The sequence below is a fragment of the Polynucleobacter meluiroseus genome (assembly GCF_900205755.1).
Taxonomy (GTDB): Bacteria; Pseudomonadota; Gammaproteobacteria; order Burkholderiales; family Burkholderiaceae; genus Polynucleobacter; species Polynucleobacter meluiroseus.
Map to the genome: position 1 here is coordinate 222,734 of NZ_OANS01000001.1, position 57,671 is coordinate 280,404.

Consider the following 57,671-nt stretch of genomic DNA (forward strand, 5'->3'; position numbering starts at 1 on the left):
TCCGTAGTTGCGGGCAATATAGTCATTCAATGCGGTATGTGCAATCACCGTGCCAGGAAGTTGATGGGCTTGGGCATATTCATCTCGCATGCGCCATTGGCCGCGTCGATCTAAAGCAAGCCAGCCAAAACAATCCGGTACATCCGGCCACTTGATGATCGAACGAAGGACCATCTCATCCATTAAGTAAGAATCCTTAAGGAGCGCTTAGTGAAGACCGTGGGGTGTAGAGGGCGCATCAAAGGTGTCGTCCGTTGAATGACTGGCATGTAAGTGAGCCAGACGCCAGCCTTGACTATCTTGCAATAAGACTAAGGTGATGTTGAGAAAAAATTCAGCCTCGATTTGATCTGCTCTGAGATGGACTGCCTCAGTGCTGTCATAAATTGCTGCACCCAACACAGAATGATTGATACACGCAATCGGCTCAAGGAAAAGTGCTTGTTTGGCAAGCAAGCGCTCAAGGCCGGCGCGGATTTCTTCATGGCCACTGAGGCGTTGTCCCTCGGGCAGTACACAGGTAATCGAATCATCATCTAGCCAAATCGCTAGGGCACCCTTAACATCCTGATTCTTTAAGCACTCTCGCAGGGCATCCACGACTTCATCGGCATTATGAAAGAGTCTGGCAAGTTTTAGCATGGCTTATTTTCTGATGGTAATTGGATCGAGTCAATTAGTGCAGGGATTCGACAGACAAGAGAACATTCTCAGGGAGGATGTGATTCAAGCAGTTTAAATGCCCAAGAGGGCATTCTCTCTGATGGCAGGGGCTACAAGGTAATTGAAGCCAGATCACTTTCGCCTTTGCTGATAAAGGTGGGGTGTGATGTGGATCACTAGAGCCAAAGATGGCTACTTGTGGCACTTGAAGGGCGGCCCCAATATGCATGAGTCCGGAGTCATTGCTGACTAAGGCCTTACTGAGGCTAATTAAGGCGATGGCCTCATCAAGCGTGGTTTCTCCACACCAGTTATGGATATGGGGGTTGTACTGCGCTTGAGTTTCAATGCTTTTAGCCAAGCTATGATCCGCCTTACTACCCAGCAGAATTACGTGAGTAGCTGGATTTTTAGAAATAAGATCTTGAGCAAGCTTTGCAAAATGCCCCGTGGGCCAACGCTTGCTGGGGCCATATTCAGCCCCCGGGCAAAGAATATAAATCGCCTCAGGTGCAATTCCTTCATCCTGTAACTTTTTAAGGACCTTGGTATTGGCGTTTACTGGAACTTGTAATTCGGGAGTGACTGTTTCAAAGTGAGGCGCTTGATCTGCAGTTTCTAGAGCTGATGCAAGCGCAAGATAGTGCTCCACCATGGGCGGTCGATTTATTTTGCTCGGATTATTCAGGGCAAGGTTGATCAAGCCAAAGCGCATTTCACCGCGGTAAGCAATCCGAAAGGGAATGTTTGCTAGCCAAGGAATGAGGGCAGATTTGAGGCTATTGGGAAGCACGAAGCATGCTTCGTATTGGCTTACTTCAATCTGTTTCGCTAATTTCTTTCTCAGATTCCATTGAAGTTGCCGATGTTGCAAGTCAGCCTCAAGCACCTCATGGACTTCATGGCAGGCACGATAGATGGGAGCCACCCATTTGCTTGCCAGCACATCGATCTGGGCAGCAGGGTAATTCTTATGGAGCTGCGCCAATAGCGGTTGGGACATGACGGCGTCTCCAATCCAGTTCGGGGCAATAATCAGAATACGGCGCATGTCATGTATCCCGACACAGCAGCCCTTGCGGGCTAGCTGCTTGGTCTAGTGCCCGTGGGGCTTTGTACCAGGAATGAGTTTGTATTCGGTGCCGCAATAAGGGCATTTTGCTTCACCGGTATCAGCAATATCCAAAAAAACCCGAGGATGGGAATTCCAGCTAGGGGTTTTGTTCGTTGGGCAGTGCAAGGGGAGATCCTTGCCATCAATCATTATTACTTGAGCGTCACTCATCTTCTTAATCCTTATTACTTAACGTAAGTAAGCCACGATTGGTATTTATCACTTCTACCGTAAACCGCATCGAAATAGATCGCTTGAATTTTCTCGGTAATCGGTCCGCGTTTGCCATCGCCAATGGTGCGATCGTCTAACTCGCGAATCGGGGTGACTTCAGCCGCCGTTCCCGTAAAGAAGGCTTCATCAGCTGAATAAACCTCATCACGTGTAATACGTTTTTCGCGTAACTCTAGGCCGAGATCTTTTACGATTTGGATAATCGAGTTTCGAGTGATGCCATCTAAGCAGGAGGCTAAATCAGGGGTGTAGACAATGCCATCATTCACGATGAAAATATTTTCACCAGAACCTTCTGATACATAACCTTCAGTATCTAATAACAGGGCTTCATCGTAGCCATTAGCGGTCACTTCTTGGTTAGCCAAAATAGAATTAATGTAGTAACCAGAGGCTTTGGCACGCACTAAAGAAGAGTTTACGAAATGGCGCGTGAATGAGGACGTCTTTACGCGGATGCCCTTATTAAGACCATCTTCACCCAAATACGCACCCCATTCCCAGGCAGCGATGGCAGTGTGAATGCTATTACCCTTGGGTGAAATACCTAATTTCTGGGAGCCGATGAAGATAATAGGCCGGATATAACAGGATTCAAGCTGATTGCTCGTCACCACGTCAATAATCCCCTTGATAATCTCTTCCTTGCTATAAGGCATATTCATCTGGAAAATCTTAGTTCCATTGAAGAGGCGCTTGACATGCTCTGGCAGTCGGAAAATGGCGGTTCCTTGTGGGGTTTTATAGGCACGAATGCCTTCAAAAACGCCCATTCCATAGTGCAGGCTATGCGTAAGCACATGAAAGGTGGCCTCGCGCCAGGGAATCAATTTCCCATCGGACCAAATAAAGCCATCACGGTCGGACATCGACATTTTTTTACCTTTTAAAGTCTTAATAATCGGATTAATCGGATTGCAGAGCCAACGGGACTTCAATCTAGAGCTCTAAATGCGTTCAATCCCTCATTGTAGAGCAGGCTGAGGGAGTAGTTTGGGGCTCATTCATCTAGACGATTTAGAATCAAGCCTTCACCTTAAAACATCTTATTTATCTGCCAACATGCTGGAATCCCCAATTAAAGTCAAACGCTTAAGTGAATTAGCCGAATCGGGCTTTTTAAAGGGAAAGCGTGTCTTGATTCGCTCCGATCTCAACGTTCCTCAGGACGATGTAGGGAATATTACTGAAGAAACACGGATTCGCGCCTCCATTCCTGCAATCCAGATGTGTTTGGACGCTGGTGCTGCAGTGATGGTGACCTCCCACTTGGGTCGTCCAATCGAGGGTGAATTTAAGCCCGAAGACAGTTTGGCACCCGTTGCTGATCGCATTGCTACCCTGCTCCATCGCAAGGTTCCGCTCCTGAGCGACTGGGTTGAGGGCGGATTTGAGCTTCATCCAGGCGATTTAGTCTTATTGGAAAACTGCCGCCTAAATGTCGGTGAGAAAAAGAATAGTGAGGCCTTATCTCGCAAGATTGCAGCCTTATGTGATGTCTATGTGAATGATGCATTTGGTACTGCGCACCGCGCCGAAGCCACTACCTACGGCGTTGCGAAGTTTGCTCCAGTTGCCTGTGCCGGTCCATTAATGGCAGCAGAATTGGATGCCTTGAGTCGTGCCCTGGAAAATCCAAAGCGACCTTTAATCGCCATTGTTGCAGGCTCAAAAGTATCCTCAAAGTTGACCATCTTAAAAGCCTTGGCGGATAAAGTGGACGAGCTTATCGTTGGCGGCGGTATTGCCAATACGTTTATGCTGGCCAAGGGATTGCCGATTGGTAAATCATTGGCCGAGCCAGATTTAGTGGCTGAAGCTCGGGAAATTATGGAGATCATGGAAAAGCGGGGCGCGCATGTTCCCATTCCTGAGGATGTGGTCGTGGCCAATGAGCTCTCACCTTTAGCCAGAGCTAATCGAGTGCCTGCAGATCAAGTGGCGGTAGATGACATGATTTTGGATATTGGCCCTAAGACTGCCGCTCGACTCTCCCTGATGCTTGCCCATGCCGGCACTATTGTGTGGAATGGACCGCTTGGCGTATTCGAAATTGACCAATTTGGCGGCGGGACAAAAATGTTGGCTGCGGCGATTGCACACTCTCCGGCTTTTTCTATTGCTGGTGGAGGCGATACATTAGCGGCGATCGCAAAGTACGGCATACAAGATCAAGTGGATTACATTTCTACAGGTGGCGGCGCATTTTTAGAGTTCTTGGAAGGCAAAACTTTGCCTGCTCTTGCCGTGCTTGAAGAGAGAGCGAAAGACTGAAATTCGATTGAGAATGTTTGCAATTGATTACCCTTAACTATTTATAAACTTAGAAATAAGAGAACATCATGGCTTTAGTATCTTTAAGACAACTCCTGGATCATGCCGCCGAAAATGGCTATGGCTTGCCTGCTTTCAACGTGAATAATTTGGAGCAGGTCACCGCCATCATGGAGGCTGCCCAAGAAGTGGGCTCCCCCGTCATCATGCAAGCATCGGCTGGAGCACGCAAATATGCTGGTGAGGCATTTTTACGCCACTTAATTTCCGCCGCGGTAGAGGCTTACCCCGAGATTCCTGTAGTCATGCACCAAGATCACGGTCAGAGCCCCGCTGTTTGTATGGCCGCTATTAAAAGTGGCTTTACCAGTGTGATGATGGACGGCTCACTTGAAGCAGATGGAAAATCGGTTGCCAGCTACGAATACAACGTGGCTGTTTCTAAAGAGGTTGTTAAGTTCTCTCATTCGATTGGGGTCACTGTTGAGGCGGAGCTGGGCGTGCTCGGTTCCTTAGAGACAATGCAGGGCGATAAAGAGGACGGTCATGGTGCAGATGGTCAGATGACCCGCGAACAGTTATTGACGGATGTTGAGCAGGCCGCTGACTTTGTTAAAGAAACCCAATGTGACGCCTTAGCAATTGCTATTGGAACGAGCCATGGCGCGTACAAGTTCACCAAGAAGCCTACCGGTGACATCTTAGCAATCGAGCGTATTAAAGAAATTCATACTCGGATACCCAATACCCATTTAGTGATGCATGGCTCATCTAGCGTTCCCCAAGACTTGCTTGCGGAGATTCGGGAATTTGGCGGGGATATGAAAGAAACCTACGGGGTTCCAGTTGAAGAGATTCAGGAGGGCATTAAACACGGTGTCCGTAAGATCAATATTGATACTGATATTCGCTTGGCAATGACGGGCGCTATTCGCCGCTATTTATTTGAGAATCCCGGCAAGTTTGATCCCCGTGATTATTTAAAACCAGCGCGTGAAGCGGCTAAGAAGGTATGTATTGCGCGCTTCATTGCTTTTGGTTCCGCTGGTCAGGCTGCAAAGATTAAGCCAATACCATTAGAAAAAATGGCCGCCCTGTATCAAAGCGGTGCGCTTGCCCAGATTGTGAAGTGATTTAACTATGCCCGCTTTATTTAATACCTCGATCCATTCACTGCCGTTGCTTTCAAAAGGAAAGGTGCGGGATGTCTATGCCCTAGGGGATGATAAGTTGCTCATGATTACGACGGATCGCCTCTCAGCATTCGATGTGGTGATGGGTCAGCCGATTCCTGAAAAAGGCATCGTACTGAACCAAATGGCCAATTTTTGGTTTAATAAATTAGCCGGCGTTGTTCCTAATCACTTGACTGGTATTGATCCTAGTACAGTAGTTGCAGCGGATGAAATTAGTCAGGTGCAAGGTCGCGCGGTAGTTGCAAAACGTCTGAAACCGATCATGGTTGAAGCGGTCGTGCGTGGTTACTTGGCTGGTAGTGGCTGGAAAGATTACAAAGACACTGGCAAGGTCTGTGGCATTAGTTTGCCCGAGGGCCTAGAAAATGCTCAAAAGCTACCCGAACCAATCTTTACGCCTGCTGCCAAAGCAGCGGTTGGTGAGCACGATGAGAATATTAGTTTTGAGAAAGTAATTGAACTTATCGGCGAGACACTCGCAAAGCAAATTCGTGAAGTGAGCATCCAGCTCTATTTACAGGCATCCGAATATGCGGCAACCCGTGGAATTATCATTGCTGATACCAAGTTTGAATTTGGTTTAGATGAGTCTGGCCAATTAGTCTTAATGGATGAAATTCTGACTGCAGACTCCTCCCGTTTTTGGCCAGCTGAAACCTATTATGTAGGAGCCAATCCTCCATCCTATGACAAGCAATTTGTTCGAGACTGGCTAGAGAGCGCGGTAGTGGATGGGAAACTTTGGCCTAAAACTGCACCAGCGCCTGCCTTGCCTGCTGAAGTGATTAACCAAACCGCGGAAAAATACCGCGAGGCATTAGAGCGTCTCACGCGGGATTAGCTTCGGTTTTATTGAGGCATTTTTATCTGGCACCACAAAGGCTGGGATAATATGTTCTTATTCAGTAAATCTAGGTTTTGGAGAGGCGGATGGCCAAAAAGGCAATAGTCGGAATAGTGATGGGTTCTAGTTCAGACTGGGACACCATGCAGCATGCGGCTCAAATGCTTGAGCAATTTGGCGTTGCTCACGAAGCCAAGGTGCTCTCAGCTCATCGTATGCCCGATGATATGTTCCGCTACGCAGAAAATGCGCAAAGCAATGGCTTGCAAGCCATTATTGCGGGTGCCGGTGGTGCAGCCCATTTGCCAGGAATGCTTGCCGCTAAAACGATTGTCCCCATCTATGGGGTTCCTGTTGCCAGCAAATATTTGCGGGGTGAGGATTCCCTTTATTCGATAGTGCAAATGCCTAAAGGCATTCCGGTAGCCACTTTTGCCATTGGTGAAGCGGGTGCCGCCAACGCTGCCTTGCATGTGATCGCTGGATTGGCCTTACACGATGCTGACTTGGCAAAGAAGTTGGAAGTATTTCGCGCCACTCAGTCTGAGAGCGCCCGCTCTATGAACTTGCCAGGATATTGATTCAGATGATAAAAGCTGTTGAACCCATATTTCCGGGTTCGTATTTAGGTATTTTAGGCGGTGGTCAGCTGGGCCGAATGTTCACGCAAGCCGCCCAAGCCATGGGTTACAAAGTATGTGTTTTAGATCCTGACTCAGAAAGCCCGGCTGGATCGATTGCGGAAAAATTTATTCACGCGCAATACACTAATGTCGATGCTTTAAAAGAAATGGCAGTGCTTTGCGCCGCAGTAAGTACGGAGTTCGAGAATGTTCCTGCAGGGGCTCTCGATGAGCTCGAGTCCCTTGGGGTATTTGTTGCGCCGAGAAGCGCTTGCGTTTCTTTGGCTCAAAACCGTATCGCCGAAAAGAACTTTTTGGCAAGCTGGAAAGCTGAAACCAATATCGGCCCTGTCCCATATTGCGTTGTTGAGCGTGTTGCCGATCTAGAGCACATTCCAGCCGACTTATTTCCCGGAATCTTAAAAACAGCTCGCCTTGGCTATGATGGCAAAGGGCAAGTAACGGTGGATGATTTATCTGAGTTATCTACGGCATGGCATGAGTTTGGTCAGGTCCCTTGCGTGCTCGAAAAGAAAATGGATTTAGATTTTGAGGTATCCGCATTAGTGGTTCGCGGTTACGATGATGCTGTGGTGGCTTACCCTGTAGCCCAAAATATTCACCGCAATGGAATTTTGCACACCTCCACCGTACCAGCCCCCTCACTTAAATCACAGCAAGAGAAAAAAATCATCGATGCGGCTAAAGCGCTGATACGTAAAATTGATTACGTCGGAGTGCTGTGCGTCGAGTTTTTTGTGTTGAAAAATGGTGACATCGTCGCCAACGAAATTGCGCCTCGCCCCCATAACTCTGGTCACTACACAATGGACGCTTGTGTGAGCAGTCAGTTTGAGCAGCAAGTTCGGGCTATGGCCCGTTTGCCTTTAGGTGATACACGCTTATTGGCCCCTGTATCCATGCTCAATCTCTTGGGTGATATTTGGTTTGAGGGAAGTGAAGATAAAGCGCGAGTGCCAGCATGGAATCAGGTACTTGCTCATCCAGATGCAAAATTGCACTTATACGGTAAGTCTGCGCCTCGAATGGGTCGCAAGATGGGGCATATAAATTGCCTGGGAGAATCTCTTCATGGCGCGCGTCACACTTGCGCTGCCGTGGCAGCTGAGCTCGGGATCGAGCCATAAATAGATGTCCACCATTAGTTCAGTTGTCATTGACGAAGCAGTACAAACCTTACGCAATGGGGGTTTGGTAGCATTTCCTACGGAAACTGTCTACGGTTTAGGTGCCGATGCCAAGAATCCAGCGGCGATTAAAAAGATTTTCACGACTAAAGGTCGCCCCTCTTCCCATCCAGTAATAGTGCATCTTGCGGCCCCAGAAAAATTTGATATTGCTACGGTAGATTGGGCTGCATTAGTCAGTCCATGGGTACAGAATTTATCTGCTGAAGCTTTACGTTTGATTGAGGCCTTTTGGCCTGGACCATTGACCCTGGTCTTTAAAAAACATGAGAGTGTTTTGAAAGAAATTACTGGAGGACAAGATACCGTTGCGATTCGTGCCCCGGCACATCCAGTCGCACAGGCTTTATTGCGTAAATTTAAAGGCGGCGTGGTGGCTCCTTCCGCCAATCGTTTCGGTAAAGTTTCTCCAACCAGCGCGGCAGATGTTCGCGGTGAGTTTGAAGGGGTACTTGATTTAATGGTTTTAGATGGCGGTGACTGTCAAGTTGGTATTGAATCTACTATTGTTGATGTCTCTTCAGGTGACCGTACAGTTCTGCTGCGCCCCGGAATAATTACCCCGCATGAGATCTTTGCAAAAACAGGCGTTCAAGTTTGTCTGCCAAGCGAGATTAATCAAAGCGCTGAGCCTGCGGCTCTGCCTAGGGTATCTGGAAGTTTACGAGCTCACTATGCTCCAGCCACTCCATTGCGCCTTTATGCTCCAGGACGAGTGCTAGACGCCTTAAGTGAGTTTCCCGATATTAAATCCCGGGTTGCGGTGGCCGTTTGGGATTCCGAATCTTCTCTGGTGCTAGATGATCACCCCTCAATTGACGTTGAAGAAGTGGTTGTTTCAAGCGATAGTGCGGACTTCGCGAGCAAGCTGTATCGCACGCTAAGGGACTTAGATCAACAGACCTGGGATCTCATTTTATTTCCTGAGCCGCCCTCCGGCGAAGAGTGGGACGGCGTGCGTGATCGACTTCAGCGTGCCTGTTTTGGTTCCGGGCCATCTTCTAGAAGCCAAGCAAGCAGCTGATCATGCGCTTCTAAACCACGCCAAGCGTTGGGGTGGTTTATAAACGAAGTAACGGCATACATCCTGCCCGATTTGCTGATGACGTAACCAGAGATTGCTCTCACATCGGCTAAAGAGCCGGTTTTAATTCGGACTTCAGGTTTCTTTTTTAGATGAAAAAACTTTCTGAGCTGAGTTAATAGTCTATTTTTCATTGTGCCGTCAGTACCTGCAATAGGCAGGCTGTTGTAGAAAGTATCTCCAATTGGGAGGTTTCTGGCAGTAAGTAAAAGAGCATTCATTTGCTGAGCGGTAATAGTTTCATTACGTGAAAGGCCTGATCCGTTTTCGATCACTAGCCCCGGAAAATCTAAACCCATTTTTTTAAGCCAATCCTGTATTACGAGCCCGCTTTTTTCTATGCTCGCGGGCTTACCCATTTTTTCTAATGCCAAGGTTAAGAAAAGTTGCCGAGCCATGACGTTATTTGAGTATTTATTAATATCAACAACATCATCTGCCAATCTGCTTCCCTCAAACTGCAGTAAAGGCCTAGCTGAAATAGGGACTATCTCATCCTTACCTGCGGGGGGATGAACCCATACACCACCGGCCAATTCCCAAGCAGCAGCAAATCCTTGAGTCAGAAAAGTATTCGCATTCAGGGCAACAACATTAAAGTATGCATCTTTGCAGCCGCTTGGAAAGACTCCAGAAAAGGAGGCATTCAACTGTTGGGTAGAGGCAATATTCAAATCTTCTGGATCTAAAGCAAAGCCGATGCCACTTTTCCAGTTGTCGCAGGTTTTATTAACGAGTCTGAGCTGATTGGTTACCTTGAGTTGTGACAGCGCCGGTGTGTAGCTAAGATCAATGAAATCAGCCGTACGCGATTTTTCTATATGAAAAGAAAGTGTCCTAAAGGCATAGAGCAGTGGATCGGGGGAGACGTTATACGATCGAGTGGATTCTCCGTCAATCGTAGTTTGAAGCATGACCTCGGGAGAGTAAGCGCTGCGATCAAAAAATAAGTCCCCATCGATTTTCTGAATTCCTAAGTTTTGCAAGGCATTCATCATCTTTGCCAATTCTTCAGGCACTAACTTAGGATCCCCTGTGCCTTGAAGATAAATGTTGCCTTTGAGAATTCCCTGTCGAATGGTGCCATCGGTAAAAAGATTGGTGCGCCAACGATATTGCGGACCCAAAACATCTAAGCTTGTCAGGGTAGTCAATATTTTCATGGTGGAAGCAGGGTTCATGGGGGCATTAGCCCGCCAATTTACGAGCGACTTACCGCTACTTTTATCTTTGGCCTCTGACTTAATTTCAACCACAGAGATACTGACTGAATCTTGTGGAATTTGATTTTTATCCAAGCTGATTGCAATCGCTGTTGGAATTTTTTGGATGGGACTTTCTTGAGCTCCAAGGTTCGCTGCTTGGGCGGCGCTCACAATAGTTAGGCTCAATAAAAGAAGTAATTGGCAGATTTTGGAGAGCATTGCCGTAGGATAAACTGACTTCGACTAGGCGGCCTATTTTTTCATTCTAAAGATTTTGATAGTTGCGCTGATAGCTTAATAGTTTAAGATTTTCAGACTTGAGTAGCGCAATCAATTTCTGAACGCGAGGCTTCAAATCCCCCTCTTGCTCTAGTTCTTGGCATGCTAAGACAAAGCCTTTCGCATTGAGAAGTTGAGCGCCACCCTTGACCCGATGTACGAGGCTTTTAAATAGAGGTTCATCTACTATTACTTGATCGTTGGGGGGATCAATTTCAAGTAAAACCTCGTTATGGACGTGCAGTATTTCATCAAGGATAAGCACTATTTGCTTTGGATTATTTTGAACTAAATTAGAAAATGCATCAAATGAATATTGATCAGTCACCTCCTCTAGTATTTGCTCTTCGATTGAAAAGTACCGTATGAGTTCGTTTTCAAGGGCATACAAACTCAGGGGCTTGATCAGTACACCATTCATACCCGCAGCTAAAAATTGATGACGTGAGTCTAGTGCGTAAATATCTGCTGTCACACCAATAATAATCATTTCTGAATAGCCGAGTGAGCGTATGGTTTTAGCTAATTCAGAGCCTTGCATGCCGGGCATCGAGTGATCAGTTAACAGTAAATCGTAGTGATTTTCTTTTATTAATTGGAGGGCATTTTGGCCATCCTCGCAAACACTAGTCTGAATCCCCAAAGCTTCGAGTTGCAAGGAGAGTATTTGACGGCTGGCGGGGTGATCCTCAACCACTAAAGCCCGAATAGCGATAACACTTGACACTCCTTTTTTACTTATGAATTTCTTGGTTTGTGGATTGACGGAGTTCTGCATGGAGGTGTAAGTTGGAGCAATACTAGTTCTTGGAAAAGCTACAGAAAAATAAACATTGCTTCCAAATCCAGATTCACTCTCAAAATAGAGGCGACTATTCATGGAATCTACTAAGTGATTGGTGATAGTCAAACCTAGCCCCGTCCCTTTTTGATCTTCATGGGATGGTAATTCTGCAGTGGATGGAACTTGTTCAAATGCTTGCAGCGCTAATTGAATTTGTTCAGTACCCATGCCAATGCCAGTATCTATGACCCTAAACTCAATTAACTGGCCGGCATGATCATCAGCTAATACAGTCACTGCAAAATAGACCTGACCCTCGTGCGTAAATTTAATGGCATTGCTAAGGAGGTTTTGCAGTACCTGACGTAGACGCAGAGAGTCCATCATTAATACTTCTGCAATTCGAGGGTCAACTGTAGTGTGTAAGGTTAACTTCCGCTTATGAGCTACGGCTGTAAATGCGGATTGAATTTCCTCAATGAGTCGACTGAGATTGCAGGGCTCGAAATTGAGAGTCAGCTTTCCAGCCTCTATCTTTGATAAATCCAAGACTTGATTGAGCATTCCGAGGAGTGACTCTGCCGAGGCATGGGCGCTCTTGAGAAGAGGTTTCTCTTCTAGAGGGAACTGCTTGCTATTGAGCAGCAACTCTTGAACACCGAGGATGGCGTTCATTGGGGTGCGGATCTCATGGCTCATAGTCGCTAAAAAAGCCGATTTAGCTGCATTGGCTTTTTCTGCTTGCTCTTTAGATGCAGCAAGTTCATTCGCAATCTGTTTTTGCTGCGAATATTTTCTTTGCAGGTAGTAGGCAATCCCACTGCCTATGATTAATAAAATAATAGAAGTTATCCAAGACGGGGTGATGAGATCTGATTTTTGGGAGACCTGATCTAATTGATCCTGATTCCAGTCAAATAATCGACGAGAGTCTATGGGGTCTAAACTATTTAAAAACTTCTCAAGCACTTGATGAAGGGCAGCATGCTCTGCAGAAATAAGCCAACGATAGGCAAATGGTTCTCGACCATATAAACCATCTAAGCGAAGGCTTGGTTCTTCTGATTTATGAATGAGGTGACGGGCTAGCCTCAGTGGCATTACTAAAGCGTCGATGTCTTCAATGACAAGCGCTTTCAGTGCCGACTCAAAGTCGCTAAAGGTATTTTCTGGACGCATAGTTGAAGGGGAGCCTTCTTGGCCGCGATCAAAGTAGGCAATTCTTAAGGTATCTATAGGACCTCGCTGACGCGAACTAAGCACTGCATCTTGACCCCAAAAAATAGGTATAGAGAGCGTTCCCATTGAGGCAAGTTGCGCCGTCATTGCAGGTGGGTCAATCATGAAATCGACTTCACCATTAGCCAGCTGACTGAAACCCTCAAGATCTGAAGCGCGCCATTTCGGAATAAAACGCAGCCCAGTCATCCCTTCTAATTCCGTCAGCAATTGATGAAATACACCACCTCCCTTAAGGTGGTTGGTGGAATCTAAATAAGGAGCATATTTTTGGTGAACACTAAAATGCAGTATAGGGTTTGCATCGATCCATTGCAATTCTGCTTGAGTAAAAGAGTGAGAGCGAGCACCTCCTCCTACTAAAAGACTGGCGATTATGAAGCTGCCCGCAATAAACCGATGCATAGCTTGAATTAGCTTTCTATGATGTTGTTCATGCGGCAGAACAAAATGAGGTCTGCAATATTGTTAATCCCTAACTTATCAAATACCCGCGTCTTGTAAGTAGCGACAGTTTTGTTGCTGATATGCAGTAATTCAGAAATCTGTTGATTGCTGTTGCCCTTGCCAAGGTATTTCATAACCTGAAGTTCTCGATCAGATATCAGGGCTAATTTGTCGTTATCACTCAACGAGGTATTGCCGTTTCTGCCGTGTGTGAAAAAGTTATATCCCTGAGAGATGGCAACGCAGGCTGCCAAAATAATATCCGCCCCTGCAGTTTTATTAACAAAGCCATGAGCACCTAAAGATCGCACTCGTCCCCCGTATACAGCCTCGTCTAAGCTTGAAAGCACTAATATCCTAATATCGGGATGCATTAGTCCTATGCGTCGAATCACATCAAAGCCATCGGTCTTGGGCATGTCTAGATCCAAAATCATCATATTTGGATTGACCTCCTTAATAGATCGAAGGCATTCCTCACCATGTTGGGCTTGACCTACTATCTCAAACAAGAGTTGATCTTGCAGCATACTTTTTAATGCCATCAGCATGGCGGGATGATCATCTACCAACATCACACGTTTTCTCATTTTTTGTCTCCATTTTGGTTTTTATGAGGGTGCAGCGAAAAAATGGCTTTAGCGATGCGACTATCGCTAATGTGTAATATTTGGTGCCGGCTCACTGGGGGCATCATTAGCCCGCCGTAACAGTGGTCGACTTTTAGGCTGGTAGCGTTTTCTAAATCTTTTACTAAAGTAATGTTGCTGGCATAAATTGCTATTTGCAGGCTCCGGACTTGAGTAATCAGTTGGATTGGCAATTCCTGATGCCTGAGCAGGCTGATATTGATATGGATTGCTTCGGGTTGAATTGCGTTGAGCCACTCAATTTCTTGCTGAGTGCCTGAAAATTGCAGCAAATGAATTAAGACGCCGAGTCGTCTTAAACGCAAAATACCTTCTTCGCAGGCATCTTCCATTTCTGGACTGGGTAATTTCTGTATCCCTAAATTAACCAGCCCGACGGGTAAGCGGCTATTCAGAATCAAATCACTTAAAGCATCAATGCAATCGCTAGATACAAGCGCATGGCTTGGCATCGGTAAGATTCCAGGAACTGAGCGCCCGCTACGATACCAATAAGAAATCATATCTAGTCCCTCCATGAATAAACGTAAAAGCTGCGAATCAGTCGGGTTCAGTAATGGCCTAAATAAAGAGCCTGTAAGCTTAGTTCCCGAGGAGTTAAAAATGGGCTCGTTGCTAGTTGCTTGCCGAGTAGACCAAGATTGATATTCGTCAATAGCTTGCTTGTTTAAGCCAAGCCAGGGTTCACCACAGGTATCACGTACCTCTTGGAAGGGTTTGTTCTTCCAAGCTTTTACAAGCGTGTACAGCCGGGATTTCGGGCTCATCAGCATTCTCCAATCAATGACTGTCCAGTCTAGGCAGGACGGATTGGAGGGGTAATGGCTGAAGCCTGATTTATCTGTAGGAATCTACCTACTCAGCTGTAATTAAGTATAAATACACGGTAAATCCATAAAAATATTATGGAGATCTTCACTTGAAATCCCGTAAATTAGCCCTATATAATTAGCACTCAATACATGCGAGTGCTAAAGAGGGATATGTGTATATAAACCTCCAAGGTAAGCGTGTTAAGATTTCTTAACATATTGATTTATATAGATATTTATTTAGTTAACATTCACTAACTCAGGAGAACGAATGAATCTGCGTCCCTTACATGATCGCGTCATTATTAAGCGTTTAGATCAAGAATCAACCACTGCCTCTGGAATCATCATCCCCGATGCTGCCGCTGAAAAACCCGATCAAGGTGAAGTTTTAGCAGTTGGTCCCGGTAAACGTGACGATAGCGGAAAACTCAATGCACCAGACGTCAAAGTTGGCGATCGCGTGTTGTTTGGCAAATATGCTGGTCAAACAGTCAAAGTAGACGGCGATGAACTTCTTGTAATGCGTGAAGAAGACATCATGGCTGTCGTTCAAAAATAATTCGGTATTAAGAGAGGAATTTAATCATGGCTGCAAAAGACGTTGTATTTGGAGATAGCGCTCGTACCAAAATGGTCGAGGGTGTCAATATTCTGGCAAACGCAGTAAAAACCACTTTGGGACCAAAAGGTCGCAATGTGGTAATGGAGCGCTCCTTCGGTGGACCAACCATTACTAAGGATGGTGTTTCTGTAGCAAAAGAAATCGAACTAAAAGATAAGCTCCAGAACATGGGCGCGCAGATGGTAAAGGAAGTTGCTTCCAAAACCGCCGATATCGCTGGTGACGGCACTACTACAGCTACTGTATTGGCTCAATCGATTGTGCGCGAAGGCATGAAGTATGTTGTTTCAGGGCATAACCCAATGGATCTGAAGCGCGGTATTGATAAAGCAGTTACCGCTGCGCTTGAAGAGTTAAAGAAAATTAGCAAGCCTTGTACAACTACTAAAGAAATCGCTCAAGTAGGTTCTATTTCTGCCAACAGCGACCATAGTATTGGTCAGCGCATTGCTGAAGCAATGGAAAAAGTAGGTAAAGAAGGTGTGATTACGGTTGAAGACGGCAAGTCCTTAGAGGACGAGCTCGAAGTGGTAGAGGGTATGCAGTTTGACCGCGGCTATCTTTCTCCTTACTTCATCAATCAACCTGAGAAACAAGTGGCCGTATTAGAGTCACCATATGTTCTCTTGTTCGATAAGAAGGTCAGCAATATTCGTGATTTGCTCCCAGTACTCGAGCAGGTAGCGAAATCAGGCCGTCCATTGTTAATCATTGCAGAAGATGTTGAAGGCGAAGCCCTAGCAACTTTGGTTGTGAACAACATTCGCGGAATTATCAAAACTTGTGCAGTAAAAGCACCTGGTTTTGGTGACCGTCGCAAGGCAATGTTAGAAGACATCGCTATTTTGACTGGTGGCACTGTCATCGCTGAAGAAATTGGCCTGACACTCGAGAAAACAACGCTTGAGCATTTAGGTCAAGCAAAGCGGATCGAAGTAGGCAAAGAGAACACCATCATTATTGATGGCGCTGGTGATGCTAAAGCGATTGAAGCACGTGTGAAAAACATTCGTGTACAAATTGAAGAAGCGACTAGTGACTACGATAAAGAAAAATTGCAAGAGCGCGTTGCCAAGTTGGCAGGTGGTGTTGCAGTGATTCGTGTTGGCGCAGCTACCGAAGTCGAAATGAAAGAGAAAAAAGCGCGTGTGGATGATGCATTGCATGCCACTCGTGCCGCAGTTGAAGAAGGTATTGTTCCTGGCGGTGGCGTAGCTTTGATTCGTGCCATGCAAGGTATCAAGGGCTTGAAAGGCGATAACGCTGATCAAGACGCAGGTATCAGCATTGTTTTGCGTGCCATGGAAGAGCCATTGCGGATCATCGTATCCAACGCCGGCGATGAGGCTAGCGTAGTCGTTAACGCTGTATTGGCTAGCACAGGCAATAACGGCTATAACGCTGCAACTGGTGAGTACGGCGATCTTGTAGCTCAGGGAGTCATTGACCCAACTAAAGTAACAAAAACTGCGTTAGTTAATGCAGCTTCTGTAGCGGCCTTATTGCTCACTACCGATTGTGCTATCTGTGAAGCACCTAAGGATGAGTCAGCTGGCGGCGGTATGCCAGATATGGGCGGCATGGGCGGAATGGGTGGTATGGGCGGCATGATGTAATTGCTGCACATTCCCAGCTAATAAGCTTTAGAAATAAGAACGCCTGGTTCAAAAGACCGGGCGTTTTTTATTTGAAATCCGATCCAAAAGAAACCAGCATAAAAATCGTTTAGCATTGCGTAATGAATCCGCAAATTAATTACTTATTAAATCAATCTATTCAGCTTATCTTAACTAATAAGCTAGACGATGCAGAAAATTCTTTAAGCAGAATATTAAAGATGCAGCCCAAGCATTCTGACGCACTCTGTTTTCGAAGCGTTGTCGAGGCTTATAGATTCAACTTTTCTGAAGCTTTAAAGTGGATAGAAAAATCGATCGAAGCAAATCCTAAGAATGCAGTTGCCTATAGTAATCGAGGTAATATTCTCAAAGACTTAGGGAGATTCAAAGAGGCTCTTGCTAGTTATGAAAGAGCGATTGCTTTAGCGCCAAGTTATGAAGAGGCTCATAACAATAAAGGGAATGCCCTTCAAGATCTTAAACGTTTTGTCGAAGCGGTAAAAAGTTATGAAAAAGCAATTACCCTTACGCCGCAATATGCTGAGGCCCATAACAACAAAGGGAATGCACTTCAAAAACTACATCGTTTTGAAGACGCGCTGGAGTCATATAGAACTGCGATTTCATTAAAGCCAAGTTATGCCCTTGCATGGACAAACATGGGCTTAGCCTTTGGCAAGTTAAAAAAAATAGAAGAGGCAATGCACTGCCATGACAAAGCCTTAGCAATTGATCCCACTTGTTCTGAAGCCTGGTCTAACAAAGGAATTCTTTTCTTTAATATTGAAAACTATGTAAGCTCCATTGAATGCTTTGATCAAGCGATTATCATTAATCATGAATTTGCAAGTGCATGGGCTGATAGGGCAAGTGCCCTCGATAAGAGTAGTCGCTACGATGAGGCTTTGGCAAATTATGAGAGGGCGTACGAATTAAGGCCAGCAACAGATTTTCTTGCTGATTTATTAATTCGAACCAAGTTAAAAATTGGGAACTGGGACGGTCTTCAGCAAGAGCAAGACAGAATAAAAAATATACTTCTTGCGAGTGAGATGATTTTTGAACCCTTCATAGCATTATCTTTTTTAGATGATCCAAATTTACATCTAAAAATTGCTAGTATGTGCAGTTCTGTAAGGCATCCAAACAGAAAAATATTCCCCGAGATTGAGAGGCGGCCCCATAAAAAGATTCGTATTGGGTATTTTTCTGCTGATTTATGGAGTCACCCTGTGGCCTTGTTAACTGCTGAACTTTTTGAGCTGCATGATCGAAGTCAATTCGAAATTTATGCATTCTCCTTGAGAAATGGCCCTGCTGGAGATCTTTTAAGACCCCGTTTGGAGAAGGCCTTCGATCAATTCTTGCGAGTTGAGAATAAAACAGACCAAGAAGTTGTTGCGCTTGCAAGAGAGCTAGAGATTGATATTGCGATTGATTTAGGGGGGCATACCGAGTTTAGTCCCATAGATATATTTTCTTATCGTGTCGCACCAATTCAAGTCAGTTGGCTTGGTTATCCAGGGACAACGGGCACGGAGTATATGGATTACATCCTCGCTGATAAAACACTCATTCCAGAATCAAGTCGGCAGTTCTTCGCAGAAAAAATTGCCTATCTCCCAGACTCCTACATGGTGGATGATTCCAAAAGAACCGCTTCACTCACGATATTTTCAAAAAGAGAATTGGGTCTTCCTGAAGATAAATTTATATATTGCTGCTTCAACAATAGCTATAAATTTAATCAAAAAATTTTAGAGAGTTGGGCGAGAATACTTCTAAAAGCAAAAGACAGTGTCCTTTGGATATCTGAAAATAATCCATTTTTCAAAGATAATATTGTCAAAGAGTTTGCTAAATTAGATATTCTTTCGACCAGAATTATATTTGCCCAAAGAGTAGATTCCATGGCGGATCACTTGGCTAGATATGCTCTTGCAGATCTATTTTTAGATACCCTCCCTTTTAACGCCCACTCCACTGCTCTTGATGCACTCAAGGCTGGTGTACCTCTTATTACTTGTATTGGAGAGGCCTTTCCTGGAAGAGTTGCAGCAAGCCTGCTGAACGCCATAGATTTGACAGAACTTATTGCTAACGATATGGGGCAATACGAGGCGATGGCGATTGACTTTGCTCTGAACTCGGAAAAATTAAGAGCCATTAAGGAAAAGCTATCGAGGAATAGATCCAGTAGCGCTTTATTCAACACACAACTATTTACTAAGAATATAGAGGCTGCATATTCTGAGATGTATCAACGTTATCTTGCTGACCTGCCTGTTGAGCATATTTCAGTCTGAGTTACCGGAGCACAAAAAAATAGGGTGGAGATCATCGATGTAAAAAGCGTCAATCACCACCCATTAATTCCTTGCATTAATCTAGCTAATCGACTTCACCATATCTTCTACAACCTTTTTGGCATCACCAAATACCATCATGGTTTTGTCCATATAGAAGAGTTCGTTATCAAGACCCGCATATCCTGCCGCCATTGATCTCTTGTTAACGATGATTGTTTTTGCTTTGAACGCCTCAAGAATAGGCATGCCAAAGATCGGGCTTCCAGGTGTACGTGCAGCAGGGTTCACGACGTCATTAGCGCCGAGTACGAGAACAACATCCGCCTGACCGAAGTCACTGTTGATGTCTTCCATCTCAAATACTTGATCATAAGGAACTTCAGCTTCAGCTAACAGTACATTCATGTGACCAGGCATACGCCCAGCTACTGGATGAATGGCGTATTTCACAGTAACACCATGGTGAGTGAGCTTTTCAGTCAGTTCTTTAAGTGAATGCTGGGCACGAGCAACTGCCAAGCCATAGCCAGGGACAATAATGACGGTATCCGCATTTTCCATCAGGAAAGCAGCATCTTCAGGCGAGCCAGTTTTATAGTTTTTAGCAACACCATCGTCAGCAGCACCGCTAGCGGCCTCGGCTCCAAATCCACCAAGCAAGACTGCAATAATGGAACGGTTCATTGCCTTACACATAATGTAAGACAGAATCGCGCCAGAAGAGCCAACGCAAGCGCCAGCAATAATTAAGACCGGGTTGTTGAGTGTGAAGCCAATACCTGCTGCTGCCCAGCCCGAATAGCTGTTCAGCATCGACACTACTACTGGCATATCTGCACCGCCAATAGGAATGATCAAAGTAATGCCGAGCACTAAAGCGATGGCGCACATGACTAAGAACGCTGCATGGCTATCCATTAGAAAGTAGGTAACCCCACTCGCGACCATAGCAATGGCTAGGAATAAATTTAATAAATGCTGTCCCGTAAAGCTGACTGGCTTGCCGCTAACCTTGCCTGATAACTTGCCAAAAGCAATGATGGAGGCCGTGAAGGTGATCGCCCCAATAAATGCGCCGATAAACAATTCAATCTTCTGCGCCTCGTTATGAAGATGTGCGGGGTTGAAAACAGCGGCAATCGCAATGAGTACCGCAGATAAGCCCACAAAAGAGTGCATGAGGGCAACCAGTTCAGGCATCTTGGTCATTTGTACGCGCTTTGCGGCAATCGTACCGATGATGGCGCCAGCAACGATAGCACCAATAATGAGCGAGAAAACTGGCTTGAAATCAGGAATTAAAAAAGTCGTGACAACGGCCAATAGCATGCCGATCATGCCAAAGGTGTTTCCCTGACGCGACGTGGTGGGTGATGACAATCCACGTAAAGCAAGGATGAATAACACTGAAGAGATGAGATAGGAAATAGCGGTAAGGTTTAACATGAGTATGGTCTCTGGATTAGTCTTGTTCTAGTTTTATTTAGCGCTCGCAGAATCAGCCTTAGGCGCTTTTTTCTTAAACATCTCTAGCATGCGACGGGTGACCATAAAGCCACCAAAGATATTGATAGAAGCTAAAAACACAGCGACCGCTCCAACGATACTGGTAAGGGTAATTTCATCTCCACCGATAACCTCAGTCTGCAGTAAAGCGCCCACAATAATAATTCCAGAAATAGCGTTGGTCACTGCCATAAGCGGGGTATGCAATGCTGGTGTGACATTCCAAACAACGTGATAGCCAACAAAGATAGCCAGCACAAAAACGGTAATGTTTTGAACGGTAGTGAGATCCATGGTATTTCCTCTGAATATTTTTCGATTAGTTTTTACGAACAGCCTGACCATCACGGCACATGAGGCAGGCAGTAACGATGTCGTCATCCGCTGGAATCAATAACTTTGCCTCTGCATTAACAATGAGCTTCATAAAATCGATTAAGTTACGCGCATAGAGAGCGGAAGCATCAGCAGCCACCATGCTCGCAAGATTGGTGTAGCCAATAATCTTGACACCATTTTTTTCTACAATCTTGTCTGCTTCAGTTAATGGGCAGTTGCCAGAGCCATTGTCACCACGACCTGCGGCTAAATCGATTACTACCGAGCCGGGTTTCATGCGAGCCACCGTATCACTTTGCAAAAGCACAGGTGGTTTACGGCCTGGGATCAACGCAGTTGTAATAACAATGTCTGCTTGTTGGGCGCGCTCTGCCACTAAAGCTGCCTGACGCTTCATCCAAGCTTCGGGCATTGGGCGAGCATAACCACCAGCGCCCTTGGCAATCTCACGCTCCTCATCAGTCTCGTAAGGAACATCAACAAACTTTGCGCCTAAAGATTCAATTTGCTCTTTGGCTGCAGGGCGAACATCGGATGCTTCAATTACCGCACCAAGACGCTTTGCTGTAGCGATGGCTTGCAAGCCAGCAACACCCGCTCCCAAAATGAGGATGCGTGCAGCCTTTACGGTACCAGCTGCTGTCATGAGCATAGGCATAAAGCGTTGATATTCATTGGCTGCGACGAGAACGGCTTTGTAGCCTGCAATGTTTGCTTGAGAGGACAGGACATCCATGCTCTGGGCGCGAGTGGTTCTTGGAGCCGCTTCAAGAGAGAATGCAGTGATGCCCTGAGCAGCCATTGCATCAATATTGTGTTGATCAAATGGGTCCAGCATGCCAATCAATACGCTGCCAGAAGGAATTTGTTTTAATTCATGCGCTTCAGGAGCGCGAACTTTGAGAACAATTTCTGCACTAAACGCTTGAGCAGCATCAACGATGCTTGCACCAACTGCTTCATAGGCTGCATCGGGTTGACTGGCTTTGACGCCCGCATCCTTTTGAATCAGAACTTGATGGCCTTGACTAATCAGTTTTTTGACGGTTTCTGGGGTAGCTGCGACGCGAGTTTCGTCAGGTCTTGTTTCCAGTGGCACTCCAATGCGCATGGCATGTCTCCAAATGCTAATAATTAAAATTCTATTTTATTAAGATAAGTGAAAAGACACTTATCTTGCCAGCTTTATGACCTTGTAAGTAATTATTGCCACGCTCTGGGTAAATTCCGAGCAAGGCTTTTACAATGGTGTTTTAAGCTTAAGTTGAATTTTCGCATTTTTTGATGATCCCGCTCAATTCTTCCGTAAACCACCCTGAAAAACCCAAAAAAGTTGTCGTTGGGATGTCTGGAGGCGTAGATTCGTCCGTTGCGGCTTGGATGCTCAAGCAGCAGGGCTATGAAGTAGTAGGCCTATTTATGAAAAATTGGGAAGATGACGATAGTGATGCGTATTGCTCTTCCCGCCAAGATTGGCTCGATGTCGTATCAGTCGCCGACTTAATTGGGATTGATGTGGAGGCAGTGAATTTTGCCGCTGAATACCGCGAGCGTGTTTTTGCAGAGTTTTTAAGAGAATATGCCGCAGGCAGAACTCCAAACCCTGATGTCCTGTGTAATGCTGAAATTAAGTTCAAGGCCTTTTTAGACTACGCCATGCATTTAGGGGCTGATGCGATTGCAACAGGCCACTATGCTCGCGTAAGGCATCAAGAGGGGCGCGTGCAATTACTAAAGGCACTGGATGCTAGTAAAGACCAGAGCTACTTTTTACATCGCCTCACTCAAAGTCAACTTGCTAAGGTGTTATTCCCCTTGGGAGAAATTCCTAAAACAGAGGTGCGTCAGATTGCCGAACAGATTGGTCTGCATAACGCCCGCAAAAAAGACTCTACTGGCATCTGCTTTATCGGCGAACGACCTTTCCGCGAATTCTTAAACCGCTATCTACCCAGTACGCCAGGGCCGATTAAGACGCCCGATGGCAATGTAGTTGGCGAGCATATGGGCCTTGCCTTCTTCACCTTAGGGCAGCGCAAAGGGATTGGCCTAGGCGGTAGCCAAGACGGCAATGGTGATGCTTGGTATGTGGCCCGTAAGGAAATGGACAGTAACACCCTGTACGTAGTCCAAGGCCACGAGCATCCTTGGCTTTTGACAAATGAATTAAGTGCTATTGACGCCAGTTGGATTGCAGACGATGCGCCAGCACCCGGCCGGTATTCGGCTAAAACACGCTATCGCCAAGCTGATGCCCCTTGCGAAATCATTCCCGGGCTAGAGGGAGCGGCAAGCTTTCAACTAAGCTTTTCGGAGGCGCAGTGGGCTGTAACCCCAGGTCAGTCAGCCGTTTTGTATGACGGTGACGTGTGCTTAGGCGGTGGGATTATTACCAGTTAAGCTGCGGGTGGGGCAGTTTCCGCAAAAGAGGCTCTCTGCATCAAATTCTGATAGAGACGATCTAAATTGGGATGCCGAGTTTGCCATTCAATTTGTGGAAAACGAAAGAGTAAATAGGCTAAAGCGCAACCGACTGCAATATCAGCCAAAGTGAGCTGATTGCTGTGACACCAAGCGTTTTCACCTAACTCGGCTGAGATTTCTTGAAGTGCAAGGTCTATTTTGCCCATTTGGCGATCTATCCAAGCGCCGCTTTGTTGCTCTTCAGGGCGCCAAGTTGCCTCTAAACGGGCCAAGATGCCGGCATCCATGATCCCGTCAGCTAATGCCTCCCAAGTCTGTACTGCGGCACGCTCACGACCACCGGAGGGAATCAGTTGGGCGACTGGGCTTAAGGTGTCAGCATATTCTGCAATCACACGCGAATCGTAAATTGCGCCACCGTCATCCAAAAGAAGGCAGGGAACTTTACCTAAAGGGTTTTTCAGGCTTATTTGGGTGTTAGCAGCCCAGACATTTTCTAATTCAAGGTCAACATCAACCTTTTTTTCCAAGAAAACGATGCGTACTTTGCGTACATAAGGGCTAGTTAGAGATCCAATCAGTTTCATGTGCCTAGTATAGTCACCCTAGCTAATAGAGTCTTAAACTGGGATCGCATTAAAATCAGGACTTAATGACATTTCCCAATATAAAGGCAATTTCCGTGAGTCAGCCGCTTTCTACCCTTCATGCACTCTCCCCTCTAGACGGCCGCTATGCCGGAAAATTAGATGCCCTTAGACCTTGGTTATCTGAAGCTGCTTTTATGCGTCAGCGGGTATTTGTAGAAATACATTGGCTCTTAGCCCTGGCAAATGCTGGTCTTCCTGATGTTCCTCAAATAAATGCGGCCGATGAAGCATTTTTATTGTCTTTGCCCCAACAGTTCTCTGATGCCGACGCACAGCGCATCAAGGAAATCGAGGCAGTAACCAATCATGACGTCAAGGCGGTGGAGTATTTCTTAAAAGAGAAGGTGGCTGGTCGCCCAGACTTATTGAAGGCGAGTGAGTTTATCCACTTTGCTTGTACCTCTGAAGATATCAACAACACTTCGCATGGCTTAATGTTGCGTGGCGCGCGCGATGAGGTACTGGTGCCAACCCTCAAGAAGGTGCTCGCGGTATTGACTGACCTCGCCGTTGAAAATGCGCGAGTGCCAATGCTCTCTCGTACACACGGTCAGCCAGCCTCCCCAAGCACCTTAGGAAAAGAGTTGGCGAATATCGCCAAGCGACTGGAGCGCGCTATTGAGTCTATTTCAGCTGCCCCGCTAATGGGAAAAATGAACGGCGCCGTAGGTAACTACAACGCCCATCTTTCGGCTTACCCCGATTTTGATTGGGAAAACTTTTCCAAGCAAGTGGTTGAGAAGCGCCTAGGCTTGACCTTTAATCCTTATACGATTCAGATCGAGCCGCATGATGGAATGGCGCAGTTATTTGACGCGATCGCTCGTGCCAATACCATTCTCTTGGATATGGACCGAGATTTTTGGGCTTATATCTCGATTGGTTATTTCAAGCAAAGAACTAAAGCCGGCGAAATCGGCTCTTCCACCATGCCACATAAAGTTAATCCAATTGATTTTGAGAACTCAGAAGGTAATTTAGGTGTGGCCAATGCATTACTTCGCCACTTGGCAGAAAAGCTCCCGATTTCTCGCTGGCAACGCGACTTAACTGACTCTACCGTATTGCGTAATTTAGGCCCAGCTTTTGGTCATAGCCTCCTAGCCTATGACAGCGCCTTACGTGGTCTGAGTAAGCTAGAAGTCAACCACCAAGCTATTGCGGCTGACTTAGATGCTTGCTGGGAGGTTTTGGCGGAACCAGTGCAAACTGTGATGCGCCGTTATGGCATCGAGAATCCCTACGAGCAACTTAAAGAATTAACGCGTGGTAAAGGCATCAATCAAGCCGACTTACAGACTTTCATTCAGGGTTTAGCCATTCCTGATGATGCCAAGACTCGCTTATTGGCAATGACGCCCGCGTCATATTTAGGTAAGGCGGTCGAATTGACCGAGCGCCTCAAGAAGTGAGCTTGACCATCAACTCAGAATACGGGGCGCGCCCCCGAGTCTGGTTTGCTGCGTATCAACTACTTTGGCATTTGTTATTGCCGCTTGCGTTTATGCGCCTTGTGTGGCGAGCTCGACATTCATTTGAGTATCTCCATTATTTACCCGAGCGATTAGGGTTTGGCTATCCACAGCCGATTAACCAAGGCGCCATTTGGATTCATGCGGTGTCGGTCGGTGAGACTAGGGCGGCACAGACTCTGATCGAGGCTTATCTTGCACGTGGCGAGTATGTTCTCCTCACGCACATGACGCTCAATGGACGGCGAACTGGCGCAGCGTTATTCGCCCAAGCCATCGCCGCAGGAAAATTACAGCAGGTGTATTTGCCCTATGACCTTTGCTGGGCGGCGGCTAGTTTTACGCGCACTTTTAAACCCAAGCTCGGTTTATTGATGGAAACCGAGGCGTGGCCAACAGTAGTGTTTTATTGCGCTCAAATTGGTTTGCCATTATTTTTAGTCAACGCCCGTTTATCTGAGCGTAGTGCGCGGCGAGTGCACGCTTTCGGTAAGGCAGGGCGCGCACTCTTTCAGGCATTTAGAGGCATCCTGGCTCAGACGGCTTTTGATGCGGAGCGCTACCAAAGTCTTGGGGTGCAAAACGTCAGCATTGTAGGTAATTTAAAGTTTGATATCCCGCTTGATCCTAGCCTTGTTAGTCAGGGTAAAACATGGCAACAGGAGTCTCACGCCAATCAACGTTTGGTGGTATGTGCCGCGAGTACTCGCGAAGGTGAGGAGGCAATTATTTTGCAGGCCTGGAAAAACTTACTTGTCACTCATGGTTTTCAAGTAACACCACTACTGTGTTTAGTTCCAAGACACCCTGAACGCTTTGCGGTAGTGGCGGATCAAATTCAGGCTACTGGTTTTCACTTCCGCCGACGCTCAGAGTGGGGAGATATACCACGGCCAGCTAATGAGGTTGACATCCTGTTAGGCGACTCCATGGGTGAAATGCCCATGTATTACAGCGCCGCAGACCTAGTCGTCATGGGCGGCAGTCTCCTTCCTTTTGGGGGGCAGAATCTAATTGAGGCTTGCGCAGCTGGATGCCCAGTCTTACTGGGTGAGCATACTTATAACTTTCAGCAGGCTTCATTGGATGCACTATCGGCTGGTGCCGCTAAAAGACTTGATGGGGATTTATTTGTCAGTGAAGCGATGCTTCTGACAGAGACCTTAAGAAGCTTGCTTACAGATACTGCAGGGTTGGCCGTAATGTCTGAGGCAGCCTTGCGATTTTCTCAAGATCATCAAGGTGCCACCGAAAGAATACTGAATGCCCTCGAACAGAGTGGTCTGAATAAACCTAGACCTGCGCTCCGAAATTAGGATCATCATTACGGGCAGTGTCATCGGGCTTTCTTTCGCCCTTGACTAAATCCTCGCGAGTTACACCGAGCCACATTGCGAGTGCAGCCGCTACGAATACCGAGGAATAGATGCCGAACAAAATACCAATGGTTAGCGCCAAGGCAAAGTAAAAAAGCGTTGGACCGCCAAATATCAGCATTGCTAAGACCATCATTTCTGTACTGCCGTGAGTGATGATGGTGCGACTAATGGTGCTGGTAATCGCATTATCAATAATCTCGCGGGTGTTCATCTTGCGGTACTTGCGGAAGTTTTCACGAATTCGATCGAAGATCACAACTGATTCGTTGACGGAATAGCCTAATACTGCCAATACAGCCGCGAGTACTGAGAGCGAGAATTCCCATTGAAAGAAGGCAAAAAAGCCCAAAATAATCACCACATCGTGCAGGTTAGCAATGATGCCGGCAAGCGCAAACTTCCACTCAAAGCGGAAGGACAGGTAAACCACAATGCCGATGACCACGAACACCAATGCCTTTAAACCATCCAGCGCTAGTTCCTTGCCCACTTGAGGGCCTACAAATTCCACACGCTGTAATTTGACGCCAGAAGAAGCGGAGTCAAGCGCCTGCATGACTGCCGCACTTTGATCTGCGGAGGAAATCAACTTGCCTTCAGCATCTTTTTGCAAGGGCAAGCGGATCATGACATCCCGTGAGCTACCAAAGTTTTGGACTTGAGTATCTTCATAGCCGAGTTTCTGGATATTGCTACGAATGGCTTCTAGGGGAGCGGTTTGTGGATAGCTCACTTCCATTACCGTGCCACCAGTAAATTCTACGGAGAGATGAAGGCCGTTATGCCAAAGAAAAAAGACGGCGGCTAAGAAGGTAATAAAAGAAACAGCATTCAGCGCCAAAGCATGGCGCATAAAGGGAATATCTTTTTGGATGCGAAAAAATTCCATGACTTATTTCCCCTTTGGGCGCCAAACTTGGCCAATTGCGAGTTTTTGAACTTTTTTATGTCTGCCGTACCAAAGATTGACAAGGCCACGAGAAAAGAAGACTGCAGAGAACATGGAGGTCAGAATGCCCAAGCAATGTACTACCGCAAAACCTTTAATTGGACCAGACCCAAATGCCAGCAGTGCTAAACCTGCAATTAAGGTGGTGACGTTGGAATCCAGAATGGTTGCCCAAGCTTTATCAAATCCAATCGCAATTGCTGATTGTGGTGTGGCGCCATTACGCAACTCTTCGCGAATACGCTCGTTAATTAAGACATTTGAATCAATCGCCATACCCAATGCCAACGCCATCGCCGCAATACCAGGAAGGGTGAGGGTAGCTTGCAACATAGACAAGACGGAGATCAGAAGCAGTAAGTTCACCGCCAATGCAATGACCGAGAAGGTGCCGAATAAAAGGTAATACGCCATCATGAATAAAGCGATGGCAGCAAAGCCAATTAAGAGTGACTTAAAGCCTTTCTCAATATTTTCTGCGCCTAAGCTTGGCCCAATGGTGCGCTCTTCGATAATTTCCATGGGGGCGGCTAAAGAGCCAGCACGCAGCAAAAGCGCAAGGTCATTAGCACTCTCGGTAGTAGATTGCCCAGTAATCTGAAACTTAGAACCGAATTCGCCTTGAATGGTGGCAATTGTCAGAACTTCACCTTTGCCCTTTTCAAACAAGATCATGCCCATGGGCTTACCAATGTTCTCGCGGGTGACTTCTTGCATCACGCGACCACCAGTGGCATCTAAAGAAATATTCACCGCTGGCCGCTGGTTTTGATCAAAGCCAGCGCTCGCATCAGTAATGCTATCGCCACTAAAAATAACTGACTTTTTGAATACGCCTAAACGATTTTCACCAAAGCGGAAAACATCCGTGCCTGGAGGTGGGGTTTCACCTAAAGCAATCGTGGAAATAACAGGGTCAGCCAATCTGGACTCTAGCGTAGCGGTGCGACCAATAATGTCTTTTGCGCGAGCCGTATCTTGCACGCCAGGCAATTGCACAACAATCCGTTCTTCACCTTGTTGTTGAATCACTGGCTCTTTCACTGCCAACTCATTTACCCGTTTATTAAGGGTAATGATGTTTTGTTTCAGCGCGCTATCTTGAATCTCTTTTAATGAGGCGGGTTTAAATTCGCCCACTAACTTTGGGGATAAGCCAGTAGGTTTCACTTGCCAAATTAATTCAGGTTGGCTCAACATTAAAATGGTGCGCGCTTTTTCTGCATCTTCAAGATTAGCGAAGTTCACCGTTAGCGAGTCCATGCCGCGCTCAATACCTTGTTGACGAATGGATTTATCGCGCAGCAATGTACGCACATTGCCAGCAATGGCAGTCACTTTTTTCTGGACCGCACCTTTCATATCTACTTGCAATAAGAAATAAACACCGCCTCGTAAGTCAAGCCCCAAAGGCATTGGCAGGGCGTTAATAGCATTAAGCCAGCTTGGGGTATTGGAGAGGAGGTTTAAGGCTACTGTGAAGTTTGGATCGTTTTGATCTACATTGAGCTTTTGCTGTAAGAGATCACGTGCGCGTAATTGAATATCGGTGTTAACAAAACGAATCTTGATTGAGCCTACATGCCCCGTTGAATCAAAAAATATCCCAGTGCTACTGATGTTGTCATCAGCCAAAATTTTCTCAACGCGTGCCTGAGTTGCCAAATCAACCTTAACGGTTGGTTTGGCAGGGGAAACTTGAACCGCTGGAGCCTCACCGTAAAAATTGGGTAAGGAATACAGCCCCCCAATGAATAAGGCAACCAAGATAACAAGGTACTTCCAAAGAGGGTAGCGGTTCATATAAAGAAACTATTTTGCAGACGGATTAAGCGGACTTCAGTGTGCCTTTAGGCAAAACCGTAGTAATGGCTCCTTTTTGCATCTGCACTTCCGTACCTGCTGCAATTTCCACAGTAACAAATTGGTCTTTCAGCGCAGTCACTTTGCCAATGATGCCACCAACAGTCACGATTTCATCGCCAACAGCTAATGCGGCAAGCATCGCTTTGGTTTCTTTTTGGCGCTTCATTTGAGGGCGAATCATGATGAAGTACAGGACTCCAAACATTAAAACAAGGGGGAGAAAACTCATTAAGCCACTGGAATCTGAACCCGCGGCTGTAGCCTGGGCGAATGCATTACTAATCCACATACAAAACCTCCGTTAATTGCTAGTTGGAAACTGCTTGCGTTTTAGGGCTCATGAAGCAAAGCCGTAAAACCGCAATTCTAAACTGTAGACGCGGTTTGACTGGGGATTTGGAGTGCTTACTCCCAATTAGGGCTTTTAATCTTGTCCCGGCTCGACACCACGCTGACGATTGTTATGAAATTCTTCACGGTAATTGCTAAAGCGCCCTAACTTGAGAGACTCTCGGACCTCTTCCATCAGCTGAAGGTAATAGGACAGGTTATGGATGGTATTGAGCTGCGAGCCCAGAATTTCATTGGCCTTTTGGAGGTGGTTTAAATACGATCGTGTGAAATTCTGGCAGGTATAGCAAGCGCAGGTCGGGTCAACAGGGCGGTCGTCGTCCTTGTAGCCTGAATTACGGAGCTTGAGGTCGCCAAAACGAGTAAAGAGCCAGCCGTTGCGGGCATTGCGGGTGGGCATCACACAATCAAACATATCAATGCCCAAGCTGACGCCCAACATGAGGTCTTCGGGAGTTCCCACCCCCATTAAGTAATGGGGCATGAGCTCTGGCAGTTTAGGGGCGGTGAAATTCAGAATGCGCTCAAACTCTGGTTTAGGCTCTCCCACGGATAATCCGCCAATGGCAATGCCATCAAAGCCTTGCTGAGAGACCGCTTCTAAAGAAAATTCGCGTAAATTCTCAAACATACCGCCTTGGACAATGCCGAAGAGGCCGTTACCCGTTTCCAGCTCCCGAAAGCGCTTAAGTGAGCGGTCACCCCAGCGGAGAGACATCTCCAGAGAGTCTCTTGCGGTTTTTTCTGATGTGGCCTGGCCCTTGATTTCATAGGGAGTGCATTCATCAAACTGCATGGCGATATCGCTATTAAGTACCGCTTGGATTTCCATGGAGACCTCGGGCGACATGAATAACTTATCGCCGTTGATAGGGGATGCGAATGTAACCCCTTCTTCAGAAATTTTCCTTAAAGCGCCTAGGCTGAATACTTGAAATCCGCCTGAGTCAGTCAGGATGGGCTTATCCCAGGCCATGAAGCGATGCAGGCCACCATGTTTCTTAATAACATCCAATCCTGGCCTGAGCCACAGGTGGAAGGTATTGCCTAAGATGATTTGGGCTTTTGCTTCCTTGAGATCGCGCGGCGTCATCGCCTTCACGGTACCGTAAGTACCCACGGGCATAAAGATGGGGGTTTGGACGCTACCGTGTGGCAGATCAAGTTGACCTAAGCGTGCTGGGCTGGCGGGATCGCGCGCCAAAATATTGAAATGAACAGGTTTAGTCATGAGTTTTTTTCTAAAAGTCTGCTGAGGAACATCGCATCGCCATAGCTGAAGAAACGGTATTCCTGTGTAATTGCATGTTGGTATGCATTGCGGATATTCTCTATGCCGGCAAAGGCACTCACCAACATGAGAAGGGTAGATTTTGGTAGATGAAAGTTCGTCAGCAAACAATCCACCATCTTGAACTCATACCCAGGGGTGATAAAGAGATTGGTTTCACCGCTAAGCTTTTGGTTGAGGGCATAGCTCTCAAGGGCTCTGAGACTGGTCGTGCCAACAGCAATCACTCTGCCGCATTGGCGCTTGGTTGCTTCGATAGCATCAAGCGTCGCCTGCGGAACGGAAAACCATTCATGATGCATTTGATGCTTGCTTAAATCTTCTTCGCGCACAGGGGTAAATGTTCCAGCCCCAACATGCAGTGTGATAGTTGCTCGCTGAACGCCCAATTGGCTGAGCTGCTCTAGGATGGCTTCGTCAAAGTGCAGTCCTGCCGTGGGAGCGGCAACCGCCCCAGGGTTCTTTGCTACGACCGTTTGATAGCGCTGGGCATCATCCTCATTAGGCTGATGCTCTATGTAGGGTGGTAGGGGGAGTTCACCGAAACGCTCAAGCAGCGCAAATACATTCTCCGGAAAGCACACTTCATAGAAGCGTCCGTCGTACCCCAGCATTTCTACTGGAAACGTTTCCCCTGCGTGATTATGGATGTGTACCGTGGAGCCGATTTTAGGTACCTTTGAGGCCCGCAATTGGACCCAAGCCTGCTGCTCACCGCTGATGCGCTCAATCAATAGCTCAATATTGCCACCCGTCTCTTTTTTGCCATGGAGGCGGGCTGGAATCACTTTAGTGTCATTAAAGACCAATAAATCGCCTGCCCTCACGAGACCAAGAAAATCGGGGAAGGCATGATCAATGAGCTGGGCGTCATTTCCCCCGGCTAGCTTGACCTCTAGGAGGCGGCTATCCGTTCTATTCGCCAAGGGATGCTGGGCGATTAGATTGTTTGGGAGGTCGTAATTGAAGTCGGAGAGTTGCATAGCATTACCATCAGGTATTGGATTTTAACGATGACGACCAAGCGACCACCAACATTACTTGAAAAGATGGGTTTAAACACCCCGATGGCACTCGCTTTGCATCTTCCTTCGCGGTATGAAGATGAGACGGTGCTCAGTACCATTGAAGAAGTGATAGCCCTGAGTAAATTCAATGCCATGCAGACTCAGGGGGTGGTGATTCGTAATCAGGTGCTTTATCGCCCTAGGCGGCAAATGCTGGTCACTATTGAAGACGATACAGCCTCCTTACAACTACGTTTTTTGAATTTCTACCCAAGCCAGCAGAAACAAATGGCGGTGGGAACGCATATTAGAGTCCGTGGCGAAGTGCGTGATGGTCATTTAGGTTATGAGATGGTTCATCCTGCAGTACGCGCTGTAACGCCGGATGCGCCCTTATCGGTGAGCTTGACCCCGGTATATCCCGCAAGTGCCGGAGTTTCACAAACCGTGATTCGTAAGGCGGTGAATCAGGCCTTAAAAGATCCTAGCCTAAGCGAGAGCTTGGCGGAATTTTTACCCCCAAAACTGATTGCGGAAGTATCGGCAGAGTATGACTGGCCCCAACTACAAGAAGCCATTACTTTCTTGCATCAACCTCCTGCCCAAGTAGATACGCAAGCGCTAATGGAGCGCACCCATCCAGCCTGGCGTCGGGTGCAATTTGAAGAATTGCTCGCCCAACAGATTTCCTTAAAGCGGGCGCACGCAACTCGCCGACAACGCCGGGCCCCAAGTTTTACTAAAAAAGCATCAGGGGTAGAGCAGGGTTTATTGGAGGCGATCCCTTTCGAGCTCACCAAGGCACAGCGGCGAGTCTGGGCTGAAATCGGCCAAGACCTAAGTCAGGCTTTTCCGATGAATCGCTTGCTTCAAGGGGATGTGGGCAGCGGTAAGACGGTGATTGCCGCCTTAGCTTGCGCAAGAGCGATTGATCATGGATATCAAGCGGCCATCATGGCCCCAACAGAAATTTTGGCTGAGCAACACTATCTCAAAATGAAAGAGTGGTTTGAACCACTAGGGATTACGGTGGCCTGGTTGTCTGGTAGCTTGAAGGCGAAAGAAAAAAGATTTGCTCAAGCAATTATTGAGGGCGGACAAGCGCAGCTTATTATTGGGACGCACGCACTAATCCAGGATAAAGTCAGCTTTGCCAAGTTGGGTATGGCGGTGATTGATGAGCAACACCGTTTTGGTGTGAGGCAGCGTCTCGAAATTCAGCAACGGGTTGGCTCAGAATTATTTTATTGCCATCAAATGATGATGTCGGCGACGCCGATCCCTCGTACCTTAGCAATGACTTACTACGCTGACCTGGATGTCTCAGTGATAGATGAGTTACCCCCTGGTAGAAAGCCCATTACGACTAAGGTTGTCAAAGCTGCGCGTCGTGATGAAGTAATCGCAGGTCTGCAGGACTGGCTGGCCAAGGGTTTGCAGGCGTATTGGGTATGCCCGTTGATTGAGGAATCAGAAGTCTTGCAATTGCAGACTGCTGAAGCGAGCTTTGAACAGTTGACCCTTGCATTACCCAATTTCAAAGTGGGCTTAGTTCACGGCCGCCTTAAGAGTGAGGAGAAAGCGGCAGTGATGGCTGCCTTTAAGGCAAACGAAATTCAGCTTCTGGTCGCCACTACGGTCATTGAAGTAGGAGTTGATGTGCCTAATGCCGCTTTGATGGTAATTGAGCATGCAGAGCGTTTTGGTTATGCGCAGATTCATCAGTTAAGGGGGCGCGTGGGGCGCGGCTCAGCGGATTCAGTCTGCATCTTGATGTATGCCGAACCCTTGTCCTTAGCCGCGAGAGAGCGACTCCAAACTTTACGAGAAACGACCGATGGCTTTGTGATTGCTGAGAGGGATTTATCTTTACGTGGTCCAGGAGAATTATTAGGGGCCAAACAATCCGGAGATGCAATGCTACGTTTTGTGGATCTGCAACGAGATGCCTGGTTAATTGAACTGGCGCAAGAAGCCGCCGAACGGTTATTAGCCGAACACCGTGACTTGGTTGAGCGCCATCTTGAGCGCTGGCTGGGCTCCCGCATCGAGTTCTTAAAGGCCTAAAGATGCAAGATATTCGTGGTCGTTTGATTTCTTATAGCCATTTGATGCGCTTAGATAAGCCTATTGGTACGCTTTTGTTGCTATGGCCAACTTTATGGGCCCTATGGCTCGCGAGTGGTGGTTTTCCGCAATGGTCTGTTTTTGGGATATTTGCCCTAGGGACTTTTTTAATGCGTAGCGCAGGTTGTGCGGTCAATGATTATGCTGATCAAGATTTCGATCGGCATGTACAGCGCACCAAGAACCGGCCCATTACCAGTGGTGCAATTTCTGGGAAGGAGGCATTGGGCTTGGCATTCATTTTAGTGCTCGCGGCTTTCTTATTAATTCAGCCGCTCAACACCTTGACTAAAGTGCTCTCGGTATTTGCTCTAGCAGTTGCCATCATCTATCCGTTTACGAAACGCTTTTTAGCAATTCCCCAAGCGGTACTGGGTGTGGCTTTTGGTTTTGGTATTCCGATGGCTTTTGCTGCTGTGCTGGGTTTGATCCCATTAGTGGCATGGATTTTATTTATTGGAAATCTGTTTTGGGTAATTGCTTACGACACAGCCTACGCCATGGTGGATCGAGACGATGATTTGCGCCTTGGGTTGCGCACCTCAGCTATTACCTTTGGTCGCTTTGAAGTGATTGCAGTGGCCATGTGTTACGGGCTCTTCTTTTTAAGCTTGCTGCTAGTGGCTTACTTAAGCCAGCTCAGCGTTTACTTTTATTTGGGTTGGGCGGCCGCAGCAGTTTGCGCCTTGTATCAGCTCAAGCTCATTGCTTCTAGAAAACGTGAGGCATGTTTTAAAGCTTTCCTCCACAGCAACTGGTTGGGAGGTTTCGTATTTCTAGGAATTGTGCTCGGACTAGGATTGACCTAATTCGTCACCCATCTCATTGCTACGTTGATTGGCAGACTTGACTGCTTTTTCTAAAGTGGCGTGCCAATCGAGTTGCTTTAGGGTTTCTAGGGCGGCCGCTGTAGTGCCGCCCTTCGAGGTAACTCGTTCTCTTAGTACGCCGGCATGCTCTTCGGAGTTATGGGCCAATTGCGTCGCTCCTTCCAAAGTCGCATAAGCCAATTGACGTGCGGTACCAGCATCAAGACCGAGTTTTTCACCGCTTGATTGCAGAGCTTCCAAGAAGGCAAAGACATAGGCAGGGCCACTGCCAGAAACGGCGGTAACTGCATCCATCAGCTTTTCTTCATTGACCCAAACTGTTTGACCAACAGCCTGACAAATTGCTTCAGCCAAAGTCTTATCAGCGGAGCTCACCGAGGAATCGGCGTATAAACCCGTGATTCCTTTGCCAACTAAGGCAGGCGTATTGGGCATCGCACGTACGCAACGCGTGTGATCAAGCCAGCGACTCATATCTTTGATGCGAATACCTGCGGCAATACTCAGAATAAGCGGACCATGTGAGCCCGCTTTTTTTAACTTTGCATTGAGATCCTTAGCAACCTTGCTAAAGTTCTGTGGCTTGATGGCGATCACAACGACGTTATTGAGAGAGAAGTTAAAGGCGATTTGATCTAAGGCCCCAATAATTTGCACGCCAAAATCGCTTTGCAATGCGAGACCTGTATTTGCATTGGCCTCGATTACTGAGAGTTGATTCGCTTCAAAGCCATTTGCTAACAAGCCACTAATCAAGGCGCGGCCCATATTGCCGCCGCCAATAAAAGTGATATGAACTTGTGAGTCTTGCTGTGGAATGGTCATCATGTATTGATCTTAGCGCGTTTTCCGAAAATCGCTGAACCGACTCTGACCATCGTACTGCCTTCGGCGACGGCTGCCTCCAAATCATCTGACATCCCCATCGATAAGGTATCAAAGTGTTCAAAGCCAATTGCAGTAGAGTGCTTGAGTTTTATCTGTGCGAAACACGCTTTGAGCTTAGCAAAAGCAGCATGCTGTTCACTTAGGTCAGGGCTGGGTGCGGGTATCGCCATCAAACCCCGGAGAGTGACATGCGGCAGATTGGCAATAGCAATACATAGTGCTTCAGTCTCAGGCAGGGAAACGCCGCCCTTACTTTCTTCTTCGCTCACGTTTACTTGAACACAAAGCTGAAGCGCGTCCAGTTCAGGATAGTCGCCACGCTGTGCAGAGAGGCGCTCAGCAATTTTTAGGCGATCAATACTATGAATCCAATCAAAATGCTGCGCTACCTCCTTTGTTTTATTACTTTGCAGAGGGCCAATAAAATGCCACTGAAGTAAAGGGCGCAACTTGGCAAGCTCCTGAATTTTTTCAACACCTTCTTGCACATAGTTTTCACCAAAAGCAGTTTGTCCTGCATGCACCGCTTCTTCGACAGCTTCAGCCGGAAAGGTCTTGCTTACTGCTAGCAACTGAATATCCTGAGGTTTGCGCTGAACGGCCGCAGCAGCGAGCTCTAATCGTTGCCTGACCTCAATCAAATTACTAGTGATCAAACTCATTAGTGGGCAGTGTTTTTCTGCGAGACAAGTTGATCTACCATCTCAATCCAATGTAGAACGGGGGTATTTTTTTGTTGAAGATGGGCAATGCAGCCCACATTTCCAGAAACGATTACATCTGCGCCTGATTCTTCGCAAGCGGCATTGAGATGCTGTAATTTTTGCGTGCGCAACTGCTCAGAGAGTTCGGGTTGTGTAACGGAGTAGGTGCCCGCCGAGCCGCAGCAGAGATGGCTATCGGCACAAAGCCGCACACCAACTCCAAGGCTGGTCAAAAGCCCTTCAACTTTGCCACGAATTTGCTGCCCATGTTGCAAGGTGCAAGGTGGGTGATAGACCACTCCAGGCTTGGGATCAGAGCCTACTAATTCAATCAATTCATTTTGCAGTAGGGGGAGGATTTCTGAAATATCCTTAGTGAGCTTGGATATACTTTGCGCTTTAGCAGCATAGGTTGGATCGTTTGCGAGCAGATGGCCATAGTCTTTCACCATCACGCCACAGCCTGAGGCTGTCATCACAATGGCTTCTGCTCCCGCCTCAACCAGTGGCCACCAAGCATCAATATTTTGTTTGACATTGGCTACGGCGCCCTCTTGATCATTTAGATGATGACGCAAGGCCCCGCAGCAGGTGGCGTTGGGCGCGCTCACGAGTTGGATTTTTAGCGCATCCAAAACACGAGCAGTAGCCGAGTTAATGTTGGGCAACATACCTGGCTGAACGCAGCCTTCCAGCAATAGCATTTTGCGTGAGTGACTTGTTTGGGGTCTCTGATAGGGATCGGTAGCGTTCGCTAGGCCAGTATTTTTTACTAAAGGAATCTTGCGCTGGATGCTAGCGGGCATGAGGGGGCGCACTAGGCGTCCTAATGTCATTGCAGAATTAAATAAACGCGGGCTAGTGAGGCCTTCTTTCAAAGCCCAACGCGTGAGTCGTTGGCTCAGGGGCCTAGCCGGTGTATTTTCTTCTGCCCATTTACGGCCAATATCAATTAAGTTGCCGTATTGCACGCCACTCGGACAGGTGCTTTCGCAGTTGCGACAGGTCAAGCAGCGATCAAGGTGCAGACGGGTTTTTTCAGTGGGCGCTTGACCTTCGGCCATTTGCTTAATGAGGTAAATGCGACCCCGTGGGCCATCGAGTTCATCACCTAATAATTGATAGGTGGGGCAAGTGGCGGTGCAGAAACCGCAATGAACGCATTTACCCAGAATGTGCGCCGCTTCAACGCCCTCTGGCGTATTAATAAATTGAGGAGCAAGTTGTGTTTGCATAAGAATCTTTAAGGAAGACGGCCAGTGGCAAAAACGCCTGCTGGATCGAAGGTGGCCCGCAAGCGGTCTTGAACAGCTGTCAAGGCGGCGGAATGGGCTTGCTCACTCAATAAAGTGAAGCGTTGATTAAGGGTATCTACTTGACTGCCCTGACGGAATCGAGTGGCATGACCACCATTTGCTGCAGCCATATGTTTCAAGGTTTCAAATGTCGCATCATCGCCCCGCGCTTTGATCCAGCGCTGTTGACCATGCCATTCAAGAATCATTTCTGGATTCATATTGGGAATCGAGAGGGAGCCACAGCTGACTGGTAGTGCAAGTCGATACAGAGTTTCATTGGCGGCTAGGTTGGTAAATGAGGCCAAGCCTTGTTCGCGCAGGTCACGCCAAAAGGTAGTGGCCAGCTTAGGGTCCAATTCAGTTAAATGGACCGCCGCACTCATTAAGGGGATTGCAGCCTTGACTGCCGCTGTAGCACCTGCCAAGCGAATCGTCATTTCCCCGTCATCGGACGAGTTAGCACTCCCAATCCAACTGCTAGCGGAGAGAGGCAAAGGCTGACCAGCCCATTGATTCAAGAGTTCTAAAGCACGCACTTGTGAGATGCGGCCACGCAATGTTGTACTAGCGGCTGGTTTTGGTAACACTTTGACAGAGGCTTCCAAAATCAAGGCTAAGGTTCCCAGGGAGCCAGGTAGAAGACGAGAAACGTCATAGCCGGCAACGTTTTTCATTACCTTGCCGCCAAACGATAAGTCTTGCGCTTTGCCATCGAGAATGCGGGCGCCGAGTACAAAATCTCGCAAGTTGCCTGCGCTGATTCTGCCCGGACCAGCAAGGCCGGCGGCAATCGCACCTCCAAAGGTAGCCGAGCTGCCAAAGTAGGGCGGTTCAAATGCCAGCACCTGATTTTTTTCTGTGAGGGCCGCTTCAATTTCGCTCAGTGGCGTGCCTGCACAAGCAGTAATGACTAATTCTTCTGGTTGGTATTCCAGGATGCCGCAGTAAGTGCCGGTGTTGAGTTTTTCAAAAGAATTTACGTTGCCGTACCAAGATTTGGTGCCGCCACCCATAATCGAAAGCTGCTTATTTTGTTTGGCCGCTTGAATGATTTGCTCTTGAAATTGGTTAATACCTACATTGGTGCTTGTCATTAAAAGCGCTCTAATTCTGGGTGGGGGAGCTTACCGCCGCTAATGCGCATACGTCCATACTCTGCGCAACGACTCAAGGTGGGAATAGCTTTATCAGGATTAAGGAGATGCTCTGGATCAAAGGCGCTCTTTACGCCCCAAAAAGTTTCTCGCTCGCCTTCGCCGAACTGCACACACATCGAATTAATCTTTTCAATACCTACCCCGTGCTCACCGGTAATTGTGCCGTCTAACTCCACGCAGGCTTCCAAAATTTCTGTACCGAATTCTTCAGCGCGGTGCCACTCTTCTTGATCAGCACCATTAAATAAAATCAGGGGATGCATATTGCCGTCGCCCGCATGGAAAACGTTCAAGCAAGCCAGACCATACTTTTTTTCCATTCCCTGAATGCGCTTAAGTAAGGTGGCAATGTTTCTGCGCGGAATCGTGCCATCCATGCAGTAATAGTCAGGTGAGAGGCAACCGGCAGCGGGGAAAGCATTTTTACGGCCACTCCAAAAGCGGAGCCGTTCTGCCTCATCTTGAGAGATCTGAATACCACTTGCTCCAGATTGCTCAAGAACCTGAGTCATGCGTTCGATTTCTTCAGCGACTTCCTCTGGCGTGCCGTCAGACTCGCACAAGAGAATTGCTTCCGCATCTAGGTCATAACCTGCGTGCACAAATTCTTCCACTGCTCTAGTCGTAGCTTTATCCATCATTTCAAGGCCAGCAGGAATAATGCCGGCAGCAATAATCGCCGCTACGGCATTAGCGCCTTTTTCGATGTCAGCAAAGCTTGCCATAATGACCCGCGCTAATTTGGGTTTGGCTACTAATTTGACCGTTACTTCAGTGACAACGGCAAGCATGCCTTCACTACCCGTGACGATAGCGAGTAGGTCTAAGCCAGGGGCGTCAGGAGCCAAACTCCCGAATTCAACAATCTCACCGTTCATCAGAGCGCCGCGCACACGCAAGACATTGTGTAGGGTTAAGCCGTACTTGAGGCAATGCACCCCACCAGAGTTCTCATTGACGTTTCCGCCAATGGAGCAGGCGATTTGAGAGGAGGGGTCGGGCGCGTAATACAGGCCTAAATGGGCCACAGCTTCGGAAATGGCGAGGTTACGGACACCCGGCTGAACGACCGCGGTACGAGTAAAGTGGTCAACGCTGATGATCTTCTTCATCTTGGCCAAGGACAGCACCAGCCCTTGAGAGATCGGCATAGCGCCACCAGATAAACCTGTTCCAGAGCCACGCGGCACGATTGGCACTTGCATATCGAAGCAAATCTTCAGAATCTGGGTAACTTGCGCTTCAGTCTCAGGAAGGGCAACCGCTAAAGGCATCTTACGGTAGGCAGCCAGACCATCGCATTCATAAGGAATCGTGTCTTCAGGCTCCCAAAGTAATGCATGTTCAGGAAGGATGGGGCTTAGGGCCGCTACCAATTTAGACTGAAGTGCAGTAATGGCAGCAAGGTCCGGGGGGAGAGTCATCATATTCATACTGTTTATTTTAGCTAATTCCCTATAATCAGGCGCATGGGGAATCGACTTTCAAAAATAGCCACGAGAACTGGCGATGCTGGCATGACTGGTTTAGGTGACGGCAGCAGGGTGGAGAAAGACCATTTGCGGATTTGCGCTATGGGCGATGTCGATGAATTAAATTCAGAAATCGGTGTTTTGATGACTGAATCGATCCCTGAAGCCCTTTTGGCCGAATTACAGGCCCTCTTTTTGCAAGTGCAGCACGACCTGTTCGATTTAGGTGGCGAGCTCTGTATCCCGAACTACACCTTGCTTAAGCCAGATCATGTAGCCCAACTAGATGTTTGGCTGGAAAAATATAACGCGACTTTACCGCCCCTGACTGAATTTATATTGCCTGGTGGGACGCGGGCAGCCGCGCAAGCGCATGTCTGTAGAACAGTTTGCCGCAGAGCCGAACGCTCGATTGTGCGCTTAGGATGGGAGGAGCCTCTCTATGACTCCCCTCGCCAATATGTCAATCGCCTCTCGGATTTGCTCTTCGTTCTATCGCGGGTATTAAATCGTGCTGCTGGTGGGCAAGATATTCTTTGGAAGCATGAAAAAAAAGAGACTAAATAAATTAGTCTCTTTAGCTGGCATCTAAGTGAAATTACTTTTTTTGCCGGCGATTTTTGACCGCCAAAGCCAGGCGTTGCAATACATTCACTGAATCTTCCCAATTGATACAAGCATCAGTAATGCTCTTGCCATACTCCAACTTATTTGGATCATCTTTGCCTGGCGTGAATTTTTGAGCACCATCGAGGAGGTGACTCTCAATCATGACGCCAAAAATTTCCTGTGAACCCGATTCGATCTGCTCGGCAATATTTTCCGCAACCACAATTTGACGCTCATGTTTTTTGCTGGAATTGGCGTGGGATAGATCTACCATCAGGCTCGCCGGGAGCTTTGCGGCCTCAAGCTCCGCGCAAGCGCTTTGCACATATTGGGCTTCGTAGTTAGGCTCTTTGCCGCCACGCAATATAACGTGACAGTCTTTATTGCCTTTGGTTTCTACGATCGACACCTGACCATTTTTGTGAACCGATAAGAAGTGGTGTGGTCGACTGGCTGCCTGAATAGCATCTGTTGCAATCTTGATATTGCCGTCGGTGCCATTCTTAAAACCAATCGGCGCGGAAAGACCAGAGGCTAACTCACGGTGCACTTGGCTTTCAGTAGTGCGCGCACCAATCGCTCCCCAAGAAATCAGATCAGCAATGTATTGAGGCGAAATCACGTCGAGGAATTCGCTACCAGCAGGCATACCAAGACGATTAATTTCCATGAGCACTTGACGGGCAATACGCAGACCTTCTTCGATGCGATAACTCTCATCGAGGTAGGGGTCGTTGATCAACCCTTTCCAACCAACAGTAGTACGGGGTTTCTCAAAATAAACCCGCATCACGATTTCTAACTCGCCAGCAAAACGTTCACGTTCAGCCAATAATCGTTGGCAATACTCGAGGGCTGCTCTTGGATCATGAATCGAACAGGGTCCAATAATGACTAATAAACGATCATCTTTGCCGTGAATAATGTCTCGTATCTTGGCGCGGGTCTTGCTGATGAGGGACTCAATAGCGGTGCCAGCAATCGGAAAAAAGCGGATTAAATGCTCTGGTGGGGGCAGAACAGTAATGTTGTGAATGCGTTGATCATCTGTATCCGATGTTTTGTCGACAGCGGCGTACCAATTAGCGGGATTCGAATTTTGTTGGCTCATGCAGCTATTTTAAGCCGTATCAGGCAGTTCCACCCACAGTTAGGCTATCGATGCGCAAAGTGGGTTGACCAACCCCCACGGGCACGCTCTGACCTTCCTTGCCACAAACACCGATTCCACCGTCTAATTTGAGGTCGTTTCCGATCATTGAGACTTGTTTTAGGGATTCTGGACCGCTCCCAATAATGGTGGCGCCTTTAACGGGATATTGGATTTTCCCGTTTTCCACCCAATAGGCCTCGGAAGCAGAAAACACAAATTTCCCGCTAGTAATATCCACCTGACCGCCACCAAAGTTCACGGCGTAAAGGCCGCGTTTGATGCTGGCAACGATTTCTTCTGGATCATCTTTGCCGGCCATCATATAAGTATTGGTCATTCTTGGCATAGGTAAGGATGCGTAACTTTCACGCCGGCCATTACCAGTAAGGGGCATATTCATGAGGCGGGCATTTAGGCTGTCCTGAATATAGCCCTTCAAAATGCCATCCTCGATGAGGGTAGTGCACTGCGTAGGCGTGCCCTCATCATCAATGCTAAGTGAGCCACGGCGCCCAGTGAGAGTGCCGTCATCGACTACGGTTACCCCTTTAGCGGCAACCTGTTGTCCAATGCGGCCGGCAAACGCAGAAGAGCCTTTGCGATTGAAGTCACCTTCTAAACCATGACCAACCGCTTCGTGTAATAAAACGCCGGGCCAGCCAGGCCCCATGACAACGGTCATTGGGCCTGCGGGAGCGGGCCGCGATTCTAAATTAATGAGAGCGCCGTCAACTGCCTCGTCCACATATTGGTTAATGAGCTCACTGCTGAAATAGTTGTAATCGTGGCGTGCACCACCTCCAGAAGAGCCGGATTCTCTGCGGCCATTTTGCTCGGCAATGACGTGCACCGAAATGCGTACTAGAGGCCGGACATCCGCCGCCAGTAAGCCATCTGCTCGAATGACAAGAACCACATCAAACTCACCAGCCAGACTCGCCATGACTTGAATAATGCGTGGATCGCGTGCTTTGGCACGACGCTCGATCTTTTCTAGTAGAGCAATTTTGTCTTGAGGGGTCAACGACTCCAAAGGATTAAGGTCGGCATACAAGGTATTCGTAATTGGCCCGAAGGTTTTGCTGGCCACTGCCTGCTTGCCGCCTTGAGGCCCAATCACTCGAGTTGCCTTGGCCGCCCTGGTAAGCGCTTCAAGATTAATTTCATCGGAATAGGCAAAAGCAGTCTTATCGCCATAGATTGCGCGAACCCCAACGCCCTGATCAATATTAAAACTACCGGATTTAACGATGCCCTCCTCAAGACTCCAGCTTTCGCTGCGGGTATGCTGAAAATAGAGATCAGCGTCATCCAGTTGATGCGTAAACATGTCGCCAAAGGTTCGGTGCAGATTGCTTTCTGTAATCCCTGTGGGCTCGAGCAAAATGGACTGAGCCAATGCTAAAAGATCAGATTGCTTTTTTGGCTTAGACCAATCGCTTGGAAAAAGCGCTTCAGGTGCATTCATGGAGGGTGGAGAACTTTCGTTTGTCTAAAGCAGTCGATGTTGGAGTGCTGGTAGCTTAGAGCGTACCTCGTTTAGTTTTTCTTTGCTGAGAGTGCTGACAATATAGCCTTCGCCTTGTGGAAGACTAGCCAAAATCTCGCCCCAAGGGTCAATGATCATGCTATGACCCCAGGTTTGGCGTTGGCTGGCGTGGGTTCCGCCTTGGGCTGATGCCAGCACGTAGCACTGATTTTCAATCGCTCTAGCGCGAAGTAGTATTTCCCAGTGGGCTTTACCAGTAGTGTGAGTAAACGCAGCAGGTATACAGTGACAATCGACGGGCCCGATTGCCCTATAAAACTCCGGAAAGCGTAAGTCATAACAAATGCTGAGGCCAAAGCGCCATGGGGTGCCATTGAGATCAAAGCTGACGACCCCTACGGCATCGCCCGGCGTAATCGTATTGGCCTCTTGGTAATTTTCAGAATCGGTTTGAAAACCAAATAAATGCATTTTGTCGTAACGCGCAATCTGTAAACCCAAGGGATCGTAGACCAAGGTAGTGTTGAGTACCTTAGCGGGATTTGGCGACTCTAAGGGGATCGTACCTGCGACTAGGTAAATTCCGCTTTCATAAGCGATGGCAGCAAGCCGTTCCTGAATGGGGCCACTTCGAAAGACTTCTTTAATCTTGACTTTGTCTGTGTCCTTCAGGCCCATGAGACAAAAGTATTCGGGGAGGACTACGAGCTGAGCTCCGTCATTGGCGGCCGCTTTAATTAATTTCTGGGCCGTTATGAGGTTTTCCTCAAGATCAGGCGTCGAGACCATCTGAATAGAGGCTAATTTGAGCTGCGCCGATTGGATCATGTTCGCACTAATTTAATTGGCTTGTGGAGATTGAGCAAACGCTGGTTGAGTACCCAAATTGCGAGAGCTGTTTGGTTTAGCTTGCTCTTTCAATAATCCCTTGCTGCGAATCGAGTCGAGCGTCTTTTTATCTAGGGGCTGACCTTTTTGATCCAATGGAATAATTTCCGGGTTACTCCAAGAGCCTTGAATTAAATAATCGGATTGCATCGTGCGATTAATTTGATTGGTAATGAGATATTGACCCGCCAAAACACCCAGCCCTAGAAGGGGGTTGATGGCAAATGCTGCTAGCGACCCAGCAGCAGCGTCAATGGTGGGAAATATAGTGATGCGCAGGTCTTGAGTTTCAAGCGGAATATTAATTTGGCCATTCATAGCCACTCTTGCTTGGTCCAAATTCATTGTGAATTCTTTGGTATCAGCGATACCTTGCTTAATTTCAAAATTACTCGTGATGGTATTAAATGGCGTACCTTTGGTAGCTAGGTTGCCTAAAGTTCCTTGCAAATCAAGAGTGGCAAATTTCAATAAGCTTTGCAAGCTGAGAACGTCTAGCAGTTTGGCACCACTCGTATTAACCTCTAAGAGTCGGCCCTTAGCGAGGTCGATGTTGACGGTTCCGTTCAAAGTTTCGTAATGAGGAGCAAAGATCGGACCTAGCCAATTCAATTTGGCACTTAATCTGCCTTGCCCACCATCCACCGTTTTAGGGCTAGTCCAATGCGCAATGATCGCCCCGGCATCTTTAATTTCCATATCCACATTAATCGTACTTTGCTCTTGGGAGCCCGCAGTATTGCCTTGCCATTGGCCAGTGATAACAGAGCTGCCTTGTGGGTTTGCCAATTGGATTGACTCAATCTTGAGTGAGTCCTGAGTTGTTTTTGTTTTAATTTTGACGGTACCCAATTGAGCCTTAATCCATGCAAAATCGTCAATGGTGAGATTCAGGCTCGGAATCATATTGGGATTAATCACCCTTTCTGCAGGGGGCGGTTTCTGACACTTTTTAAGAGCATGGCTGCTAGCCGCTGTATCTAGATTGGATTTTTTAGGAGCTTCATCCGGAATGTGTAGTCGGCTTAAGCGCCCACTAATAAGATCGCCAGTGGATGAGGTGTTAGCGGGATGCCAATCTAGTTCTCCAGCGATATTGGGGGAGCTGGGCCGAAATTGCCAAACATTATTCTTATTGTTTGCAGTGAGACTGAAATCATTCCACACGCGGTCAAATGCAATCAATTTTTTAATTTGGGCATTGATTGAAACCGTTGGGTCAGTAGCAGTAGATTGCTTGTGCCCTGTCTCCTTGATCGACGACTTACCGCTAGCCATGAAATTTTGCCAAGCATCAATATTTAAATCATTGCCAACATAGCTAATAGCGAAGTCTTCCTGAGTAGGGGTAACATTCGTGCCGATTCCTAAGGCAAAGTGCAGATCATTGGCAGCATCTAAATTACCCGCCAAAAAATATTGGTCATCAATCTTCCCATTCCAGTCAGCTTGAGCTGAACTGGCGCCCTTACCGGTACCGCTTGCTCGATAGGTTCGCAAAAAGAGTTGCCCTTGCATTGGCGCGCCGATCAGTTTATTGATCGGTTTTGGGGCTGCAATTCCCCAATTACGAAAATCAAATTGAAGATTGGTTTGACTGCCAAGCTTATTAAAGTTAATAGCACCTTCGTACTTGGCTGTGCCGCTCATGGAAGTGAAAATAGGACTGACTTGCGACTGAGGGTGACGGGCAAAGTAATCCTTAATGATGCGTGATTGCATATCACCACTGATCTTAAAGCTGGTGTTCTCAGGTGCAGATGCAGCGCTAGAAATCTTCAGGCCGCCCCCAAGAAAAGTAGCGGAGATGTCTTCAAATTCAGGATTGGTTTCCGTAATCTTCAATTTGCCCTGCAAGTTTTCTAACGGGGGAATATCACCCCATTGCGCTTTATTGCCATTCAGCGTTACTTTCGCGTCAACGTTGGAATCATCGCTATTAGAAAGGGGAATCTTGAGGCCTAAATTGACATTCAGAAGCCCGCTAACCTTTAAGTTCTTTTCAAGACTAGGCTGCTTTTTTCCGACTGGCGAGAGGAAGACATATTCCAATATTTCAGATGCCGATCCTGCAGCAACGCCATTGATCAGAAGGGTGGGTTGATTAGCGCTGACATCTTTAATCTCGGCTTGTATATTTTCTAGGGCTACTTTTTTATAGCTTGCTTTATCGACCTTGACTTGAAGATGTGAATTTTCCATATCCACACTTCCGCCCACATTACTTAAGGCAGCCCAAACCCCTTGATTGCTAGATAGCAAAGGGGCAGGCTTAAATGTGGCGCCAATCAACGGCAAATGCAATGAGAGTTGACCAGGCTTACCTTTGGAGTAGGGCGCTTGATTTGGGTCGCCCTGAATATGCAAGCTACCATTTTTTACAATGCCGCCCTCAAAAGCTTTGCCCAGGTATTGCTGCACTTCCTTGCTTAGTCCCACCGGCAGATAGCGATGTACGCTAGTCAATTGGGCTTTATCAAACTTCATGTCGAGCGTCATGAAATCCGCTTTTTTTGGATCGGCAAGGAGATAACTGATGTCCAGTGTGGTATCGAGTTCCGCGTTGCTAAGCGCCAGTTTTTGGCCGTTGATGAGCCAGCCCCCTTTTTGCTTAGTCCAGCTCAAACTTCCTTTTGCTCTATCAAGCTGAATTTTTGGGTCGACTAATAAGTCGGCAATTTTTACCTCAAGATTCTGAGAGTCAAGAGTAAAACTCCCCTGAGTTTGATTGCTTGTCACATTACCTGTGAGGTGCGATATCGTAGGAATAGCAGAATTGAATCCGATAAAGCTCACATCGTTTAAAGATGCGCTTACGGTAAAGTCCAGACGGCTTGGGCTGAACCAGGACCCTGGCAAAGGTAACGCTCCTAAGGCTGATTTTTTCTCAGCCCAATTGAGATCAATAAATTTGAGTTCACCAGTAGCTTGCGACAACTTAATCGATTGCCGAATTTTTTTGGGCAGGGGCAGATTTAAAGCAAATACGGCGATATCTTCTACCAATATTTTTGGCGAGGAAAAGCCAAATTCTTTAATTTCTCCATCTTCGCCTGGCGGGCGCCAGCGAAAGATCATGGGACTCAGTTTTTCGAGGGGCGCATTACTATCGCTACCAATATCCCGCCACGCTAGGGATTCTGCGCTGATGGACAGCAATTTGCCATCGGTTTCTTGCGTGAGATTCGCTTCGAGTCTGCCAAATTCAAGCGGCTCTTCACCGCTGTGAAGTTGAGCAACTAGCTGGTCAGCCCCAAAAAAAAGTTTTGCTCCATCCGCTTTCCCGCTATCGAGCTTGAGCTGTCCCTTTGAGCTCACAACGCCCTCTAATAAATAGAGTGGTAGCGCAAAGTCTTTTCCTAAGGAGGCAAAGTTAAGGGAGGAAATATCCCAAGAAATATTGCCGACCCAATCGCGCCAGTTGCCTGCCTGCCCACCGAGGCGATGTACAAAATCAGTTTGCAGTTGAATAGGCGTCTTGCTCCAAGGTGTGACCATGGTGAGATTGGCTTGGTGACTACGAATGCCATTATCTAGATGGAGATTCTGAATCTCAATCGAGGTCTGGAGTTTTTTACTGAGCTGATCATTCCAAAAAATCTGGGCACGATTAATTTGAATATCGTTTTGGGAGAACAGCCAGTTTGCACCGGAATAATCATCTGGTTTGCCCCCTAGAGCAATGCCAGCAACTGAGACGATACCTTTAGCATCTCGTTGAGCATAGACTTGCGCATTACTAAGGGTGAGCTCATAAAAGTAAGGGGAGAGTTTATATACAGAACTCCAACTTAATTGCCCGCTAATTTTCTCGATGTATAGGGGGGAGGGTGCTTTATTGAGGCCAGCAAAGCGCAACCCCTCAATCTCAAAGCTTGGGCGAATTCCGGTCCAAGATACTCGCACGTCGTCCATGGTGACATTGGTCCCAAGCCGTGCACTCAATAGCTTCTCTAAGGCAGGTCTTGACTTTTCAATTTGAGGCCAAACAACGTAGCGGATGGCAAGGTGGCCGCAGACCAACAGGGCAAGGCATATCCCAAGCAGAATGAGTGCTCGTTTAGCCCACTGGCCGGGTGTGCCTGCAGCACGCATTGGAAGCATGCTTTTCAGGCGGGTCAAAAAGTGGTTAATCGGCATATTCACTATTATCCGCTAGCCTTTGCATCAGCTCCAAGCTCTGCTGTACCGCCTAGAGACCGATTAAGATGGAGAAATGACGGATTTCCCTGAGCAAATCGCTTTTTTAAAGCAGCACTCTAAGTATGCGCAACGGTGGTTGCTCGCCCGACCCGAGTGGTTGCCTTGGTTGCAGGCTGCTGGCGAGCAAAAAATAGACCCATCTGGCATTAACTCGCTTTTTGAGTCCTGTCACTCCATCATAGAGGGGGAGAGTCAGGATGAAGCTCACTTCATGGCTGAGATTCGTTTGGCAAGGCAGCGCTTGATGCTGTGGGTTGCCTTTCGGGATTTAAATGGCTTGGCGGATTTAGCTGAGGTCACCCATGCCTTGAGTTTCTTTGCCCAAAAGGCCATTGCTATCTGCATTGCCTTTATTCGACTAGATTTAAAGCTTCGTTTTGGACTTCCGTGGAGTACTGTTAATCACGCTGAAATGCCCTTATTGGTAGTTGGTATGGGCAAGTTGGGCGGTCTCGAGCTTAATCTCTCCTCCGATATCGATCTCATTTTCCTCTATGAGCATGAGGGTGAGACTGAGGGCGCTTCCAAGAGCCTGTCTTACCAAGAGTGGTTTACGCGGATGGGTAAGCGCCTCATTAAGTTATTGGCAGAACTAGACGGCAACGGCTTTGTATTTCGGGTAGATATGCGTTTAAGACCCAATGGGGACTCCGGACCCTTAGTGTGCAGCCTCGATATGCTGGAGGAATACCTCACCGTTCAGGGTAGGGAGTGGGAACGCTATGCATGGATCAAAGGTAGGTTAATTGCCCCATCGCCAGATTCTCCGGCGTTTGCTTTCTACGATAAGCTCCTTAATCAACTCATCCGCCCCTTCATTTATCGACGTCATTTAGACTACGGCGTTATTTCCGCTATCCGTGAGTTGCATTCACAAATTCAGCGGGAGGCAGAAAAACGCTCATCTGCGTATGCCGGCCGGTCTCGGGATATTAAGTTAGGGCGCGGCGGCATTCGAGAAATTGAATTCTTGGCGCAAATGTTTCAGCTGATGCGGGGCGGAACCGATCCCCGTTTTTGCATTCGCCCAACCTTAGAAGTGCTAGAGCTCATCAAACAACAAGGGACCTTGCCAGCCGAAGCCATTGACTCTTTAAAGCTTGCTTACGTCTTCTTACGGCGCTTAGAGCATCGCATTCAAGTTTGGGAAGACCAACAAACGCATTATTTGCCTGAAGACTCTCATGCTCGAGCTCGCTTAGCACTGAGTATGGGTTTCACAGATCAAGCGCAGTTTTTAACTGCACTCGACCATCATCAGTCCAGCGTGGCCAAATTATTTGAAGAGGCCTTTGTATTAAATGAGGAGTCCCGTTTGGATTTAGCGCCACTGGCACTGGATTGGGAGCCAGACCCTCAACGCTTCCCCCTCTCTTTAAGTCGTTGGAAGACTTGGAACGAGAGCTCAAAACAAAAGCTGCTGCCAGAAAAAAGCCGCTTAATTTTTAATAAGCTCATTCATAAAGCGGCTGATCTGTTGCAAGCAGAATTGCCGACTGAGGTGAGCGCGGATGCTGTCTTAGTGCGGTTTTTTGAACTGCTTGAAACCATTGTCAGAAGAACTGCCTATTTATCTATTCTGTCGGAGTATCCCAAGGCTTTATTAAATGTCCTTGCTTTGCTACGCGAATCCCAATGGGGCGCGCAATACTTAAGCAGGCATCCTTACTTACTGGATCACCTCTTGAACTCCCATGCTGAAATGGAGATGATTGAGCGCCCCGAAATGTATTGGACCGAGGTCAGGGCTACCTTAGAGCTTCGTTTAGACGATGCCATGACTCAAGGTGATGGTGCCGAGCGTGCTATGGATATTTTGCGCGTCACTCAGCATACCGAAACCTTCATTACACTCTTGGCAGATTTAGGTATTGGCGTGAAGCAAGCCCTTTCTGTAGAAAAAGTGAGCGATCACCTTTCTACTTTGGCTGATTTGATTTTGCAGACTATCTTTAAGTATGTGTGGCCTAGTGTGGCGCAAAAGTTTAGTGCCGATGCAAACACGCTCCCACCCTTTGCGATTATTTCCTATGGGAAGTTGGGGGGTAAAGAGCTGGGATACTCATCCGATCTAGATTTAGTATTTTTATATGAGGCAGCGGATTCAGACTTGGCAGCTCAGGAAATGTACGCCCTCCTCGCCAAGCGCATGATTAACTGGCTTACGGCATACACCTCAGCAGGCAGTCTCTTTGAGATTGATACTCGTCTACGTCCGAATGGATCTGCTGGATTTTTGGTTACCAATGTGCAGGCCTTTAAAAAATACCAATTGCGCGAAGGCGATAATGCCGCCTGGGTATGGGAGCACCAAGCATTGACCCGCGCCCGTTTCTCGGGGGGTAAGCAGGAAGTGGGCCTGATGTTTGATGCAGTCCGCTTTGAAGTTTTAAGTCAGGTACGCGATATCCCTCAGGTGAGGCAAGAGATTATCGAGATGCGTCAAAAGGTCCATGCCGGCCATTCAAATCCAGATAGCACGTTCGATTTAAAGCACGATGCGGGCGGTATGGTGGATATTGAATTCATTGTGCAATTCCTCATCTTGGCCTATGCGCACCGCTATCACCAGCTCATCGACAACTTGGGAAACATTGCGCTCTTGCGGGTAGCCGCAGAAGTCGGTTTGATCGAGCGGGAGGCGGCTATTAAGGTAGGTGATGCCTATCGTTTATTCCGTGCGCGTCAGCATCGCCTGCGCCTCGATGGTTTTGAGAAAACTCGAATATCAATAGACTCAGAAGTTGAATTACTGCGAGCTCGTCAAGCAGTTCTAGACTTATGGCAAGCCGTCTTTAAGTCGCCTACCTTGCTTTAGTTTTGCTCTAATAATTCACGGGCGTGACGCCGTGTTGTATCGGTAATCGTTGTGCCGCCAAGCATGCGCGCAACTTCTTCAACTCGCTCTGATCTGCCTAGCGGCGTTACTTGCGACACCGTTTTATCGACCGCTTGGGATTTGCTAACTTTTAAATGATGATTCCCCTGGGCGGCAACTTGAGGCAAGTGTGTCACGCATAAAATTTGATGCGATTCACCTAACTGCCGTAATAGTTTTCCAACGGTCTCAGCAACTGCACCGCCAATACCAGCATCCACCTCATCAAAAATTAAGGTTGGGGTGAAGGAGGCTTTGCTCGTAATGACGCTGATCGCTAAACTGATGCGAGCCAACTCGCCACCAGAGGCAACCTTAGCCAAAGAACGTGGTGTGCTACCCGCATGTCCAGCCACTAGAAATTCCACCTGCTCAAGACCGTGGAGACCACCTTCATTGAGTGGTGGCAAGGCAATCTCCAATTGCCCACCGAGCATCGAGAGATCTTGCATTGCGGCAGTCACAAGCCGGCCTAGATCAAGCGCAGCCTTATGACGTTTTTGCGAAAGCTGCTTTGCCAGTCCTAGGTAGTTGACCTCATTTTGTTTGACGCTAGCACGTAAGGACTCAATATTTTGTGAGGCAGTTAACGTATCCAAGCGTTCATGAGTTTCAACGAGTAGTGCGGGCAAGGCATCAGCTTCGGTACGGTATTTTCTAGCAGCGCTATGGAGAGCTTGCATACGCTCTTCCAGCATCACTAAACGCGCTGGATCTAACTCTAATTTTTGCAAGTAGCGATTGAGCGCATGCACCGCGTCATCAATCTGGATTTGCGCAGATTCAAGAGCTTGGCTAATGTCTACCAATGCCACATCATGCTCAGCCAGTGCGCGCATTTGGGTGGTGGTTTTGGACAGCGTGGACTCTACCGAGTTTTCGGCCTCGCTCAAGGCTTCAATTGCTTCTTGGCAACCGGTAATAATTTTGGCGCCATTGGCTAGACGCGCATGTTCACTTTGAATGCTGCCCCATTCACCAAGTTGCGGAGAGAGTTCAGTTAATTCTTCTAGCTGCCACTCTAGGCGCTCTCGTTCACGTTCAATATCTTGCCCGGCATTTTCCGCTTGCTCTAAGCGACGACGGGAGTCAGTTAATAATTTAAATAGTTGACTCACTTCGGTAGTGAGCGCGATCAGATTTGCATGACGATCTAGCAACTCTCTTTGCGCTCCACTTTTTAGCAGGAGCTGATGAGCATGTTGACCATGAATATCAACGAGTTGATCACCAACTTCTCGTAATTGCGCTAGGGTCGCTACACTGCCGTTAATAAAGGCGCGACTACGACCATTACTTTCCACCGTTCTTTTCAGTATGAGACTCTGTCCATCATCTTCAAGGGGAAAGCCTTGCTCATCGAGCCACGTAATCAATTGATTAACTAGTGGAGGATCTACCCGAAAGTGTGCGTTGATTTCAGCACGCTGGCATCCTTCGCGGATTTGGCTGCTGTCAGCGCGTTCACCTAAGGCAAGGCCGAGGGCATCAAGCAAAATCGATTTGCCAGCACCGGTTTCGCCGGTGAGGACTGAAAAGCCTGCAGAGAAATCGAGCTCTAGCTGTTCAACAATAACAAAGTCACGGAGTGCGAGGATTTGAAGCATGTATTAGCGTAGAGGATTATTTGACATCAGAATGTCGATGGATATTCGTTCCAATGCAATTTCTCACGCAAAGTTTGGTAGTCACTGTGAGCGCGAGGGTGCAATAGGCTAATAAATTTGTCAGATTGACTCACTTCAATAGAGTCGCCCACTTGCAAATCTGTTTGAGATTGCATATCAAAATTGACAATTGTTTGCTTGCCCTCAACCACTTCAATACTAATAGTGACATCTGGCGGCAACACGATCGGACGATTTGACAGAGAATGGGGCGCAATTGGAGCCAAAAGGATGCCGGCAACCCTTGGATGAAGGATGGGGCCACCTACGGAAAGCGCGTACGCAGTCGAGCCCGTTGGAGTGGATACAATCAAACCGTCAGAACGTTGGTTATACATAAAAGAACCATTGACGCGCACAGCCAATTCGACCATGCCAGAGATTCCTGAGCGGTTCACCACGACATCATTCAATGCCAAAGCGCGATTAATTTCCTTGCCATTGCGCAGCACGATGGCGTCCAGCAGGGTTCTGGTATCTGCTTCGTAATCGCCGGCAATCATTTTGGGGAGAATATCTTGCACCGATTGAATGGGAATATCGGTCATATATCCCAAGCGCCCCATATTGATGCCAACTAAAGGAACATTGCTACCGGCTAATTGACGTGCAATACCCAGCATGGTGCCATCGCCACCCAAAACCACGACCAGATCAATCTCGTTGGTAAAGGCATCGATACCCTTGGTGGGGTAGTTTGTCAGACCCAAGTGATCGGCGGTGCCGGACTCAATGAATACCTGACAACCCAAGCCGGTAACCAGCTTAGCAAGCTCGCTCAATCGTTCTTGCATGCCATCTACCTGATATTTGCCAACGAGGGCAACCCGGCTAAATGCCTTCTTGGTCAAATTTGCGGATGGGCTTAACATATAACGATTAAACCATAGGCTAAAAATCTCTTCCACCATGGACGATCGTTCCCGCGCATTACTCAAAACCCTCATCGAGCGCTACATCGAGGAGGGTCAGCCCATCGGCTCGCAATCCCTCTCGCGCTCTTCAGGGTTGGATCTTTCTGCGGCCACTATTCGTAATGTCATGGCAGATTTAGAAGAATTGGGGCTGGTAACCAGCCCTCATACCTCGGCAGGCAGAATTCCAACGCCTCGTGGCTACCGTTTGTTTGTCGATACGATGTTGACAGTTCGGCCGATAGAGGCAATCACTGCGCGAGAGGTAGAGCAGGGCTTGTTGCCAGACTCGCCCCAACGGGTTCTCAGCTCAGCGGCACAAATTTTGTCGAATTTGACGCATTTCGCTGGTGTGGTGATGACACCAAAGCGTGCCCAAGTCTTTAAGCATATTGAATTCTTGCGCCTCGGCGAGGGCAAAATTTTGCTTATATTGGTAACTCCAGAAGGCGACGTTCAGAACCGTATTTTGCCAACGACACAAGATTACTCACCCAGTCAGTTAACTGAAGCAGGTAACTACATTAATTCTCAGTTTGCGGGTAAAAGTTTCGCTGAAGTTCGTGCCCATCTCTTGTCTGACCTAGACCATTTGCGGGCAGATATTGCGGGCTTGATGGCCTTGGCCCTGCACAGCGGTGAAAGTGACTATGGCATGGGTCACAGTGAGGTGGTGTTATCGGGTGAACGCCGCTTATTAAATATAGGAGACTTGAGCTCAAATTTAGATAAATTGCGCAAGATGTTCGACATGCTGGAGCAAAAATCTGTCTTAGTGCAACTGCTAGATACCTCGAGTCATGCTGACGGTATTCAAATCTTTATTGGCGGCGAGAGCGACTTACTTCCTTACGAAGACCTAGCCGTCATTAGCGCGCCTTATAGTATTGATGGTCAAATCGTCGGTACCTTGGGGGTTATTGGTCCCACTCGCATGGCTTACGATCGAGTGATTCCGATTGTCGACATTACCTCCAAATTGCTGTCTGGCGCCTTGAGTTATTAAACTCAGTTATCAAACCCACTTCTAAATTCCAAAAGACGAGCACGCCTTGAACCCAAACCCCCATTTACGCCCCACTAAAACTGCGATCTTATTGCTGAACTTGGGCACCCCTGCCGCACCTACCGCCAAGGCAGTGAGAGTCTACTTAAAAGAATTTCTATCCGACCCTAGGGTGGTGGAAATTCCGCGAGTCATTTGGTGGTGCATTTTGAACGGCATTATTTTGCCGATTCGCAGTGGCGCCTCTGCCAAGAAATACGCTTCTATTTGGCTGCCTAAATTAGGCTCCCCTTTGATGCATTATTCCCGCTTACAAGCTAAAGAACTGGGCGAGCGTTTTGCACAACACGGCCAAACTGTTTTGGTGGATTTAGCGATGCGTTACGGGCAACCTTCTACTGAAGCCGTCTTGGGTGAGCTACAGGAGCAAGGAATGGAGCGCTTACTCTTATTGCCTTTGTATCCCCAGTATTCAGCAACAACCTCAGCCTCGAGCTTTGATGAAGTATTTCGGGTGCTCGGTAAGTGGCGCAATCAGCCGGAGCTTCGCCTCGTGAAGCACTATCACGACTACCCAGCCTATATCAACGCCTTGCGTGATCAGGTACAGACCTTTTGGGATAAAGAAGGGTGCCCTGATTTTGCTAAGGGCGATCGTTTTGTGATGTCCTTTCATGGGCTGCCCAAACGGAATTTAATGCGGGGTGATCCCTATCACTGCGAATGTTTGAAGACGGGCCGCATGCTAGGCGAGGCTTTAGGATTAGAAGCAGGGCAATATTTGGTGACTTTTCAATCTCGCTTTGGTAAGGCGGAATGGCTCAAGCCCTACACCGCACCCACAATCGAGAAGTTGGCTCAAGCGGGTTGTGAGCGGATGGATATTTTTTGCCCAGGATTTCCAGCGGACTGCCTGGAAACCCTAGAGGAGATTGCCATGGAGGCGCGCGAAATTTTCTTGGAGCACGGCGGCAAAGACTACCGCTACATTCCCTGCCTCAATAGCAATCCTGCGTGGATTGAAGCGCTTGAAATCATTGCTCAGCAGCATTTAGTGGGCTGGCCGCTTGACTCTGAGTCTGAGGCAGTGCTTACTAAACGCAATGAGAGGGCAGAGTTAGCTAAAGAGAGAATTGCCTAAGTTGTCTTGAAATTGAAACATCTGACCCCTTATCATTGCTTGGCCCTATAGATAAAAGAGTGACCTCAAACCATGACTCAAGATAATCAGCACCCAGCCCCTGAGCAGGAAAATACCAGCCCAGATCCTCAATCCGCGGATGCCTCTCATGCAGAACCCGCAGGCTTGACCGCAATGACGCCTGAAGAAGAATTAGCCGAATTAGCGCAAAAACTCTCTGAAATGCAAGATAACTTTCTGCGCGCCAAGGCTGAGGGTGAAAATATCCGCCGCCGTGCTGCTGAGGATGTATCTAAGGCCCACAAGTTCGCCATTGAGAGTTTTGCAGAGCATTTGGTGCCAGTGACCGATAGCTTGTATGCAGCATTAAGCGCTGAGGCGGTAGATGCAAAGGCGTTTAAAGAGGGTTTGGAAATTACTCTTAAACAGTTACTATCCGCCTTTGAAAAGGGCCGCATGACTGAAATTAACCCTGCAATTGGGGATAAATTTGATCCGCATCACCATCAGGCGATTGCTTCAGTACCCTCAGAACAAGATCCCAATACGGTAGTTTCCGTGCTGCAGCGTGGCTACTCCATCGCTGATCGCATCCTTCGTCCGGCCTTGGTGACGGTGAGCGCACCCCAGTAATGCCTAAAAAATAAGCATTTTCTTGTAGATTGTTGAGATGAAGGTCATTTAGGGACAAATTCTCACCTTTTGACCGCTAAAGCTCTTGAAATTCATTTTTTTGACCCAATTTACTCGGTATCAATTTATTTACAGCAGTTCAGTTGCAATCACCTAACAATTTAATTATTT

General features: G+C 47.5%; 48 protein-coding genes (1 of these 48 cut by a window edge). 19 read left to right on the forward strand and 29 right to left on the reverse strand.

Annotated elements, in window-relative coordinates; translation table 11 throughout:
• The 5 genes in view from CP950_RS01200 to CP950_RS01220 are tightly spaced (at most 45 nt apart) and all read right to left on the reverse strand, a layout consistent with a single transcriptional unit that may run on beyond the window.
• Nucleotides 1-183 carry the start of a DUF2946 family protein gene (locus CP950_RS01200; RefSeq protein WP_096672034.1) on the reverse strand. Its footprint begins 432 nt before the window's first position, so the window shows 183 of its 615 coding nt (coding positions 1-183); its start codon is at nt 181-183; its stop codon lies off the left edge, out of view.
• A 24-nt stretch (nt 184-207) separates the two neighbouring features.
• A complete protein-coding gene (locus CP950_RS01205; protein WP_096672035.1) occupies nt 208-642 on the reverse strand; it encodes a nuclear transport factor 2 family protein in 435 nt (144 codons plus the stop codon).
• Between the two features lie 34 nt (nt 643-676).
• Complete coding sequence (waaF, locus tag CP950_RS01210) at nt 677-1,714, reverse strand: lipopolysaccharide heptosyltransferase II (RefSeq protein ID WP_096672036.1); 1,038 nt, start codon at nt 1,712-1,714, stop codon at nt 677-679.
• Between the two features lie 45 nt (nt 1,715-1,759).
• Nucleotides 1,760-1,948 carry a zinc-finger domain-containing protein gene (locus CP950_RS01215; RefSeq protein ID WP_096672037.1) on the reverse strand — a complete coding sequence of 63 codons (189 nt, stop codon included), beginning with the start codon at nt 1,946-1,948 and terminating at the stop codon, nt 1,760-1,762.
• A 14-nt stretch (nt 1,949-1,962) separates the two neighbouring features.
• Entirely contained in the window at nt 1,963-2,886 is a 924-nt protein-coding gene (locus tag CP950_RS01220; protein WP_096672394.1) for a branched-chain amino acid transaminase, read from the reverse strand.
• A gap of 187 nt (nt 2,887-3,073) precedes the next feature.
• On the opposite strand from CP950_RS01220, the gene CP950_RS01225 reads away from it, so the two are divergent.
• The 6 genes from CP950_RS01225 (at nt 3,074) to CP950_RS01250 (ending at nt 9,180) form a co-directional block, all read left to right on the forward strand.
• A complete protein-coding gene (locus CP950_RS01225; protein ID WP_096672038.1) occupies nt 3,074-4,285 on the forward strand; it encodes a phosphoglycerate kinase in 1,212 nt (403 codons plus the stop codon).
• Nucleotides 4,286-4,353: 68 nt separating this feature from the next.
• On the forward strand, nt 4,354-5,418 hold the full coding sequence (fba, locus tag CP950_RS01230) for a class II fructose-bisphosphate aldolase (RefSeq protein WP_096672039.1): 1,065 nt from the start codon (nt 4,354-4,356) through the stop codon (nt 5,416-5,418).
• Nucleotides 5,419-5,425: 7 nt separating this feature from the next.
• The gene (locus CP950_RS01235) at nt 5,426-6,322 is read left to right on the forward strand and encodes a phosphoribosylaminoimidazolesuccinocarboxamide synthase (RefSeq protein ID WP_096672040.1); all 897 of its coding nucleotides are present in this window, start codon (nt 5,426-5,428) and stop codon (nt 6,320-6,322) included.
• A gap of 89 nt (nt 6,323-6,411) precedes the next feature.
• The gene (gene purE, locus CP950_RS01240; protein ID WP_096672041.1) at nt 6,412-6,906 is read left to right on the forward strand and encodes a 5-(carboxyamino)imidazole ribonucleotide mutase; all 495 of its coding nucleotides are present in this window, start codon (nt 6,412-6,414) and stop codon (nt 6,904-6,906) included.
• A 5-nt stretch (nt 6,907-6,911) separates the two neighbouring features.
• Nucleotides 6,912-8,096, forward strand: a complete 1,185-nt coding sequence (locus CP950_RS01245) for a 5-(carboxyamino)imidazole ribonucleotide synthase (protein WP_096672395.1) — start codon at nt 6,912-6,914, stop codon at nt 8,094-8,096.
• Nucleotides 8,097-8,100: 4 nt separating this feature from the next.
• Nucleotides 8,101-9,180, forward strand: a complete 1,080-nt coding sequence (locus tag CP950_RS01250; protein WP_096672042.1) for an L-threonylcarbamoyladenylate synthase — start codon at nt 8,101-8,103, stop codon at nt 9,178-9,180.
• Here the strand turns inward: CP950_RS01250 and CP950_RS01255 are convergent.
• The 4 genes from CP950_RS01255 to CP950_RS01270 all read right to left on the reverse strand — a co-directional run bounded on the left by CP950_RS01255 (nt 9,126) and on the right by CP950_RS01270 (nt 14,611).
• Complete coding sequence (locus CP950_RS01255; RefSeq protein WP_243391878.1) at nt 9,126-10,631, reverse strand: D-alanyl-D-alanine carboxypeptidase/D-alanyl-D-alanine-endopeptidase; 1,506 nt, start codon at nt 10,629-10,631, stop codon at nt 9,126-9,128. The two genes, CP950_RS01250 and CP950_RS01255, sit on opposite strands and share 55 nt — an antisense overlap.
• 79 nt (nt 10,632-10,710) lie before the next feature.
• Nucleotides 10,711-13,152, reverse strand: coding sequence for a response regulator (locus CP950_RS01260; protein WP_096672044.1), 2,442 nt, complete (start codon nt 13,150-13,152; stop codon nt 10,711-10,713).
• 8 nt (nt 13,153-13,160) lie between these two features.
• On the reverse strand, nt 13,161-13,784 hold the full coding sequence (locus CP950_RS01265; protein ID WP_096672045.1) for a response regulator transcription factor: 624 nt from the start codon (nt 13,782-13,784) through the stop codon (nt 13,161-13,163).
• Nucleotides 13,781-14,611 (reverse strand): EAL domain-containing protein, encoded by an 831-nt coding sequence (locus CP950_RS01270; RefSeq protein ID WP_096672046.1) that lies wholly within the window; start codon nt 14,609-14,611, stop codon nt 13,781-13,783. The genes CP950_RS01265 and CP950_RS01270 overlap by 4 nt, the downstream gene beginning before the upstream one ends.
• Nucleotides 14,612-14,927: 316 nt before the next feature.
• On the opposite strand from CP950_RS01270, the gene CP950_RS01275 reads away from it, so the two are divergent.
• The 3 genes from CP950_RS01275 to CP950_RS01285 all read left to right on the forward strand — a co-directional run bounded on the left by CP950_RS01275 (nt 14,928) and on the right by CP950_RS01285 (nt 19,206).
• On the forward strand, nt 14,928-15,218 hold the full coding sequence (locus tag CP950_RS01275) for a co-chaperone GroES (protein ID WP_096672047.1): 291 nt from the start codon (nt 14,928-14,930) through the stop codon (nt 15,216-15,218).
• Nucleotides 15,219-15,244: 26 nt separating this feature from the next.
• Nucleotides 15,245-16,897 (forward strand): chaperonin GroEL, encoded by a 1,653-nt coding sequence (groL, locus tag CP950_RS01280; protein ID WP_096672048.1) that lies wholly within the window; start codon nt 15,245-15,247, stop codon nt 16,895-16,897.
• Between the two features lie 122 nt (nt 16,898-17,019).
• Complete coding sequence (locus CP950_RS01285) at nt 17,020-19,206, forward strand: O-linked N-acetylglucosamine transferase, SPINDLY family protein (protein ID WP_096672049.1); 2,187 nt, start codon at nt 17,020-17,022, stop codon at nt 19,204-19,206.
• Nucleotides 19,207-19,287: 81 nt separating this feature from the next.
• Here the strand turns inward: CP950_RS01285 and CP950_RS01290 are convergent, their stop codons facing one another.
• Genes CP950_RS01290 through CP950_RS01300 form a run of 3 tightly spaced genes read right to left on the reverse strand, consistent with a single transcriptional unit; the run spans nt 19,288 to nt 22,165 of the window.
• The gene (locus tag CP950_RS01290) at nt 19,288-20,655 is read right to left on the reverse strand and encodes an NAD(P)(+) transhydrogenase (Re/Si-specific) subunit beta (protein ID WP_096672050.1); all 1,368 of its coding nucleotides are present in this window, start codon (nt 20,653-20,655) and stop codon (nt 19,288-19,290) included.
• Nucleotides 20,656-20,688: 33 nt separating this feature from the next.
• Nucleotides 20,689-21,009, reverse strand: coding sequence for a proton-translocating transhydrogenase family protein (locus tag CP950_RS01295; RefSeq protein WP_096672051.1), 321 nt, complete (start codon nt 21,007-21,009; stop codon nt 20,689-20,691).
• 25 nt (nt 21,010-21,034) lie between these two features.
• Complete coding sequence (locus CP950_RS01300) at nt 21,035-22,165, reverse strand: Re/Si-specific NAD(P)(+) transhydrogenase subunit alpha (protein WP_096672052.1); 1,131 nt, start codon at nt 22,163-22,165, stop codon at nt 21,035-21,037.
• A gap of 173 nt (nt 22,166-22,338) precedes the next feature.
• Between CP950_RS01300 and mnmA the strand changes: the two genes are divergently transcribed.
• Nucleotides 22,339-23,454 carry a tRNA 2-thiouridine(34) synthase MnmA gene (gene mnmA, locus CP950_RS01305; RefSeq protein ID WP_096672053.1) on the forward strand — a complete coding sequence of 372 codons (1,116 nt, stop codon included), beginning with the start codon at nt 22,339-22,341 and terminating at the stop codon, nt 23,452-23,454.
• Here the strand turns inward: mnmA and CP950_RS01310 are convergent.
• The gene (locus CP950_RS01310) at nt 23,451-24,065 is read right to left on the reverse strand and encodes a glutathione S-transferase N-terminal domain-containing protein (RefSeq protein ID WP_096672054.1); all 615 of its coding nucleotides are present in this window, start codon (nt 24,063-24,065) and stop codon (nt 23,451-23,453) included. The two genes, mnmA and CP950_RS01310, sit on opposite strands and share 4 nt — an antisense overlap.
• A gap of 65 nt (nt 24,066-24,130) precedes the next feature.
• Here CP950_RS01310 and purB point away from each other — a divergent pair, with 65 nt between their 5' ends.
• Together purB and CP950_RS01320 are read left to right on the forward strand one after the other, a co-directional pair.
• Nucleotides 24,131-25,540: an adenylosuccinate lyase gene (gene purB / locus CP950_RS01315; protein WP_207760170.1), complete on the forward strand. Its 1,410-nt coding sequence runs from the start codon at nt 24,131-24,133 to the stop codon at nt 25,538-25,540.
• A gap of 8 nt (nt 25,541-25,548) precedes the next feature.
• Complete coding sequence (locus tag CP950_RS01320; RefSeq protein WP_243391906.1) at nt 25,549-26,916, forward strand: 3-deoxy-D-manno-octulosonic acid transferase; 1,368 nt, start codon at nt 25,549-25,551, stop codon at nt 26,914-26,916.
• On the opposite strand, the gene secF is transcribed toward CP950_RS01320, so the two are convergent.
• The 5 genes from secF to queA all read right to left on the reverse strand — a co-directional run bounded on the left by secF (nt 26,894) and on the right by queA (nt 32,419).
• Nucleotides 26,894-27,868, reverse strand: a complete 975-nt coding sequence (secF, locus tag CP950_RS01325) for a protein translocase subunit SecF (RefSeq protein WP_096672055.1) — start codon at nt 27,866-27,868, stop codon at nt 26,894-26,896. The genes CP950_RS01320 and secF overlap by 23 nt on opposite strands.
• Nucleotides 27,869-27,871: 3 nt before the next feature.
• Complete coding sequence (gene secD, locus CP950_RS01330) at nt 27,872-29,731, reverse strand: protein translocase subunit SecD (protein WP_096672056.1); 1,860 nt, start codon at nt 29,729-29,731, stop codon at nt 27,872-27,874.
• A 25-nt stretch (nt 29,732-29,756) separates the two neighbouring features.
• On the reverse strand, nt 29,757-30,083 hold the full coding sequence (gene yajC, locus CP950_RS01335) for a preprotein translocase subunit YajC (RefSeq protein WP_096672057.1): 327 nt from the start codon (nt 30,081-30,083) through the stop codon (nt 29,757-29,759).
• Nucleotides 30,084-30,218: 135 nt separating this feature from the next.
• Entirely contained in the window at nt 30,219-31,376 is a 1,158-nt protein-coding gene (gene tgt, locus CP950_RS01340; RefSeq protein ID WP_096672058.1) for a tRNA guanosine(34) transglycosylase Tgt, read from the reverse strand.
• Nucleotides 31,373-32,419: a tRNA preQ1(34) S-adenosylmethionine ribosyltransferase-isomerase QueA gene (queA, locus tag CP950_RS01345; protein ID WP_096672059.1), complete on the reverse strand. Its 1,047-nt coding sequence runs from the start codon at nt 32,417-32,419 to the stop codon at nt 31,373-31,375. Before queA ends, tgt begins: the two co-directional genes overlap by 4 nt.
• A gap of 30 nt (nt 32,420-32,449) precedes the next feature.
• On the opposite strand from queA, the gene recG reads away from it, so the two are divergent.
• Both recG and ubiA read left to right on the forward strand, forming a co-directional pair.
• On the forward strand, nt 32,450-34,510 hold the full coding sequence (gene recG, locus CP950_RS01350) for an ATP-dependent DNA helicase RecG (protein ID WP_096672060.1): 2,061 nt from the start codon (nt 32,450-32,452) through the stop codon (nt 34,508-34,510).
• An 11-nt stretch (nt 34,511-34,521) separates the two neighbouring features.
• On the forward strand, nt 34,522-35,379 hold the full coding sequence (gene ubiA, locus CP950_RS01355; RefSeq protein ID WP_419185565.1) for a 4-hydroxybenzoate octaprenyltransferase: 858 nt from the start codon (nt 34,522-34,524) through the stop codon (nt 35,377-35,379).
• On the opposite strand, the gene proC is transcribed toward ubiA, so the two are convergent.
• The 5 genes from proC to CP950_RS01380 are packed head-to-tail and all read right to left on the reverse strand — an operon-like array spanning nt 35,365 to nt 40,871.
• Entirely contained in the window at nt 35,365-36,228 is an 864-nt protein-coding gene (gene proC, locus CP950_RS01360; RefSeq protein ID WP_207760171.1) for a pyrroline-5-carboxylate reductase, read from the reverse strand. The genes ubiA and proC overlap by 15 nt on opposite strands.
• Nucleotides 36,225-36,950, reverse strand: a complete 726-nt coding sequence (locus tag CP950_RS01365; RefSeq protein WP_096672062.1) for a YggS family pyridoxal phosphate-dependent enzyme — start codon at nt 36,948-36,950, stop codon at nt 36,225-36,227. Before CP950_RS01365 ends, proC begins: the two co-directional genes overlap by 4 nt.
• Nucleotides 36,950-38,227, reverse strand: coding sequence for a glycolate oxidase subunit GlcF (glcF, locus tag CP950_RS01370; RefSeq protein ID WP_096672063.1), 1,278 nt, complete (start codon nt 38,225-38,227; stop codon nt 36,950-36,952). Before glcF ends, CP950_RS01365 begins: the two co-directional genes overlap by 1 nt.
• 8 nt (nt 38,228-38,235) lie before the next feature.
• Nucleotides 38,236-39,384, reverse strand: a complete 1,149-nt coding sequence (gene glcE / locus CP950_RS01375; RefSeq protein WP_096672064.1) for a glycolate oxidase subunit GlcE — start codon at nt 39,382-39,384, stop codon at nt 38,236-38,238.
• Nucleotides 39,384-40,871, reverse strand: a complete 1,488-nt coding sequence (locus tag CP950_RS01380) for an FAD-linked oxidase C-terminal domain-containing protein (RefSeq protein WP_419185566.1) — start codon at nt 40,869-40,871, stop codon at nt 39,384-39,386. Before CP950_RS01380 ends, glcE begins: the two co-directional genes overlap by 1 nt.
• Before the next feature lie 45 nt (nt 40,872-40,916).
• Between CP950_RS01380 and CP950_RS01385 the strand changes: the two genes are divergently transcribed.
• Entirely contained in the window at nt 40,917-41,486 is a 570-nt protein-coding gene (locus CP950_RS01385; RefSeq protein ID WP_096672065.1) for a cob(I)yrinic acid a,c-diamide adenosyltransferase, read from the forward strand.
• A 31-nt stretch (nt 41,487-41,517) separates the two neighbouring features.
• On the opposite strand, the gene CP950_RS01390 is transcribed toward CP950_RS01385, so the two are convergent.
• The 4 genes from CP950_RS01390 to CP950_RS01405 are packed head-to-tail and all read right to left on the reverse strand — an operon-like array spanning nt 41,518 to nt 49,198.
• A complete protein-coding gene (locus CP950_RS01390) occupies nt 41,518-42,639 on the reverse strand; it encodes a 3-deoxy-7-phosphoheptulonate synthase (protein ID WP_096672066.1) in 1,122 nt (373 codons plus the stop codon).
• Between the two features lie 19 nt (nt 42,640-42,658).
• Nucleotides 42,659-44,149 (reverse strand): metalloprotease TldD, encoded by a 1,491-nt coding sequence (gene tldD, locus CP950_RS01395; protein WP_096672067.1) that lies wholly within the window; start codon nt 44,147-44,149, stop codon nt 42,659-42,661.
• A 24-nt stretch (nt 44,150-44,173) separates the two neighbouring features.
• Nucleotides 44,174-44,998 (reverse strand): carbon-nitrogen hydrolase family protein, encoded by an 825-nt coding sequence (locus CP950_RS01400; protein ID WP_096672068.1) that lies wholly within the window; start codon nt 44,996-44,998, stop codon nt 44,174-44,176.
• A 12-nt stretch (nt 44,999-45,010) separates the two neighbouring features.
• A complete protein-coding gene (locus tag CP950_RS01405; RefSeq protein WP_207760172.1) occupies nt 45,011-49,198 on the reverse strand; it encodes a YhdP family protein in 4,188 nt (1,395 codons plus the stop codon).
• A 76-nt stretch (nt 49,199-49,274) separates the two neighbouring features.
• Between CP950_RS01405 and glnE the strand changes: the two genes are divergently transcribed.
• Nucleotides 49,275-52,079, forward strand: a complete 2,805-nt coding sequence (glnE, locus tag CP950_RS01410; protein ID WP_096672069.1) for a bifunctional [glutamate--ammonia ligase]-adenylyl-L-tyrosine phosphorylase/[glutamate--ammonia-ligase] adenylyltransferase — start codon at nt 49,275-49,277, stop codon at nt 52,077-52,079.
• Here the strand turns inward: glnE and recN are convergent.
• Complete coding sequence (gene recN, locus CP950_RS01415) at nt 52,076-53,746, reverse strand: DNA repair protein RecN (RefSeq protein WP_096672070.1); 1,671 nt, start codon at nt 53,744-53,746, stop codon at nt 52,076-52,078. The genes glnE and recN overlap by 4 nt on opposite strands.
• 26 nt (nt 53,747-53,772) lie before the next feature.
• Nucleotides 53,773-54,678, reverse strand: coding sequence for an NAD kinase (locus tag CP950_RS01420; RefSeq protein ID WP_096672401.1), 906 nt, complete (start codon nt 54,676-54,678; stop codon nt 53,773-53,775).
• A gap of 37 nt (nt 54,679-54,715) precedes the next feature.
• On the opposite strand from CP950_RS01420, the gene hrcA reads away from it, so the two are divergent.
• The 3 genes from hrcA to grpE all read left to right on the forward strand — a co-directional run bounded on the left by hrcA (nt 54,716) and on the right by grpE (nt 57,500).
• On the forward strand, nt 54,716-55,726 hold the full coding sequence (gene hrcA, locus CP950_RS01425; RefSeq protein ID WP_096672071.1) for a heat-inducible transcriptional repressor HrcA: 1,011 nt from the start codon (nt 54,716-54,718) through the stop codon (nt 55,724-55,726).
• Nucleotides 55,727-55,772: 46 nt separating this feature from the next.
• Nucleotides 55,773-56,867, forward strand: a complete 1,095-nt coding sequence (gene hemH / locus CP950_RS01430; protein WP_096672072.1) for a ferrochelatase — start codon at nt 55,773-55,775, stop codon at nt 56,865-56,867.
• A 72-nt stretch (nt 56,868-56,939) separates the two neighbouring features.
• Nucleotides 56,940-57,500 (forward strand): nucleotide exchange factor GrpE, encoded by a 561-nt coding sequence (gene grpE / locus CP950_RS01435; protein ID WP_096672073.1) that lies wholly within the window; start codon nt 56,940-56,942, stop codon nt 57,498-57,500.
• Nucleotides 57,501-57,671: the final 171 nt, after the last annotated feature.

What these genes read in the sequence shown, in the direction of transcription:
- CP950_RS01300 (WP_096672052.1), bottom strand. Translation starts at nt 22,165, where the DNA reads ATGCGCATTGGAGTGCCACTGGAAACAAGACCTGACGAAACTCGCGTC.
- CP950_RS01260 (WP_096672044.1), bottom strand. Translation starts at nt 13,152, where the DNA reads ATGCATCGGTTTATTGCGGGCAGCTTCATAATCGCCAGTCTTTTAGTA.
- proC (WP_207760171.1), bottom strand. Translation starts at nt 36,228, where the DNA reads ATGATGACCATTCCACAGCAAGACTCACAAGTTCATATCACTTTTATT.
- CP950_RS01225 (WP_096672038.1), top strand. Translation starts at nt 3,074, where the DNA reads ATGCTGGAATCCCCAATTAAAGTCAAACGCTTAAGTGAATTAGCCGAA.
- CP950_RS01380 (WP_419185566.1), bottom strand. Translation starts at nt 40,871, where the DNA reads ATGACTCTCCCCCCGGACCTTGCTGCCATTACTGCACTTCAGTCTAAA.
- CP950_RS01400 (WP_096672068.1), bottom strand. Translation starts at nt 44,998, where the DNA reads ATGATCCAATCGGCGCAGCTCAAATTAGCCTCTATTCAGATGGTCTCG.
- CP950_RS01420 (WP_096672401.1), bottom strand. Translation starts at nt 54,678, where the DNA reads ATGTTAAGCCCATCCGCAAATTTGACCAAGAAGGCATTTAGCCGGGTT.
- CP950_RS01295 (WP_096672051.1), bottom strand. Translation starts at nt 21,009, where the DNA reads ATGGATCTCACTACCGTTCAAAACATTACCGTTTTTGTGCTGGCTATC.
- CP950_RS01250 (WP_096672042.1), top strand. Translation starts at nt 8,101, where the DNA reads ATGTCCACCATTAGTTCAGTTGTCATTGACGAAGCAGTACAAACCTTA.
- CP950_RS01385 (WP_096672065.1), top strand. Translation starts at nt 40,917, where the DNA reads ATGGGGAATCGACTTTCAAAAATAGCCACGAGAACTGGCGATGCTGGC.
- recG (WP_096672060.1), top strand. Translation starts at nt 32,450, where the DNA reads ATGACGACCAAGCGACCACCAACATTACTTGAAAAGATGGGTTTAAAC.
- glnE (WP_096672069.1), top strand. Translation starts at nt 49,275, where the DNA reads ATGACGGATTTCCCTGAGCAAATCGCTTTTTTAAAGCAGCACTCTAAG.
- purB (WP_207760170.1), top strand. Translation starts at nt 24,131, where the DNA reads ATGACATTTCCCAATATAAAGGCAATTTCCGTGAGTCAGCCGCTTTCT.
- groL (WP_096672048.1), top strand. Translation starts at nt 15,245, where the DNA reads ATGGCTGCAAAAGACGTTGTATTTGGAGATAGCGCTCGTACCAAAATG.
- CP950_RS01275 (WP_096672047.1), top strand. Translation starts at nt 14,928, where the DNA reads ATGAATCTGCGTCCCTTACATGATCGCGTCATTATTAAGCGTTTAGAT.
- CP950_RS01245 (WP_096672395.1), top strand. Translation starts at nt 6,912, where the DNA reads ATGATAAAAGCTGTTGAACCCATATTTCCGGGTTCGTATTTAGGTATT.
- CP950_RS01290 (WP_096672050.1), bottom strand. Translation starts at nt 20,655, where the DNA reads ATGTTAAACCTTACCGCTATTTCCTATCTCATCTCTTCAGTGTTATTC.
- CP950_RS01265 (WP_096672045.1), bottom strand. Translation starts at nt 13,784, where the DNA reads ATGAGAAAACGTGTGATGTTGGTAGATGATCATCCCGCCATGCTGATG.
- CP950_RS01405 (WP_207760172.1), bottom strand. Translation starts at nt 49,198, where the DNA reads ATGCCGATTAACCACTTTTTGACCCGCCTGAAAAGCATGCTTCCAATG.
- CP950_RS01215 (WP_096672037.1), bottom strand. Translation starts at nt 1,948, where the DNA reads ATGAGTGACGCTCAAGTAATAATGATTGATGGCAAGGATCTCCCCTTG.
- glcE (WP_096672064.1), bottom strand. Translation starts at nt 39,384, where the DNA reads ATGACAAGCACCAATGTAGGTATTAACCAATTTCAAGAGCAAATCATT.
- yajC (WP_096672057.1), bottom strand. Translation starts at nt 30,083, where the DNA reads ATGTGGATTAGTAATGCATTCGCCCAGGCTACAGCCGCGGGTTCAGAT.
- secD (WP_096672056.1), bottom strand. Translation starts at nt 29,731, where the DNA reads ATGAACCGCTACCCTCTTTGGAAGTACCTTGTTATCTTGGTTGCCTTA.
- recN (WP_096672070.1), bottom strand. Translation starts at nt 53,746, where the DNA reads ATGCTTCAAATCCTCGCACTCCGTGACTTTGTTATTGTTGAACAGCTA.
- CP950_RS01235 (WP_096672040.1), top strand. Translation starts at nt 5,426, where the DNA reads ATGCCCGCTTTATTTAATACCTCGATCCATTCACTGCCGTTGCTTTCA.
- CP950_RS01220 (WP_096672394.1), bottom strand. Translation starts at nt 2,886, where the DNA reads ATGTCGATGTCCGACCGTGATGGCTTTATTTGGTCCGATGGGAAATTG.
- hrcA (WP_096672071.1), top strand. Translation starts at nt 54,716, where the DNA reads ATGGACGATCGTTCCCGCGCATTACTCAAAACCCTCATCGAGCGCTAC.
- grpE (WP_096672073.1), top strand. Translation starts at nt 56,940, where the DNA reads ATGACTCAAGATAATCAGCACCCAGCCCCTGAGCAGGAAAATACCAGC.
- CP950_RS01365 (WP_096672062.1), bottom strand. Translation starts at nt 36,950, where the DNA reads ATGAGTTTGATCACTAGTAATTTGATTGAGGTCAGGCAACGATTAGAG.
- tgt (WP_096672058.1), bottom strand. Translation starts at nt 31,376, where the DNA reads ATGACTAAACCTGTTCATTTCAATATTTTGGCGCGCGATCCCGCCAGC.
- CP950_RS01390 (WP_096672066.1), bottom strand. Translation starts at nt 42,639, where the DNA reads ATGAGCCAACAAAATTCGAATCCCGCTAATTGGTACGCCGCTGTCGAC.
- secF (WP_096672055.1), bottom strand. Translation starts at nt 27,868, where the DNA reads ATGGAATTTTTTCGCATCCAAAAAGATATTCCCTTTATGCGCCATGCT.
- tldD (WP_096672067.1), bottom strand. Translation starts at nt 44,149, where the DNA reads ATGAATGCACCTGAAGCGCTTTTTCCAAGCGATTGGTCTAAGCCAAAA.
- CP950_RS01270 (WP_096672046.1), bottom strand. Translation starts at nt 14,611, where the DNA reads ATGAGCCCGAAATCCCGGCTGTACACGCTTGTAAAAGCTTGGAAGAAC.
- CP950_RS01285 (WP_096672049.1), top strand. Translation starts at nt 17,020, where the DNA reads ATGAATCCGCAAATTAATTACTTATTAAATCAATCTATTCAGCTTATC.
- CP950_RS01310 (WP_096672054.1), bottom strand. Translation starts at nt 24,065, where the DNA reads ATGAAACTGATTGGATCTCTAACTAGCCCTTATGTACGCAAAGTACGC.
- CP950_RS01205 (WP_096672035.1), bottom strand. Translation starts at nt 642, where the DNA reads ATGCTAAAACTTGCCAGACTCTTTCATAATGCCGATGAAGTCGTGGAT.
- mnmA (WP_096672053.1), top strand. Translation starts at nt 22,339, where the DNA reads ATGATCCCGCTCAATTCTTCCGTAAACCACCCTGAAAAACCCAAAAAA.
- glcF (WP_096672063.1), bottom strand. Translation starts at nt 38,227, where the DNA reads ATGCAAACACAACTTGCTCCTCAATTTATTAATACGCCAGAGGGCGTT.
- waaF (WP_096672036.1), bottom strand. Translation starts at nt 1,714, where the DNA reads ATGCGCCGTATTCTGATTATTGCCCCGAACTGGATTGGAGACGCCGTC.
- fba (WP_096672039.1), top strand. Translation starts at nt 4,354, where the DNA reads ATGGCTTTAGTATCTTTAAGACAACTCCTGGATCATGCCGCCGAAAAT.
- purE (WP_096672041.1), top strand. Translation starts at nt 6,412, where the DNA reads ATGGCCAAAAAGGCAATAGTCGGAATAGTGATGGGTTCTAGTTCAGAC.
- queA (WP_096672059.1), bottom strand. Translation starts at nt 32,419, where the DNA reads ATGCAACTCTCCGACTTCAATTACGACCTCCCAAACAATCTAATCGCC.